Source organism: Nocardia testacea NBRC 100365 (assembly GCF_000308775.1).
Taxonomy (GTDB): Bacteria; Actinomycetota; Actinomycetes; order Mycobacteriales; family Mycobacteriaceae; genus Nocardia; species Nocardia testacea.
In genome coordinates, this window is record NZ_BAGJ01000091.1 from 1 (window position 1) to 56,307 (window position 56,307).

Consider the following 56,307-nt stretch of genomic DNA (forward strand, 5'->3'; position numbering starts at 1 on the left):
ACGCGCGGGCCGGCGCCGGTCCGGGTCACGCCGCACGGTGGCCGCCGACAGCGCGCGGGCCCGCCGGATACCGACCCGAACCACCGAGCGCGCGCCGGCCGCCAGCGGCGCGAAACAGATCACCCCGGACGGCGCCGCGGTGAGACTGAAGGCCGCGATCATGATCGCGATCGCGTACGGGAGCAGACGCCTGCTCGCAATGGCATGTTCGACGAAAACCCAGGTGAGCAATACGGCGACCGCGATCACCGGCTCCGGACGCAGCCCGTTGTTGTAGGGCAGCCAGATGGCGAGGAACCCCAGCGCACCGGTGCCCACCACAATGCGGTCCCGGCGCAGCCCGGCGCCGAGCCGGGGGATCACCTCGCGGCTCAGGACGAGCCAGGTGAGCACCCCGGCCAGCAGAGTGGGCAGGCGCACCCACGGACTGGCGATGCTGATCTCGGTCATCCGCGCGATCACGTCGTAGGGCGGCGTGCCGACGGGATTCTCCGGCACCCCGAAGAACCGGAAGTAGTTGGCCATGTAGCCGGAGACCAGCGAGGTGCGGGCCATACCGAACTGGTAGCCGTCGTCGGAGGTGGTGGAGCCGATGAAATGCCACAGCAACAGGGTGGCGAGGACACCGGCGTCGATGCCGGTGAAGGTGCGCCAGCGCCGCGGTACCAGCCGTCGTATCCGGCGCCCGTCGGACCGGTCGAGCCGCAGCAGTGCCACCAGCGCGATCGCCGTGAAAATCACCGCCAGCACGGTCGCGGCGCGTTTGGCGAGGGTCGGGGTGACCGAGAACCGGCTGTCGACCTGCACATCGACACCGGCGCCGGCCGAACTCGTCAGATCGCTGAACACGCCCACCACCTGGGGCCGGAAGTCCCCGGCCAGGTAGAGCGGTTCGGTGTCGGTGCCGGTCAGCTCGGCAGTGGTCGCGGCACTGTCGGAACGCACCGTGAGCGTGGCCTCATGGAGTCGATCCAGCGGCACGCTGAATATCGACTGACTGCGCAACACCACCTCGAGCCGGGCGGGCCTGCCGTCCTGTGCGGGTTGTACCCGGGCGACGAAGCCGTACTTCTCGAGGTCGGGCGCATCGGCCGGCATGGTCGCCGCGACCACCCCGCCGGCACCGGCCAGCTGGTCCAGCGCCGCGCCGGGAACGGTGACATCGAAGGTGAGCGGTGCGTAGGACACCAGGGGCGCGGTGATACTGCGGGTCGACCCCTGCTGCGGCCAGCTGAGAGTCGTCTTGTCCACCTGGACCGGCAGCAGTGGCACCGCCACCGCGAGCACCGTCGCGAACAGCCCGGCGACCAGGGCGATCCACTTCGCCCAACTACCGTGTGCCGGCCCCGGTGGTGGTGGTTGCTCGCCCGTGGGCGCCTCGTCCGCCCGCACCATGGTGTCCGTCACGGGGCGCGATCGTATCGTGACGCATTCGTAACCGGAGGAATCGGGCGCGGGATTCTCAGCCCCCGCTCAGGCGCGCGGATTCGACCGACCGTGTGAGCAGCGAGGATGGTGATCCTGGTTCGCGCCTATTCGGGCCACGGGCCCGCTTCGACGGCGTCCACGAAATCGGTGCGGGTGAAGCCCGGCTGGAACCGGGCGAGTACATCGGCATTGATGGTGCCGAACGTGGTGTCGGGTCGATCGGCGAATCCGTGGGTGAAGGCGGCCAGGATCTGTCTTTTGAAATCGGGACGCGGATGGGCGGTGACCACCGCGCGGATCTCACCGGGGTCCAGGTCGTGGTAGCCGATGCCGAGCACATCGGTGGCGACGCCGGCGTTCAGCAGCGCGATCTCGGGTTCCATATGCTCGGGGATACCGGGCGTGGTGTGCAGCGCGATGGCCGTCCAGACCCGCTGGGTCGCCGCGGTGTCCAGTCCGTGGGCAGTGAGGAAACGGCGCGCTTCGTCGGCGCCGTCGACCTCGAATCGCTGGTGGGTGCTGCGATAGGCGTCGGTCAACCCCAGATCGTGGAACAGCGCGCCGACGTAGAGCAGTTCGGGATCGGGATCCAGGCCGCGCCGCCGGCCCCACAGCATCCCGAACAGATACACGCGCCGGGAGTGGTGGAACAGCAGCGGCGGTGCGCTGCCGCGCACGAGTTCGGTGGCCTCGGCCACCATTCGGCTGTCGGGTATCGCAACTCCCGCGATGGATTCGGGCATACCGATTCCTTCCGTGCATGAGGTGGTCGCTGTCGCTGTCCGCGAGGTCGAGAAGTTGGCACCGCCGTGCCAGGTCGAGGTATGGAACGAGCATAGATCGCGGACACGGCGGGGAGTGCGATCATGCTGCTGGTCGCTTCGGCGAACCGGGGACGAGGATCGCCGGCCGGATCCCGACCGGGATGCCTGCGCGCTGTCCCTCCACCTCGACCGTCCGCGGCTGGGAGACCCTGCCGATCACCGTGGGCCGACGGTTACGGTCGGCCCGGCGGTGAGTCCGCGCAGTGCCGGCGGCAATGGCTGCCGGTGCAGTACCCCGAGCCGTTGGGTGGCCCGGGTGAGGGCCACGTATAGTTCGGACGCGCCCCGCGGCCCGTCGGCGAGGATCCGTTCGGGCTCCACGATCAGGACGGCGTCGTACTCGAGACCTTTGGTCTCCGACGCGGCGACCGCACCCGGCACATCCGGCGGGCCGATCACGACGCTGGTGCCTTCGCGGCCCGCTTCCGCCGCGACGAATTCGGCCACGGCATCGGTCAACTCGGCGTCGGTCACCTGCCTGGACCATGGCCGGACACCGCAGGCACGCACCGACTCCGGCGGCTCGATCCCGGGCGCGAACTCGGCGAGTACGGCGGCGGCGACGGTCATGATCTCCGCGGGGGTGCGATAGTTCACCGTGAGCGACCGGTACACCCACCGCCCCGGCACGTACGGCCGCAGTACCGAATCCCAGGACCGCGCACCCGCCGCCGATCGGCGTTGCGCGAGATCGCCGACGATTGTGAAGGACCGTCCCGGGCAGCGGCGCATCAGTACCCGCCAGTCCATTTCGGACAGTTCCTGGGCCTCGTCGACCACCACGTGCCGGTATGTCCAGTTCCGGTCGGCGGTCGCGCGTTCGACCAATTCTCGGGTATCGCGCTCGAGGAAGCGATCCGCCAGGTCCTCGGCGTAGAGCAGGTCCTGCGCGAACAGATGGTCCTCGTCGTCCATCATGTCGGTGCGGTCGATCATGATGTCCAGCACGCCCGCGGCATACTCCGCCTCGGCCCGGCGCTCCTGTTCGGCGGCTCGCCCGTCCGCCTCGCCGCCACCGAGCAGGTCGGCCAGTTCGTCGAGTAGCGGCACGTCCGAGATGGTCCAGGCCGCGCCCTCGGCGCGGAACAGGGCCGGGGCGGCTCCGGCCGCACGCAGCCGTTCGGGAGAGGAGTACAGCGACGACAGCAGCTCTTGCGGGGTCAGGACCGGCCAGAGCAGGTCGAGTGCCGCGGTGAAGGCGGAGTTGTCGGTGAGTTCGGCGATCAGATCCTTGCGCAGATCCTCCCAGGCCGCCTTATCGGCGCGGGTCAGCCACCCCCGGCCGATCCGGCCGATCGCCCGTTCGGTGAGTACATAGGTGACGATCTCGCGGAACACCGCCCGGGCCTCGTTGTGCGGCAGTTCGCTCGCCCGTGCCTCCTCCCGGGCCCACTCGGCGGTTCCGGCATCGATGCGCACCGTCACATCCGCCAGTTCGATCGGCACCGGTTGTTCCGGTAGCCGCTGCCGATCCGCGATCGCCGCGCCCAGCACATCCAGGATCCGCAGCGATCCCTTGATCCGCGCCGCCTCCGGCGCGTCCTCGGCGGTCACCCGCAGTCCGGGCACGAGATCACCGGTGGTCGTGAAAACCACATCGGATTCGCCGAGCGCGGGCAGCACCCGGCCGATGTGGTTCAGGAAGGCCGGGTTGGGTCCGACGACCAGCACCCCGTGGCGCGCTATCCGCTCCCGCTGCGTATAGAGGAGATACGCGACACGATGCAACGCGACCACGGTTTTCCCGGTACCCGGACCGCCCTCGATCACCAGCACACCGGGGTGGTCCAGCCGGATGATCTCGTCCTGTTCGGCCTGGATCGTGGCGACGATATCGCGCATTCCCTCGCCCCGCGGCGCGGCGACCGCCGCCAGCAGGGCCGCATCGCCGCGTTCGCTGTCCCCGGGGCGCCCCAGCACTTCGTCGGTGAACTCGACCAGCCGGCGTCCGCGAGAATGGAACTGGCGGCGCCGCCGCATGTTCTCCGGGTGGGCCGCGGTCGCGACGTAGAACGGGCGCGCGGCCGGTGCCCGCCAATCCAGCAGCACCGGCTCGTACTCGTTCGTTTCGTCGTACAGGCCGATCCGGCCGATATAGGAGACCTCGCCGGCCACCGAATCCAGCCGGCCGAAACACAGTGTGTTGTCGGCCACGTCCAATCGCTTCACCTCTCGGGCCAGCGCCCGGACCTCGGCGTCACGTTCCAGCAGCGTCGTTCCGTTCCCGCGCAGTGCCGCGTGGTACCGGCCCTTCGCCCGGGCCTGTTCGGCATCGAGCCGCGCGTAGAGTTCGTCCACGTAGGCCCGTTCGGATTGCAGCTCGTCTGCGTACCCCTGCTCCGCCATCTGCCCTCATTTCGTTCGACGATCCCTGCCCTGCCGGGTACGGGCGGTTGCCCGTCCCGGCGGCCGGACCGGACGATTCTGCGGCATCACCCGGGCCTTGCCGCAAGGCCCCGGGTGCGCTATAGATTAATGGTGGAAGGGACTGGAATCGTCTCTTCTATCTGTCCGATGGATTCTTCGCCGTGATTGTTCCGGCGGCCCACTCGCCCCGAATTCGATCCGCTCGGTCTGTTCACACGACGGTGCCCGGCGCCGGTTGTCTCCACGGCACAGCCCGGCAGACGAACCGCCCGGCGGATTCCGACCCTTCCGGCGGGTGACGGACCGGCGCGCCGCATTCCTCGACACAGCGCGTGGCCGGTCGCGTCGCCCGGCGGCCCGAGAGCGCTCGTCCGCGGGCTACTGCCCGGCAGCTCGCGGCGGTACCAGGCGCAGTGTCTGGCCGGCGGCGGAAGTGCGGGTGACCAGCCAGACCACCACGCTCTGCTCGTGCCCACTCTCCAGCGTCTCGAACGGTACGTCGACCGCACCCAGCTGCGGGTGGTCGAAACGCAGGACCGGCGTCACCGGATGCCCCGGGCCCTGTGAATGCCAGCGCGCCGCGAACTCGGGGACCTTGTGCAGGCTGTCGATGGTTTCCCGCAGGCCGGCATCACCGGGCCAGCGCAGACTCGCGCGGCGCAGGGTCTCGGCGAACGTATCGGCGGCCTCGGCCCAGTTGCGCAGAGTGCTGCGTGCCCGCGGATGCCGGTAGACGTAGTGGGCGAGACTCACCACGTCCCGATCGTCCAGCAGACCCAGCGGTGTGACGAAATCCTCCCAGGCCGCGTTCCAGCTCAGCACATTCAGCCGTCTGCCCAGGACGAATGCCGCGGTGGGCGCCAGAGCGCGCAGCACCGCCTCGATCGTCTCGGGTACCCGGTCCTGCTCATCGGTGGGCTCCGGGCAGCGTGATTCGTTGCTGCTGGTCAACGCGAGCCAGCCGAAGGTGCTGCGCTCCCGCTCGTCGAGCAGCAGAGCGGAGGCGAGCGCCTCCACGACAGCGATCGAGGGATTGGTGTCCCGGCCCTGTTCCAGCCGGGCCAGATAGTCGGCGCTGACGCCCGCGCGGACGGCCACCTCCTCGCGCCGCAGCCCCGGGGTGCGCCGGCGGCCGCCCGCGGGCAGTCCGATATCGCCGGGTCGCAGTTCGGCGCGGCGTCTGACCAGGAACTCCGCGAATGCGCTTCGAGCCATAGGACCATCGTGCCCTGTTCCGGCGCGCGCAGCCGCGCCTTGTCAGGTCCAGGATAACGGGGGTCTGGTAACCGGACCCGGGTCCGGCGATGGTCGATGGCATGACCACATCACCGGAAACCACCAGTACCACCACGCTGCGTCCCGGGTCCTGGGCGCTCGACACCGCGCACTCCTCGATCGCCTTCACTGTGCGGCATCTCGGTATCGCCAAGGTGCGCGGGGGCTTCACCCGCTTCGAGACGGAGTTCGTGGTGGACGAGTCCGGCGCCGCGACCCTCGGCGCGACGGTCCACCTCGACTCCTTCGATACCGGCAACCCCGACCGGGACGCCCATGTGCGTACCGCCGATTTCCTCGATGTCGCCAACCGCCCGACCCTGACCTTCCGGGCGGTCGAACCCGTCCATATCGCCGAATCGTTCACTGTCCCGGGTGAAGCCACGCTGGGCGGGATCACCCGGCCGATCACCCTGGATGTGGAATGGGGTGGGATCGGCGACTTCGGCCCCGGCGGCGAACGGCATGCCGGGTTCTCCGCGACCGGCACCGTCAAACGTACCGAGTTCGGCGTCGGGGGACCGCTGCCCGGGATGCTGAGCGATGCGGTGAAGATCGAACTGGAGATCCAGCTCATCGAGCCGAAGTAGGTCCGACGGCCGCCGTCGCCGCCCGGGTCCGGATGTCTCGGTCCCGCCCGTACCCGCACTCCCTGTGAGACGCTCGACACCGGACCGGGTCGATGATGCCCGCGGGCATCGGTGGCGAGTGGGAGGTATCAGTGCCGAAGGATGGCGAGCAGGAGCGCTGGTTGCGCGAACTCGAAGCAGGCCGCGCCGGCCATCCGGCGTTGGTCTGCTTCCCACCCGGCGGCGGTTCGGCCACGAGCTACCACGGCCTCGCGGCGAGTTTCGGGCCCGGTCCGTGGGTCTACGCGGTTCAGTATCCGGGTCGCCAGGACCGGATCGCCGAGGAGTTCGTCACCTCGATCACCGCCCTCGCCGACCGTATCGCCGCGGCCATCGAGAACCGCGTTCCCGCAGGCCCGGTGCTGTTCGGGCACAGTATGGGCGCCACGGTCGCCTTCGAAACGGCTCGGCGGCTCGAGGCGCGCGGGCGGACTGTCGCGGCACTGTTCGTCTCCGGGCGCCCGGATCCCGCGTTCGCCGACCCGGGCACACTGCACCGCGGGGCCGACGCCGACCTGATCGACGAGCTCGAGCGGCTCGCGAACGATCCGGCCGGCGTCGCGATCCTGCGTGATGAGCCCGCGCTCGCCGAAATGGTCCTGCCCGCGGTGCGCAACGACTACCGAGCGGTCGAAACGTATCGATACCGGGGAGGCGAGCGGCTGCGCTGCGATATCGTCGCGCTGCTCGGACGCTCCGATCCCACCACGACCCCGGAGCAATTGGCGCGCTGGCGCGACCATACGAGCGGTGACTTCGCGGTCCGGCTGTTCCCGGGCGGCCATTTCTATCTCGACGAACAGCAGCGGCAGATAGCGGATCTCATCACCCCGTTCCTGGCGTCCGTCGGCGCCCCGGGAACCTGACCGCCCCTCTTCACCCGAGTACGTACCGCTCCCGGCGCAGTACGGCGCGGGCCAGCTCGGCAGGAGTTCCCGTGGTGGTGTCCACCACCGTGTCGTAGGGGTGACCGTGCTCGTGGACCGAGGTCAGATGGCCCCGTGCCAGCCCGGCCGGGTGGCCGCGAGCCAGCTCCCGCCGCTCGGCGACGGCCGGTGGACACGTGACGCGGACCAGCTGGACCTCCAGGCCGGACAGCGCGTCCAGCCACATCGGCAACAGATCCGGGCTCAGCAACATCTCGTCGACGACGAGGTGATCTCCGCCGTGCGCGAACGCGGCGGCCGCGGTACATGCCGAGCGCAGCATCCGCCGCCCCACGGAGCCGTAGCGGATGACCACCGACGGCCGGCCTTCGGCGTCGTGACCTGTGCGGTCGTACCAGAAACCGTCGCGGCTGCGGGGACCGTCCCGACCGCCACCCCAGTTCGGGGGGACCAACCCGAACAGCGTGTCGATGCCCCAGTAGACGAACGGAATATCGCTCTCGTCCTGGATGGCCCGGGCCAGCGTCGTCTTACCGGAGCTCGAGGTGCCGTTGAGAAAGACGATCCGGCAGGGGAGGTCGGCACTGCGCATCCGGCCACGGTAATCGTGCGTCCTCGTCTTCCGGGCCCGGGGGCGGGCGCGGATCGCTCTCGCGCCGGCCGGCGAACTGCCCCATCTGTCGCCGGATCGGCGCCGCCGGATGATCGAGTTTCTCGACGAGCTCGCGGACCTGATCGACGTGCCCGGGCCGACCCCGGAGACCGGCGCCGTCATCGGAGATCCGCAGTCGGGCGGGTAGCCGCTGCGGCGCCCGCGCGGTGAAGACGGCGGGCGCCGGGCGTGGTCCGGCGGTGTTCGGGGGCGGTAGGAGGATGATGGCACCGTGGCTTCCGAACCGAATACTCCCGATATGAAACCGCGCAGCCGCGATGTCACCGACGGGCTGGAGAAGACCGCGGCCCGCGGTATGCTGCGCGCGGTCGGCATGGGCGACGACGACTGGGACAAGGCCCAGATCGGCGTGGCCTCCTCGTGGAACGAGATCACGCCGTGCAATCTGTCGCTCGACCGGCTCGCCGGCGGCTGCAAGGACGGCGTATTCGCCGCCGGTGGTTTTCCGATGCAGTTCGGCACCATCTCCGTCTCCGACGGTATCTCGATGGGGCACGAGGGAATGCATTTCTCCCTGGTCTCGCGCGAGGTGATCGCCGACAGCGTGGAAACCGTGATGCAGGCCGAACGGCTGGACGGGTCGGTGCTGCTCGCGGGCTGCGACAAATCACTGCCCGGCATGCTCATGGCCGCGGCCCGGCTGAATCTGGCGAGCGTGTTCCTCTACGCCGGATCCATCCTGCCCGGTATCGCGAAACTGTCCGACGGCAGCGAACGCGAGGTGACCATCATCGACGCTTTCGAGGCGGTGGGTGCCTGTGCGCGCGGCCTCATGAGCCCAGCCGATGTGGACGCGATCGAGCGGGCGATCTGCCCCGGTGAAGGCGCCTGCGGCGGAATGTACACCGCCAATACGATGGCGAGCGCGGCCGAGGCGCTGGGGATGTCGCTGCCCGGCAGCGCGGCCCCACCGGCCACCGATCGCCGGCGCGACGGCTATGCCCGGCGCAGCGGTCAGGCCGTGGTCGAACTGATCCGGCGCGGGATCACCACCGCCGACATCCTGACCCGGGAGGCGTTCGAGAACGCCATCGCGGTGGTGATGGCATTCGGCGGCTCCACCAATGCCGTACTCCATCTGCTGGCGATCGCGCACGAGGCCGGGGTGGCGCTGAGCCTCGACGATTTCGCCCGGGTCGGCCGGCGCGTCCCGCATCTGGCCGATGTGAAACCCTTCGGGCGGCACGTGATGACCGATATCGACCGGGTGGGCGGTGTGCCGGTGCTGATGAAAGCGCTTCTGGACGCCGGACTTCTGCACGGCGACTGTCTCACCGTCACCGGCCGGACGGTGGCCGAGAACCTGGCCGAGATCGCGCCGCCCGATCCCGACGGCAAGGTGGTACGCGCGCTTTCGGCGCCCATCCACCCGACCGGCGGTATCACCATCCTGCGCGGTTCGCTCGCGCCCGGGGGCGCCGTGGTCAAATCCGCCGGTTTCGAATCCGATGTCTTCGAGGGCACCGCACGAGTTTTCGACCGAGAGCGGGCCGCGATGGACGCCCTGGAAGACGGCACCATCTCGGCGGGCGACGTGGTGGTCATCCGCTACGAGGGCCCCAAGGGTGGCCCCGGAATGCGGGAGATGCTGGCCATCACTGCGGCGATCAAAGGCGCCGGGCTCGGCAAGGATGTCCTGCTGCTGACCGATGGACGGTTCTCCGGCGGTACCACCGGCCTGTGTGTCGGCCATGTGGCTCCGGAGGCTGTCGACGGCGGCCCGATCGCTTTCGTCCGTGACGGTGACCGTATCCGTCTCGATGTCGGCGCGGGAACCCTGGACCTGCTCGTGGATCCGGCGACGCTCACCGGCCGCGGAGAGGGCTGGGCGCCGCTGCCGCCCCGCTACACCCGCGGCGTGCTCGCCAAGTATTCGCGACTGGTGGGTTCGGCTTCCAACGGTGCCGTATGTGATTGAGTCCGTGCGGGATTCGGCCGCCGCCGGGGTGTAGTGGGTGCGGGCGGGGGTAGGCTCGTCGTGGACGCTCCGAGACACCACGAACCGGGGGTGACCATGACGGCGAAGATCGCGAACACAGTAGCCGGACTGATGTCCGCGCTCACCACACCGGCCGGACAGGCCGACCCCTATCCGCTGTACCGGGAACTGCGCGAACTCGGTCCCGCCGCCCACACGCCGGACGGGACACTCGTGGTCGGCGGTTACCGGCTCGCCGCCGCCCTGGTGCGCGATCATCGGCTGCTGAAGCGACCGGAACAGGGGCTGGCCGCCGCCGGATTCGCCGACTGGCGTGCACATCCGGGCCTGCGCCTGATGTTCACCAGCATGCTGGTGCGCAATCCGCCCGATCACACGCGGCTGCGCAGGCTGGTCTCCGGCGCCTTCACCGCGCGGCGGGTGGCCGGGCTGCGCCGGGCGATCGCCCGCACCGTCGACCGGCTGCTCGGCGATCTGGCCGGCCCGGGCCCGGTCGATTTCATCGACGCCTTCGCGTTTCCCTTGCCGGTCACCGTGATCGGTGAGCTGCTCGGGGTGCCCGAAGCCGATCGGCTACGGTTCCAGCCGCTGGTGCGGGACTGGGCGGGGGTACTCGACCTCCTGGACGGCCCGAGCGTCGCGAAAGCCGACGACGCGGCCACCGAGATCAGCGACTATCTGCGCGATCTGGCGGCGCGCCGGCGCCGGGAACCACGCGACGACCTGCTGTCGGCCCTGGTCGCCCCGGCCGCCGACGGCGCACGCCTGGACGACGACGAACTGATCACCATGGCGGCGTTGCTGTTCGCCGCGGGGTTCGAGACCACCACCGGCCTGCTCGCCAACGGTCTGGTCGCGCTGCTCGCGCACCCGGACCAGGCGGCGTTGCTGCGGGACAACCCCGAACTGGCCGGTTCGGCGACCGAGGAGTTGCTGCGTTACGACTCACCGGTGCAACTACTCACCTCCCGTACCGCGCCGGAAGAACTACACAGCGGTGGGCTGACGCTACCCGCCGGGCAGCGCGTCGTCCTGCTGCTGGGCGCGGCCAATCGCGATCCCGAGGTTTTCACCGAACCGGACGCCTTGCGCGTGGATCGCGAGGGCGAACCGCCGCTGTCGTTCGGCGGGGGCGTGCACTACTGCCTGGGTGCGCCGCTGGCCCGGCTGGAAGCCCAGATCGCCTTTCCCGCGCTGCTGCGCGCGTATCCGGGGCTGACGCAGGCGGGTCCGGCGGTGGCGCGGAGGGGGCTGGCGTTGCACGGCTCGACCGCCCTGCCCGTGGTCGCCGGACCGCGTTCGCGCTGAACACCGCCCCGATAACCGGACCGACAGCTCCGGCGAGTAGCCGGTTACCCGGCACCTCCGGGTCCGGCCGCACGGCCGACGGTGTGCAGATGACCGAGGGCTCGGGCGTAGGAATCGAACAGGCCGGTCTCGCAGTAGGGCACGCCGATATCCGCGCAGTATTTCGCGACGATCGGCTGGGCCCGCCGCAGATTCGGCCGGGGCATGGAGGGGAACAGATGATGTTCGATCTGGTAGTTGAGGCCACCGAAGGCGGTATCGATCACGACCCCGCCCCGGACATTGCGGGAGGTGAGAACCTGGCGGCGCAGGTAGTCGGTCGTATCGCCGGCCGGGAGTACCGCCATCCCTTTGTGGTTGGGTGCGAACGTGGTGCCCATGTAGAGCCCGAACAGGCCCTGCTGTACAGCGATGAAGCCGAGTGCGTGCAGCGGAGGAAGGACCAGGAACACGACGGTGAGGTAACCCACGGCGTGCGCGGCCAGTAGCGCGGCCTCGAAACCGCGCCGTGGGATATCGCGCCGCACGATGGCCCGGACGCTCGAGAAGTGCAGGCTGAGGCCTTCCAGGAGCAACATCGGGAAGAAGAGCCAGCCCTGGTAGCGGAAGATGACCCGGCGCAGGCCGCGCCCGGCGCGCGCCCGGACGCTCGAATGCGCCAGCACACCCATGATGTCGGGATCGGCGTCCTCGGTATTGGGATGCGCGTGGTGCCGGTTGTGATTGCTCGTCCACCAGCCGATGCTCACGCCGATGGCGAGGTTGCCGAACAGCGCGCCCAGCAGATAGTCCGCCCGCCGGCTGCCGGCGATCTGCCGGTGCCCCGCGTCGTGGCCGAGGAAGGCGAACTGAGCGAACAGCGCGGCGAGGAAGGCGGCCGTGGCCAGCTGCCACCACGAGTCGCCGATCAGGACGAACGCGGTCCATCCGGCGGCCAGGGCGAGCAGGGCGGCCCCGCCCTTCCACAGGTAGTACCGGGGCCGCCGGTCCAGCAGGCCCGCATCGCGCACCTGCCGCAGCAGCACCGCGTAATCGCTGTGGCGTGCAGGGCGGGCCGGCGCCTCGGAAGGCGCGCCGACCTCGGTCCGGTCGACAGGAACAACATGTGTGGCGGCGTTTGCCGTCATTTCCTCACCGATCTGTGCACGGGTGTCGCTTCACCGGTAGGCGGGCCGGCGTCGTGTGGGCCCGCCGTCCTTGCCGACTCTCGCGTTCACCCTACCTGCGACCCAGGAGCCCGGCTGCCCGGCCGGCGTAATCGGGCGGGCGTGCGCGCGGTCCGGGTCGAGCCGATCCTGCGGGCCGTCCCCATGGCGGGCGCGGGCCGAGGTGCCGAGCGTTCGTGGCACGCCCGGATCCGTCTCGGGGAGCACGCTGCCGGAGATGTTCACCGGGATCTGTTGCGGGGTAGCCTCTTCTGAGATGGATCGACCATCAGGGGAGGTACCGTGTTGTTCCTATCGGCTGCCGCGGCCGTTCTCGTCGGCCTCGTACTGACCGACCTCTTCGGGTTCGGGGTGGGTGGCTGGTTCTTCGCACTCGGGGTGGTGCTGGCCGTTGTCGCCGCGGTGCGCAGGTTCCGGCAGGACCGGGCGCCGCTGCGCGCCGCCCGCCGGCGTGGCGCGGCGGGTGCGGCCGGCGCGAGCGGCTGGTACATCGGTAGTGGGGGCGGCGGTGGCGACAGCGGCGGGGGCGGCTGCGGGGGCGGCAGCGGTTGCGGAGGCGGAGGTTGTGGCGGGGGTGGGGGTGGCTGCGGCGGCGGGGGCGGCTGATCCGGTCCGACTCGGGCTCCGGAAAAACTAGAACCTGTTCTTGCTAAGCGGGCGCGGTTGGCCGATGCTGGGGCGATGGATATCGGGATCGCACTACCCACCATGTGCCGCGGGTACGACCGGGCGGCCACCGTCGACTGGTGCCGGCTGGCCGAGCAGGGCCCCGTCGCGAGTATCTCGTGCGGCGAGCGGATGACCTTCCACAACCAGGAGATGTGGACGACCCTGGCCGCGGCCGCCGCGGTCACCGAGCGGGTCCGGATCTTCGCGAATCTGTCGGTGCTGCCGGCGCACCCGGTGGCGCTGGTCGCCAAACAGGCCGCGACGATCGACGTACTGTCCGCGGGACGTTTCGCCCTCGGCGTGGGTGTCGGCGGCCGCGGCGACGACTACCGCAGTCTCGGTTCGGGTTTCGAGCGCCGCCACGATCGGCTGGATCGCGCGGTGGCGGAGCTGCGCGCCCTGTGGGCCGGGCAACCGGCGGTCGCCGGAGGTGCGCCGATGGGGCCGCCGTGTGTGCAGCCCGGCGGCCCGCCCGTGCTCGCGGGCGCCCTCGGCCCGAAATCGCTCGCCCGCGCGGCCCGATGGGCCGACGGAGTCGTGGCGTTCAGCGTGGGCGGGGTGCCCGCCGAGATCCGATGGTCCGCCGATGCCGCGCGCCGGGCCTGGGCAGAGGCGGGCCGGGACGTTCCGCGCCTGGTGAGCGGATGCTTCTACGCGCTCGGCGTCTCCGAACCCGAGAACGTCCTGCGCGATTTCACCGCGGAATACCTGGGCTTCCTCGGCGGCGAAGCGGCCGCGGGCGCCGCTTCCTCGATGAAGACCTACGACGCCGCGGCCCTGCACCGCACGCTGGACGCCGCCGAGGAAGCCGGGCTGGATGAGTTCATCCTGGTCCCGAGCGCTGTCCCGCTCAGCGTCCTGGAGGAGACGCTGGAACTGATCGGGTCCCGCTGACGCGCGGTGGTCAGCCCTCGGGATAGAAGACGAACAGCACGCAGCCTGTCACGGTCTGCGGTATGTGCCAGGATCCGGCCGGGGCGTGGATGAACGATCCGGCCGGGTAGTCACGGGCCCCGTCGTTGAAGGTGCCCGACACCACGAACACTTCTTCCGGCCCGGGCCGGTGCACATCGACACCCTCCCAGCGGCTGCCGGGCGCCATTTCCAGGACGTGTGCCGAAGCGCCGTCCGGTCCGGACCACAGCGAGCGTAGGTGGATGCCGGGGAAGAGCTCCCGGACGGGTGCGTCGGCCGAGTTCGACCAGGTGTAACCGGGCATGGACGGGCCGTTTTCGGTGTGCGGAGTGACGGTCATACGGCCAGCATGCTGCTCCGCCCGGCCGGCGACCAGTGTCAGGAAAGTCATCTTCGGGTACTTTCCTGTCATGACCGATCAGTGGTCCGGCCCGCCCGGCCGGCATCGCGTCGCCGCCCTGGTGACACCGCCGCAGGCCCCGTTCGAGCTGGGTTGTGTGGCGGAAGTGTTCGGTACGCCACGTGAGGGGCTCGCCGGCCGCTACGACTTCCTCGTCTGTACCGAGCACCCGGGCGAGATCGCGACCACCGCCGGGTACACGATGCGGGTCGCGGCGGGCCTCGAGGCACTGGAGACGGCGGAGACGATCGTGATCCCCGGCTGGTTGCCGTATACCGCGGAAGTGTCGCCCGCGATGCTGGGTACGTTGCGCGCTGCCGCCACGCGGGGGGCACGCCTGGTCTCCATCTGCACCGGCGCGTTCGCGCTGGCACAGACCGGCCTGCTCGACGGACGGACCGCGACGACCCACTGGGCGCGTACCGACGAACTACAGGCCCGATTCCCCCGGGTACAGGTGGAACCCGGTGTGCTGTACGTGGATCACGGCGACATCGCCACCAGCGCGGGGGCGGGCGCCGGTATCGATCTGTGCCTGCACCTCGTGCGCACCGATCACGGCGCGTCCTATGCGTCCGAACTCGCCCGGCACATGGTCATGCCGCCGCACCGCGAGGGCGGACAGGCCCAGTTCGTACCGGCGCCGGTCACCGCGCACACCACGGGGGAGTCCGTTGCCGCGCTGTTGCACTGGAGCATCGCCCACCTCGATCGGCCCATCACACTGTCCGATCTGGCCGGCCGGGCCGGAGTCTCGCCCCGTACCCTGGCCCGCCGATTCGAGGAACAACTCGGCACCAGCCCGGGGCGCTGGCTGCTGACCCAGCGGGTCACCGCGGCACGCCGGCTGCTCGAGGAGACCGATCTGCCCGTGGAGGCGATCGCCGCGCGCGTCGGGCTCACCTCCGCCACGAATCTGCGCCGCCGGTTCCACACACTGCTCGGCACCACCCCCGCGGCCTACCGGCGCGCTTTCCGCGGCTGACGCGCGGCGCGTAGGCCGACCGGCCGCTCCCACAGGCGGGAAAGCGGCTCGGGGTGGTTGCTGGGCTAGGCTCTCGAGCGCGCGCCCGGCAGGGGCGGCTCATACGAAGCACCGCTGTTCCGGCTCCACCGAGGTCGCCGGGTTCCACGGACGGTCGTCCGCCGCCGAGTGAAAGCGAAACGGTATGTCCAGCCAACGTCCGGTGCGTTCGAGATGCCTCGTCCTGGCCCTGGCGACGGTGTTCCTGGTCGGTATGCCCGCGCTGGCCGGCGCGCGGCCGGCCGCGGCGTCCGCGCCGGATACCGCCTGCGGTACACCGCTGTCGACCGCCGAGCTGGCAGAGATCGTCGAATTGTCCGATACCTCCGTGGGTTATGACGAAGGCTCCGGTTCGTCCCTGGCCCGGCTGGAGCGGGCCGTCGAGCGGCATCGGCGGCTCACCGAGATCCTGGTGGCGCACCGGGATCGCCGCGGCCTGCTCGCGCTGGGCCTCGACGCGGTCGAGCAGGCCGCGGTGATGCCACTGCAACGCGATCCGGCCGCGTTCGACGATCCGGAGTGGGCGCATCGCATCAGCCTCGATCTGCTGCTGCGGTTCCTGCGCAATGTGCACGCGGAGTTCACCGGCGCACCCGCCGAACCCCAGTGGTACCACTATTTCCGGCTCGCCCACCGGTGCGAGTTGTCGCCGGCCCGGGTCGCCATGGCGGGCTACAACGCCCACCTCACCATCGACCTGTCCAATGCCGTTGCCGCGACCCGGGCGACCGCGGCCGACGCGCCCGATCACTTCCGGATCGTCGACGCGATCGCGAGCCACGGATCGCTCATCGTCGACCTCACCCGGGAAATCTACGGCGGTGATCTGGGTCCGTTGTGGCGGTTCTATTTCCTGGGGGAGGGGCTCGACGCCGTGCTGGGAGCGGGGGTGGCCACCGGGCCGCTGTTGCGGCTGGCCGATCTGGGCGCCAATGTGGTGATCTTCGGCAACGGATTGGCGCTGCAGGACCCGGCGGCCGAACCCGCGGTGCGGGCCGAGATGGAGGTGTTGTGGCGCAGCGCCGACGCCGCGTTCGAGGTACTCGCCGCGAACGGCGCTCTGTGAACGGCCGTGCCGCGCACCCGATCGGTGCGCGGCACGCAGCCCGGCGGAGACCGGAACCGGTGGCTCAGGCGCTGACCTCGTCGAGCCGTCCGGTGGCGACATCGAAGACGAAACCGCGCAGCGACGAGGTCTTGGTGATGAAGGGGCTGGTTTCGATGCGCCGTAGAGACTGCCGCACGTCCTCGTTCAGATCGGAGAATGCCTCGGCCGACCAGGTGGGTTTGATACCCGTCTTGTCCTGGATCCCGCGCTTGAAATCGTCATCGGTGAAGGTGAGCATTCCGCAATCGGTGTGGTGGATCAGAATGATCTCGGTGGTGCCCAGCAGCCGCTGGCTGATCGCCAGGGAGCGGATCTCGTCATCGGTCACGACGCCGCCCGCATTGCGGATGACATGCGCTTCACCCTCCTGGAGACCGAGGATCCGGTAGACGTCGAGGCGGGCGTCCATGCAGGCGACCACTGCAACGTGTTTGCTGGGCGGCAGCGGGAGCGGGCCGCTGAACTGTGCGGCGTAGCGCGTGTTGTTGGCCAGGTAGTCATCGGTCACTGTCATGGGTTACCGACCTCCGTTCGTCGACGTCTCGATATGCGAATGTCCGCATTCACATTCCCAAGTTGCCGTTCGCGATCACGACCGATAGAACCGCGCAGAGTTCAACCCTGGCGTGTCGTGAACTGTCCGCGTCGCGCCGAGTGCGGTGAGCTCCACAGTACGTGGCCGCCGGTGCCCGGCCCGGTCACCGCGCCGCGCGCCCGCTGGGACGGGTGCGCGGTGAACAGCGTCGCGAATCGGCATGCCCGGCGGCTGTGCGGCGCCACGCCCGACATCGCGGCACCCGCCCGGAATCGGTACCCGTTGCCTGCATCCGGTTTTCGCGGCGTGCGGGTCAGTGATGTTCCGTGGACCCACCGCCGCTCATGGGTTCGACCCGGAAGACCGGGCAGCGCGGTGCCGCGGCGGCGAAAGCGTCGGGGTCGGCGGATTCGACGGCGCCGGCGGCGATCATGAAACGCACCCCGTGCGGAACCTCGCGCGGGAAAGCGCGCAGGACGGGCTCGCGCTCGGCCACCGGCAGTTCCACCAGCGAGACCCGCTGTTCGCGCCGTCCCTCCGCCAGCACGCCCCAGCCCGCGGCGCGTGCGTTGCGCACCCAGTCGGCGGTGTCGAAGCCACCCACCACATACGTCACCCCGTCGACCGTCAGCGGCGAGACGGGAGTGGTGCGTAGTGTCCCGGTTCGTCGGCCGGGCACCGAGAGGATACGCATGGTGCCCACCGCCAGACCCAGGCGTTGGAAGGCCACGACCACACGATTGAGGGGTTTGAGGCGTCGCCGCAGGCGATCGTTGTTCACAGTTGCTCCTTGTCGTCGTCGCGGCCGGCTCCGCCGTCCGGCCACGGCATACCGCGGTCGATCTCGATCGCGGTGCGCTCCAGCCAATCGATTTCGGCGGCGCGCAGATGGGCGAGGTATTCGGATTCCAGCAGTACCGCCCGGGGCAGGTCCGCGGACTGTTCCCGGCGCCGGTCGGCGGCGGTCGTCTGCTCGCGCAGTCGTGCGGCCCGGCGGCGCAGGAGTCGTGCCGCGACCGGCGGCGCGAGCGCGGGGAGATGAGCCAGCGCGGCGACGAACCGCGGGTATTCGTTCACCGGCTCGGCGAGGAACCGCTCCAGCAGAGTGTCGAGCAGATCGTGGCCGGATTCGGTGATCCGGTAGACGGTGCGTTCCGGCCGGGCTCCGGCGCGCGCGGTACCGGTGCGGCACACCAGTCCGGCCTTCTCGAGGCGGCCGATCGCGTCGTAGAGGGATCCCCCGCGCAGCTTCACCACCTCGGCCACCCGCCTTTCTCCGAGCGTGGTCTTCATGTCGTAGGGATGCCGGGGCTGTTCGGCGAGCAGGGTGAGTACCGCCAGCGTCAGCGGTGTTTCGACGGCACGGAGTTCCCGGGTCACTGTCACCTTTCGATCGAGTTCGATTAGTCGAGTTCGACTATCAGGACGATACGTGTCACCGCCGTGGCAAGCAAGCCCGGTAGTCCAGGGAAGTGCGCGCCGTTCCGGGCGATGGCCGAGGTGCTGGATGTGGCCGAACAGACCAGTACCGCGGGCCGGGTCACCCAGCGGTCGAGGCTCTGGTGGGTTCGGGGCTCGCCTATTTCGACGTCGATATCGCACCGGCGGCCACCGGGCACTACCACTGGACCACGCTGTGGATGACCGTCGAGCCCCGGCACCTGCAGTGGGTCATATCCTGGCCGGGCATCCGGATATACGGTTCGCCGCCGCGGTCACCGGCCCGGCCGATCTCACGACAGTGAATCTGGAGCGGTCTACCGGTTCGTCACCACCACGCCGGCGCAGGCGCCCGGTACCACCGGATACGAACTCCTACCGCTCACCCGCCGCGCCGAGTACGCGGGGGCGCAGATCGTCGGCGACCGGCCGGCGCCCCCCTCCGCCACCGCGCGGCGCCGCCGATGACGGCAGTGCCGCGCCCGGTGGGCAGACCGCACGAGTCAGCGCGCTGGGGCCGGCGCTCCGAGCCGGGCACTGCCGAGCGCGTCGGTGAGAAGAGAGATCTGCGCCGGATCGCCCGAACAGGGGAGCAGGATCAGATCGTCGGCGCCGGCCTCGGCGATCCGGTCCACTTCGTCGCACAGATGCGCCACCTCGGTGAGCAGGTCGGGTCGCACCTGCTCGAACATCTCCGGGCCGTAATAGTTCCGCGCGTAGGAATCCGCCGCGGCGGAGGCGTCGGCTCCGAGGTGGAAATAGCGGACGGCCAGCACCCGGGGCCGGCCGGGCCGCGCGAGCCGTGCCCACTCGGTGCCGACGATATCGACACCGGTCCGCAGCAGATCGACACTGAACGCCGGGGCGACCCAGCCGTCGGCGAGTGTGGCGGCGCGCACGATCCCGGCGGGCACCATCCCGGCGAGCAGGACCTGGGGGCGGCCCGGCGCCAGCGCCGGAACCGGCCCGGCCGCGCCCGTGAGTTCGCCACGCCAGGCCCGGCGCATCTGTGCCAGCGCGCTCTCGAATCGAGCGCCGCGGGTGGTCATGGCCATCTCGCTGACCGCGTAGTCGTCCGGCCAGGCGCCCATCCCCAGACCCACGGTGAACCGGCCGTCGGCGAGCCGGTCCAGGGAGGCGATCTGCCCGGCCACCACGAACGGGTTTCCGCGGTAGCCGATGTTCAGCACGGTGCTGACCAGTTCGGCGGTGGTGGTGTGCGCGGCGGCGACCGCCAGTGTCACGAGTGGGTCGAGGCTGTCGTAAACGAGCCGATCGGTGGCTCCGAGTGCCGCGAACCCGGCGCGTTCACCTTGCGCCGCCCAGGTCGCGATCGCTTCCGGGGTGGCCCCGGGCACCGCCGAGGGCAGGCCGATTCCGATCCGCACCGTTGTCTCCTCCGAAGGTCTTCACGCTCGTAATATCCCGTGCCGCAAGTAATCTCGGGCGTTACCGGGTCGCCCACGCTAACACGTGACCGCCGCTGTGTCCGGGGTACTCGACCGTGCTCCCCGACCCCGGCGGCTTCGACCGCGCCGGTCGGGGCCGGGACCTGGAGAGCGCCGCCGGATACTGCCCGTTCACCCGGGTGGACGGCGATCCGTTACGATCGGCAATGCCTCTCGGTCCAGCAACCGGCCGCTGAGTCTACGAGCGTGCGCTGAGTCGCCGTCGTTTCCTGTGTGATCGGAGGCTGGGTGTTGGTGCGTGCTGGCGAGTTCGGCGGTGACCTTGCGCGGTGATATTGCCGGGGCGGATCTCGGTCCGGCCGACAATGCGGGTTGGTTCGAGCGTGAACCCTTGGTGCTGCTGGTGGAAGACGATCCCGGCGACGCCCTGCTGGTCGAGGAACTGGTAGCCGACGCCGAACGCGGGATGCGCCTGGAATGGGTGCGCACCCTGTCCGAGGCGGCGGCACGGCTCAGTGTCGAGGTGCCCGACTGCGTTCTGCTCGACCTGCGGTTGCCCGACGCGCAGGGGCTGGAAGCGGTGGCCCGGATCCGCGCGCACAACGACCGCGTCGCCGTGGTGGTGATGACCGGACTCGACGAGGAGAGCACCGGTCTGGCGGCCCTGGCCTCCGGCGCGCAGGATTACCTGGTCAAGGGCCGGGTCGAGCCGGAACTGTTCGCGCGCGCGGTGCGTTATGCCATCCAGCGTAAACAGGCCGAACGCACCAGCGCGGCCCTGCAGGCCAGCCAGATGCGGGCCCAGGAGAATGCCCGCCTCGAACGGGGCCTGCTGCCGACTCCGCTGCTGCGTGCCGACCGTGCGGTGGACGTGGTGGCGCGGTATCGCCCGGGCCGGGCCCATTCGCTGCTCGGCGGTGACTTCTACGATGTCGTCCAGGATCCCGACGGCATCGTGCACGTCATCATCGGTGACGTGTCCGGCCACGGGCCGGACGCCGCCGCGACCGGCGTGGCACTGCGCCTGGCCTGGCGCACCCTGGTCCTGTCCGGTGTCACCGGTTCGCGGCAGTTGCGTTTGCTGGAGCAGGTGTTGCTCGCCGAGCGGACCGACCGCCAGACCTTCGCCACCGCCACCGGCCTCATGCTCGACCCGTCGACGCGACGGGTCCTGGTGCGGCGCGCCGGGCATCCGGGCATGCTGCACCACAGCGACGAGGGACTGTGCTGGCTCGAGGTGCCCGGCGGCGCCGCGCTCGGGTTCATGCCGGGCCGGGCCGAATGGCCGACCGCGGAGATCGAGTTGGCCGCGGGGGCCGGGCTCATGCTCTTCACCGACGGCCTGTTCGAGGGCCGGGTGGGCCGGGACGGGGACCGGCTCGGGGAAGCCGGTCTGCTGGACGTCGCCCGGACGGTCCCGGTGGGCCGTCCCGAGGTGTTCGTCGACGAGCTGATCGGGCGGGTCGAGGAACTGGCCGGGGCGGCGGGCGGCCTCGACGACGACGTGGCCATTCTGCATGTGTGTTGGAACGACGGGCGAAAGGGTGAACTCCGGTGACGAACGCCGACTCCCGGGTGGTGGGCCGGCTGACCGCGCAGGCGTGGTTCCAGCTGGTCTTCGCGTTGATGATCCTGGTGGTGCTGATCGGCGCCGTGGCGGGCGCCCAGGTGATCTCCAATACGAATACGGTCACCGACCGGCTGGCCCGGCAGACACTGCCCGCCTCCGCGGAGGCGTACCGGCTGCAGAGCGCGCTGATCAACCAGGAAACCGGTCTGCGCGGGTATGCGATCGCGGCCGAGGCCCAGTTCCTCGAACCCTATACCGAGGGCTCGCGGGAGCAGGACCGCGCGGCCGCGCGGCTGCGCGAACTGCTGTCCGACCGGCCCGAGTTGATCGCCGATCTCGACGTCATCGAACGCGGCGCCCAGCAGTGGCGCACCGAATACGCCGATCCGCTCGCGCGCACCACATCACCGGAGCAGGCCCGGGCACTGACCGCGGCGACGGCGGTGCGTGCCAAGGGCGTCTTCGATCGGTTACGCGCCGCGTTCACGGTGCAGAACGACGGACTGTCCGCCGCGGTCGCCGCGGACAACCGGGCGCTGGAACACGCGCGCACCATTCGCGATGTGGTGCTGACCGGTATGGTGATCGTCTTCCTGCTCACCGGGATCGTGCTGACCGTGCTGTTGCGCAGGCTGGTGGTGCGCCCGCTGGCCGGACTCACCGAAGCGTCGCTGCGGGTGGCCGACGGCGAGTTCGACCATCACATCGACAGTCGTGGCCCGGCCGATATCGTGCAGGTCGCCGCCGCCGTGGAGGATATGCGCACCCGAATCGTGGCCGAGCTGGGGTCCTCGCAGTCCCAGAGCACCCAGCTGCGGCAGCAGAAGGCCGAACTGGATCTGCAGGCCGACGAACTGCGCCGGTCCAACGCCGAACTGGAGCAGTTCGCCTATGTCGCCTCCCACGATCTGCAGGAGCCGCTGCGCAAGGTCGCCTCGTTCTGCCAGCTGCTGGAGAAACGTTACGGCTCCCAGCTCGACGAGCGCGGTAAGCAGTACATCGACTTCGCCGTCGACGGCGCCAAACGGATGCAGGTGCTGATCAACGATCTGCTCACCTTCTCCCGGGTGGGCCGGGTCAGCGAGGGAGCGCAGCCGGTGCGGCTCGGCGAGCCACTGGACAAAGCGCTCACCAACCTGTCGGGCGCGCTCGAGGAGGCCGACGCCGTGGTCGAGCGGCCGGACCAATTCCCCGAGATCATGGGTGAGCCGACCCTGCTGACCATGCTGTGGCAGAACCTCATCAGCAATGCGGTCAAATTCCGGCGGCCCGACCACGCACCGGTCGTCCGCATCGAAGCCGGGCCCTACGCGAGCGATCCGGCCCTGCGGCTGTTCTCGGTCACCGACAACGGTATCGGTGTTCCACGCGAATTCGCGGAGAAGGTGTTCGTCATCTTCCAGCGGTTGCACGCCCGCGACGAATACAGCGGCACCGGAATCGGCCTCGCGGTCTGTAAGAAGATCGTCGAGTACCACGGCGGAACCATCTGGCTCGACACCGAGAACACGGTGGGAACCCGGATCTGCTTCACCCTCCGTACCGTCGAGGCAGAGCCCGGCGCCACAGACCCGGCAGCGTCCGCTGCCGCCACGGAACCCGTACCCGAAGGAGAAACCGTATGACCGTACCCGGCCAGCCCATCGATATCCTCCTCGTCGAGGACGACCCGGGCGACGAGTTGATGACGCGGGAGGCCTTCGAGGACAACAAGATCGGGAACACGCTGCACGTGGCCCATGACGGGCAGGAGGCGCTGGACTTCCTGTACCGGGCCGAACCCTTTGCCGATGCCCCTCGCCCCGACCTCATCCTGCTCGATCTGAACCTGCCGAAATACGACGGCCGTCAGGTGCTGGAGAAGATCAAGGCCGATCCCGACCTGGCGCATATCCCGGTCGTGGTCTTGACCACGTCCGCTGCCGAAGAGGACATCCTGCGCAGCTACAAACTGCACGCCAACGCCTACGTCACCAAACCGGTCGATCTCGACCAGTTCGTGGCGGCGATCAAACAGATCGACGAATTCTTCGTCCAGGTGGTCCGGCTGCCCCGCGCCCGGTAGCCGCGGGGCGCCGGCCGCGGCTCAGGAGGCCGCGGGGTTCGCGCCCGCGGCGAGCGCGTCCGCCAGCGATTCGTGCACCGACAGCAGCTTGTCGAGCCCGGTGAGCTCGACGGGACGGCGGACGGCGTCGGAAACGACCACGCGCAGTCCGGCCCCGGGCTCGGCGGCCTCGGAGATCACGAGCAGCACGCTCAAACCGGCCGATCCCAGGAAACCGACCTCGGACATATCCACGACCAGCGGGTCCCCGCCGCGCTGGGCGTCTTCGAGGGCGGCCTGCAGCTGGGGCGCCGAAGCCATATCGACCTCACCCTGCACCGTGACGATCGCGGTTCCGTCCTCCGCCCGCACCGCTACATCGAGCAGCCGGGGCGCGCTGTCGCCGCTCATCGCTGCTCCTCCGGCTCGCAATTCGTCACTTTTCCACCTCTGCAGTATCGAGGCCCCGCCGCGAGTAACGCGACCGGGGCCGGCACAGATCTTCGTAACGAAATCTACCCGATCGCGAAATAGTAGTCACCGGCGCCGGCCGGGCCTCCCGATGCGTAATCCATCCCACGTTTGAGCCGGGGTGAGGCTCGGCCACCGGGGGTGATCCACAACTCATCCGGCCGCCGGGACGCGGTCGGCGCCCGGGCCGGGTCCGGCTCGAATGCTCCGGGAACGAATGGGTATGGCTAGCTGTGAGCACATGGTCCGACAGGACAGCAAGCCGAACGCCACGGACCCGGTACCGCCTACGCCGTCCGTCCGGCGAGACCTACAGGAGGCGATCAGGTGACGACGACCCGCCCACCCGGGCTGGACAGTCCGCCGACCCGATGGGAGTTGCAGTTTCCGGCGAGAGCCGACCGGCTGGCCGAGGTCAGGCACCGGACACAGGAGTGGCTGGCGCACTGCCCGCTCGGCGAAGATCAGGCCTATGACGTGCTGCTCGCCATCGGGGAGGCGTGCGCGAACGCGATCGAGCACGGCCACCGCGGTGACGGCGGCACCATCAGGTTGCGCCTCGAGCACGAGGCCGGCGGTCTGCACATCACGGTGGCCGATCACGGCCGCTGGAAGAGCCCCGACCCCCGTCCGGGCCAGGTCCGCGGGCGCGGGATGGCCATCATCCGCGCACTGGTCCCGGAGGTGGAGGTCATCGTCTCCGCCGGCGGCACCACCGTCGAGATGCGGATCCCGCTGACCCGGTAAACCGCCCGGCCGGTCGTGCCTGGTTCACCGGCCTCGGTCGAGGCGGTAGAACCGCCAGAAACCGAACGCCTCGATTCGGCAGCACGTCGAGGCGATTCTGGCCGGTGTGCGACCGGTCCGTCGCTGAGCGAGGGGGTCGCGCCCTGCCCTTCCGAGGGGGTCAGCGGCGCAGCACCTTGCGGGCGGTCCAGTTGCCGAGGAACTGGATGCCCTGCACCCCCGCGATGATGAGCAGCGTCGCCACCAGCGTGACCTCCCAGTCGAACCGCTGGTACCCGTACACCAGGGCGAAATCGCCGAGCCCGCCACCACCGACGGTGCCCGCCATGGCGGACATGTCCACGATCGCGATGATCACGAAGGTGTAGCCGAGGATCAGCGGCCCCAGTGCTTCCGGAATGAGCAGGGTCAGGATGATCCGCAGCGGTCCCGCGCCCATCGCGCGGGCCGCCTCGATCACGCCGGGATCCACCGTGACCAGGTTCTGTTCCACGATGCGGGCGATGCCGAAGGAAGCAGCGACGATCATCACGAAGGCCGCCGCCTCGGTGCCGATGGTCGTACCCACCACCTCGAGGGTAATGGGGCCCAGTGCGGCCAGCAGGATGATGAACGGTATCGGGCGCACGATATTGACCAGCACATTGAGCACCCAGTTGATCGGGCTGTTGGACAGCAGTCCGCCCTTGCGGGTGGTGTAGAGCGCGGTGCCCAGGAAGAGCCCGATGACGCCGCCCACCACGAAGGTGAGCAGAACCAGATAGATGGTGGTGCCGACGGCCTCGGTGAGGACCGGCCGGAGTTTGTCCCAATCGGTGTCCATATCGGTCCTCGCTACCGCTGGTCGAGTTGGGCGATCACCTTGTCGACGGCCGCGTCCGGTCCGTCGAGCGCGAGGGTGATACTGCCGAAGGTCTTGTCCTGGAGCGTGCTCACGCCGCCGTACACCACTTCGAAGCCCACACCGGCCTGCGCGGCGGTGGTGAGAGCGGGCCCGATCCCGCGTGCGTCGTCGATATCGACGGTGACCAGCCGGCCCCGGTGCAGTTCGTCGAGACGGCGCAGCTCGTCCGGGGCGGGGCGGTTGTGCAACACCGTGTCGACGAACGACCGGGCGGGTGCCGAGTTCGGGGCGGCGAATACGTCGAAGGTGTCGGCCAGCTCCACGATGCGGCCTTCGGCCAGCACCGCGACCCGGTCGGCGACCGCGCGGATGACATCCATCTCGTGCGTGATCACCACGATGGTCACCCCGAGCTCGGAATTGATCTTGCGCAGCAGGCGCAGCACCTCACCGGTGGTTTCCGGATCCAGCGCCGAGGTGGCCTCGTCCGCCAGCAGCAGCGACGGCGAGGTGGCCAGCGCCCGCGCGATGCCCACCCGCTGCTTCTGCCCGCCCGAGAGCTGGTCCGGGTAGCTGCGTGCCTTGTCGGACAGTCCCACGAAGTCGAGCAGTTCGGCGAGGCGCTCTTTGCGCTTCGCCCGCGGCCAGCCCGCCACCTTCAGCGGGTATTCGATATTGCCGGCCGCCGTCCGGGATCGGAAGAGATTGAACTGCTGGAAGACCATGCCGATATCACGGCGGATCTGCCGCACCCGGGCCTCCGGGACCCCGGTGATCGGGGTCCCGGAGATCTCGATGGTGCCGCTGGTGGGTTTCTCCAGCGCGTTGATGAGCCGCACAAGGGTGCTCTTGCCGGCCCCGGAGTAACCGATCACGCCGAAGATCTCGCCCTTCTCGATCCGGAGGTCGATATCGGACAGTGCCGTATCCTCGCGTTTCCCGGTGCGGAAAACCTTCGTCACCGATCGGAATTCGACTGCCGGTACCGCCGTATCCGGACCGGTCGACTCGCTCACTTGCCGTCGCGGATCGTCTGCTCGACCCGCTGCAGAATGGGCTCGAGCTCGGTACCGCTGCGCCGGACCTCCACCGAGGTGCCCTTGGAGGATTCGGCGAGTGCCTGCTGTACCTCGGGATCGTGCCAGATCTCGACAAGCCGCTGGTAGGTCGGATCCGCTTTGTCCTCGGCGCGGGTGACGAATGTGTTGATGTACGGTTCGGCGCCCGGGCTGGACGGATCGTCCTCGAACAGAGCCGAGAGCGGATCGACCCCCGACCGTTCCAGGTAGGTGTTGTTGATGACCGATCCGTCCACCGAGGCCAGCGACAGCGCGGTCTGTGCCGCGTCGACGGGGGTCACCTTCACCTTGGACGCGCCGCGGTCGATATCGGCGGGGGAGGGGGCGAGGGTGTCCGAGGACAGTTTCACCAGGCCCGCGGACTCCAGGACGAACAGGGCGCGCGCCTGGTTGGACGGATCGTTGGGGATCGCGATCTCGCCGCCGGCGGGGATATCGGCGATCGACTTGTGCTTCTTCGAGTACAGACCCAGCGGGACGATCTGGGTGGCGCCGATCGGGGTCAGGTCCGTGTTGTTGGCGACATTGTATTCGCCGAGAAACTGCAGGTGCTGGAAGAGATTGACATCGATCTGCCCCTGCGCGAGGGCGATATTGGGCTGGGAGTAGTCGGAGTAGTTCGTGATCTGCAGGGTGATGCCCGCCTCCTGCGCCTTCTGCTCGAAGACGTCCCACGCCCGATCGCTCTCGGTGGTACCGATCCTTACCACATCCGAGTCGGCGTCACCGCCGCCGCAGCCGGTGAGGGCGAGTGCCGCGGCGATGGTCATCGCCGGTATCGCCAGTACCCGTGGGAATTTCAACGCCTGCTCCCGAATGCTCGTGGTCGTGTGAACTCGACCATCCAAGCGGTGGGTGTCCGGACCCGGCAACGGTTGGGATTGTGCTGAACGAAATCCTGGCAGGGGTGGTAGGAGACCGTCTAATTTGCGCACAATGCGAGGTCTGCGTCGTTTCGCCGTTGTTCCGGTTCTGCTCGCGCTGGCCGCGCTCCTGCCCGCCTGTGGCGCGGACCGCGACCCCGATGTGGTGCGGATCGGGGTGAACGATCTGGCGCTGCCCCACTGGGAGGTGTATCGGGAGAAGGCCGCCGAGCGCGGGATCGCCGTGGAATTCGTCAATTTCTCCGACTACAACCAGCCAAACCTTGCGCTGTCGCAGGGCCGGATCGATCTCAACAAATTCCAGCACGTGCGCTACCTGGCCAATTACAACGTGGCCGACAACGACGATCTGACCCCCATCGGCGCCACCGAGATCTTCCCGCTCACCCTCTATTCGAAGAAACACGAGTCCGTGGCCGATATACCGCCCGGCGGTGAGATCACACTGAGCAACAATCCGGCCAACCATGTACGGCCGCTGCTCGGGCTGGCCGCCGCGGGGCTGATCGTCCTGAAGGGCGGTCCCAGCTGGGATTCGCGGATCGAGGACGTGGACACCGCGGCCTCGCGGGTCCGGCTGACCCCGATAGATCCGACCCTGACCGCGCAGTCCCTGGCCAGTGTGGATGCCGCCTTCGTGGACGATACATTCGCCGTACCGGCCGGGCTCACCGCCGACGATGTCATCTACACCGACGATCCCCAGCGTCCGGAGCTGACCCAGTACATCAATATCTTCGCCGCCCGCGCCGAGGACAGGGACGACCCGATCCTGCTGGCCCTGGCCGATCTGTACCACGACCCCGCTGTCGAGGCCGCCATCCGGGCCGAATCCGGCTACGACGGGATCTTCGAGTACAACGATCCTGCCGAACTGCGGGCTACGCTCGCCGAACTGGAAGCCACGTTCCGGGACCGCTCCGGACCCCGGTGAGCCCGCGCGGTACGCGGCGGCCGTTGTCCAGCTGCCCGTCTGCCCGGTCGGACGGCTCGCGGCGGTGCCGGGTGTGGCGTCGGTGAATCCGGCGCAGTCGGCGTTCGACGGCGAAACGGGTGTTGTCGCTACCGGTTTCCCGGCCGCGCGGTCCCGATGCTGTGGTACTGCGTGCAGCTCCGTTCCTCAGCTCACTCCCGGCTCGGACGCCCGTTCCGGGAGGCCGGGCGGTGCCGGGTCGGGCAGTGCCGTCGTGATCGCGGCCAGCACGAGGGCCGCCACCGCGATCGCCGACAGCATGACGGTGCTGCCGCCCAGCGTGTGCGCGCGGAAGAACACCGCGGACAGCAGTGCGAGCCCGACTCCGTTGCCGATCTGCTCGATGGTGGGCAGCAACCCGGAGGCCTCGGCCATCTGCCCGTCGTCCAGACCGGACAGCATGATCGGCTGCAGCGGCACCGCGAACACGCCGGCGCCGAAACCGCACAGGAAAACCGGTGCGGCACACAGCAGCATGCTCACCCGGCCGTCGGTGACGTTCACATACGCGACGCCGATCGCCACGCACATCGCGAACAGCACCAGCCCACCGGCCAGCGTGCGAACCCCCCAGCGCTGGATCAGCACCGGAGACAACAGGGCGCCCGCGCCGGCGCCGAGGGCGAACGGAGTCATCGCGATCCCGGTGCGCAGGGCGGAGAATTCCAGGACATTTTGCAGGGTGATGGAGATGGCGAAGACGAACGCGGTGAACAGTCCGAAGAATCCGGTGACCACCAGGGAGCCGACCGCGAAGCCGCGGTCGCCGAACAGGTCCAGGCGCAGCAGTGGTCCGGCGCCGCGGCGGGCTACCCGGCTTTCGTGCAGCAGCGTCACCCCGCCGAGTACCAGCGCGGCCGCGATGATCGCGCACGGCGCCGCCCGCCAGCCGTGCAGATGGATTTCCGACAGGGCATAGAGCAGACCGGACAGGCTCGCGGCGGACAGCACGACACCGGTGAGGTCCAGTGGTGCCCGCTGCCGTGGGGTGTCGAGCCGCAGATACCGCCAGGTCAGGGCGAGTGTGAGGACGCCCAGCGGCAGATTCATCAAGAAGATGCTGTGCCAGCCGAACCCGCCCGGATCGGCGGTCACCAGGGTGCCGCCCAGGATCGGCCCGAGCAGCCCCGCGAAGCCCGAGGTGGCACCGTAGAGCGCGAACACCCGGGTGTGCAGGTGCCGGGGGAACAGGGCAGTGAGAATCGCGATCGTCTGTGCCGCCATCCCGGCGCCCGCCACTCCCTGCGCGACGCGGGCCGCCACGAGTTCGTTCGCGCTGCCCGCGGTGCCGCACCAGACCGACGCCGCGGTGAACGCCACCACCGCGGCCAGGAACATCGGACGGCGCCCGGTCAGCGCCCCGGCGCGGGCGGCGGGCAGCAAGGTGCAGGCGAAGGCCAGTGAGTATCCGGACACGACGAGCAGTTGCTGAGCCGAGGACGCCCGCAGATCCGCGGTGATGGCCGGTAGCGCGGTGTTGACGATGGTCACATCGATCATCTGCATGAACACCGACAGCAGACAGCCCGCGAACGCCGCCCAGGTACCCGGACCGGCGCCGGCCCGGGCGGTCGCGGTGCCGGGGGTCACGGTCGTACCTCGTCGACAACCGGCACGGCTCCGCTCGGCACCTCCGGACGCGCGTAGCCGTTGGTGATCCCCACGACTGCCTCCCGGGTGCCGGGCACGCAATCCCGGAATGACTCCGGGGATCCTATTTCCCCGCCGCGGCCGCAGCCGCTTCCGGCGATATCGAGGTCCGGCATCTTTTTGTCCTCCCGAATTCCGGGTGCGCCGCACTGCCCGCCGGGAAGATCCGGCAGCAGGATCACGCGCCGCGAACGTCGCCGGAATGCCCGGATGCGATTCCGATGCGGTCGATGCCGAGGTATCACCAAATGTCTGGTGCCACTACGGCATCGGAGGCGACAGTACCGATCGGTCACCCGTGGCCGGAACGAGTTCCCGGCATCCTTCCGCGACCGCACAACCGCGCCGATGATCGATTGTGAAGCGGACCAGCCGCTCGGAACGTCGCCACTCGGCGCTCGACGGTACGGATCATTCATCCAGTGCCGCAGCGAAAATGGGCCAGGAATCGTGCAGGTCGCGCTGCCAGTAGCCCCAGGAATGGGTACCTGCGGGCCGTAGCGCGACCGTCGCCGGTATATCGAGTTCGCGCAATCTGTCCCGCAGTCGCACCGTGCAGCCCACCGCCACCGTTTCCAGCAGTCCGCCGACGAGCAACTGGTCGGCGAGCTTTCCGGGATCGTGGTGGATCCCCGGCCCCTCCGGGGTGTCCAGCGGCCCGGGGGCGCCTGTCCCGGCGGACAGATACAGGGTGGTACCGCGCAACGCCTCGGGGTGCAGGAACGGGTCGTTGTCGGCCCAGGCGCGGTCCTGCGGCGGGCCCCACATATTGCGCGGATCTCCACCGCCGGCCCGGACCACCAGCTCGACGATGGCGCGGCCCTGCGGATCGCTGGTCCGCACACAGCCGCTGTAGGAGCCCAGCGCCCGGTAGTGTCCCGGCGCGGCCAGCGCCAGTTGCAGCACGGCGGCCGCGCCCATGGAAATTCCGGCGAGCGCGGCGGTGCCGGTGCCGCGGAAGCGGCCGTCGATCAACGGCGGCAGCTCGCGGGTGAGGAAGGTGGTCCACCGTTGCCGTCCCAGCACCGGATCGTCGGCCCGCCAATCGGTGAAGTAACTGCCCGCGCCGCCGAGCGGATTGACCACGGTGACCTGTTCGTCCCGGAAGAATTCGGTGAGATCGGTGCGCTCGAACCAATTTCCCCCATCAGTGCCCCCGGTGATTCCGTTGAGCAGGTACAGCACCGGCGCCGGCGTCGCCGGATCGGCCGGCGGCAGCACCCGCACCGGAACGATCCGGTCCATGGCCGCGGAGTACACGGCGAGTTCCACCGCCCGCCCGCCCTGCGGCACGATCCCGACGATCCCGGCCGGCGCCGAGGCCACGGCGCCGGCCGGGCCGGTATCCGGTGGCACCGCCGTCCCGGGACCGAGTGACGCGGGCATGAGGGCGGCGACGGTGGCGGTGACGAGCAGGGCCCGCCCCGCACGGTGTGGCCGGCGAGGGAGTGGCATCGCCGGAAGCTAATACCCGTGGTCCGCGCGGCGCCGTCGAACCGGTGGATTCTGTGAATCGGGCCGGCGCGGCCCGTGGTTTCCTGCGTCCGATCCCAAACCGGTCGGCCCGTGGCCGGTATGGACAGATGACTGGACAGGTGTAACCATCGGTGTACAGCCGAGAGGGTGTGGCTGTATCGACCGACGAGAGGATCCTGCGCATGAACGACCGGAAACAGGGGGGCGGATACGGCGGTGGCCGGCGATGAGCACCCTGCATCCGTGTGAGCGCGTCGGTCTGGAATTCATCGACAACGCTCCCTTGCGCTCGAGTAACAGCGTGGACCTCGCGATCACGCCGGCCCAGCTGTTCGAGGTGCTGGCCGACGCCGAAGCCTGGCCGCGCTGGGCAAGTGTGATCACCAAGGTCACCTGGACCACTCCCGAACCTCGCGGTGTGGGCACCACCCGGGTGGTCGATATGCGCGGCGGAATCGTGGGCGACGAGGAATTTCTGGTCTGGGAACCGAACACCCGGATGGCGTTCCGTTTCAACAGCAGCTCCACCAGGGCACTGGCGGCTTTCGCCGAGGACTACCGGATCGTGGAGACCCCGCAGGGTTGCCGACTCACCTGGACGCTGGCCCAGCGACTGGCCGGCCCCGCACGGTTCACCGCGTTCGCCGCGACCCCGCTGATGAATCTGGCGTTCCGGCGGTTCCTGGCGAATCTGCGCCGCTACACCGATCAACGCTTCGCTACCGCGTCGTCGTGAGCGGCCGGGCCGCGGGCACCGCTGTCCGGTACCCGCGGCCCGACGTGCGCTCAGCCCATCAGCAGGGAACCCGCCAGCCAGGCGGCGAGAACCAGAACCAGCCCGAGCAGCGCGCCGGGATACAGCGCCCGCCCGCTGCGTGCGGCATTGACGGTGGTGGCGGCGCCGACGAGGAAGCCGAAGCAGCCGCCGAGGACGATGATCCAGTTGCCCGTGCTCGGGTCGGCGCTGCAGTCCGCGCGCCCCTCGCACACCCCGGTGGCGAGCAGGAACCAGGGGGAGATCGCCACCGAGACGATCGCCAGCGCCGCGAGCAGGAACCACAGCAGCGCGGTGATCACCAGATCGGTTTCCCGGGGCGCGGGAATGGGCGCGCCCCGGCCGTAGACGTCGTCCGGGATGGGGGAGACCGGGTAATGGGTGGAGGTCTGGTCAGGGAACATATGCCTCGCGATCGCTCGAGCCGATTGGGGGCCGCCGGATGATACTCAGAACTTTCCCCTGTGCCGCAACTGATCCGGCACCGCGCGCGACACTACACTGCGCACAGTTCCGTGGCATTCGCTGCGGCGGTATCGGCAATCGTTCGTGACACGAGCAGAGGAGACGGCGATGCGTGTGCTGTACACGGCCGAGGCGCCGGCCACCGGGGACGGCCGCAACGGTCATACCCGGACCACCGACGGCCGCATCGATTTGGAGCCGGCGGTACCGAAGGAAATGGGCGGCAGCGGTGGCGGCGCCAATCCCGAACAGCTCTTCGCCGCCGGATACGCGGCCTGCTTCCATTCCACCTTGCGCCTGGTCGGCTCCCGGGCCGAGGCGAATGTGAACGCTTCGGCGGCGGCGGATTCGGGCTGACGGTGGTCCTCGAGGTCACCCTTCCCCATCTGTCCGCGGAGGAAGCGCAGGCGCTGGCCGACAAGGCGCATCAGGTGTGCCCGTACAGCAATGCCACCCGCGGCAATATCGATGTCGAGGTCCGGGTCGCGCGGGACTGACCGCTTCCCGGGCCCGTGTCAACTCTTGGCGGGTCCGGGATCCGCGGCGCTCGGATCGGGACCGCTGTCCGCGGCCGGGGCGGGACTCGATGGCGGAGCGGACGCGGTTCCGGTGGCTTCCGTCGCCGGAGCGGGCCGGGCGCCCTCCGCGGGTTCGGCGGTGTAGTTCGACGTCGTCTCCCGGGATACGGTGACGCGCCAGGGCATCCGCGCCCCGGTGGCGGTACGCGGCATGGTCGCCACCGCGATCACGGCCGAACCCACCGCGATGATCACCGCCGCGATGGCCGCGGTGGTGATCGTACCGCTGGCGACGTATTCCACCTGGTTCAGACCGGCGACCGGTTTCGACCCGTCGTTGACGGCCCAGTTGATCCAGGAACCCACCTGACCGCCGAAGTCCCAGCGGCGGATCGTCATGTTCTTGAGCTGTTTCTGCCGGGCGGTCAGATAGAGCATGTTCGCGATCACCAGCAGGGCGGTGATCACCGCGCCGCCGGTGGCGATCCGAGCGAAACGTTCGGAGTTGGTGGCGATATGGATGGCGATCGCGGCGATGGTCAGCGCGATCATGCTGCTCGAGGCCACCGCCCACGAACCGGTGAGGTCCGCGGCGGGCGGGGTGCCCTGCGCGGACCAGACCGTCAGGTACCTGGTGGTGGAGTCGACTTGACCGAACGGCGTTGCCGCGGCCATACCGTCGGGCCCGTGCGCGACCATCCAGTGCTTGAACATGAGGGTGAACACGATGACACCGCCCAGGGCGGTGATGACGTATCCCCATTTGCCGCTCATCGCGGGCGCGGTGCGGATGTCCTCGGCGTGCTGGGCCACCCGCCGCAGTCCGGCCCGGGCCACGGTCCGGCGCCGCTCCCAGGTTTCCGATCGGGAACCGGCGGATTCGGACGCGGCCGGCTGCGGTGCCGCGGTGCGAACCGTGCTCGACAAGGCGTCGCCGTCACCTCCGCTCGCTCCCCACGGGCTCGGTTTGACCATCACCCCAGTCTAATTCTGCGCCCACCGGTGGGAACACGACGCGAGATCGGCGCGGGGCCGGCGCGATTCGTCGTCAGGCGGCATCCGACTGCCGGCCGTTGGCCACCAGATCCACCACCACATCGCGGAGCACGGTCTGGATGAGCTGCGCGTGCTCGTGGAGCACGTCCGGGACCGGCCCGCCGTCGGCCGCCGTCGTTTCGGTGGTCTCGACGAGATCGTTGACGATATGACAGAGCGCGATCAGGCGCCGCACCATGTCCCGCCGCTCGGCCGGCGGTAGTACTTCGGGGTTCACATCCCTGTCATCGTCGGTGGTCCCGGAGTTGTTTCGTGGCGCCGCGCCCTTCCTTCCGGAATCGGCGGTACGCCGAATTCCGCGCTGTCACAGCGGCCGCGCGGCGGAGGCGGCGCGGCGTTCGGGCGGCCTCGCGGCCGGTCGCCGGGTGATCGGCTACGGTGAGGCCCGATCGAATCGGGACCACAGCGGGAGAACGAGGTGACGATGCGCCGGGCGCTGCTGTCGATGGCCGGTGCGCTGTGCCTGCTCGCGGCAGCGTGCGGCGCGGATGACGACGCGGACCGGCCCGAGCGCGGCAGGGTCGTCTCGGTGGCGCCGGTTTTCGAGATGACCGGCCCGGCGACCGGTGATTATCTCGCCGAATGGCAATACCCGGTGCCCGGGGCGAACGGTGTCCGCGCCCACCGGGTCGTCTACGAAACCGTCGCGACCGACGGGACACCCACCATGGCCAGCGGTCTGGTGGTGGTCCCGGACACCGGCGTGCGGCGGTTGCGGCTGGTGTCCTACGCGCACGGGACCACGGTGCGCCGTGACGAAGCCCCGTCGGTGGACGGAGAGACCGAACGCGCCCGCACCGTCCAGTTCGCCGCCGCCGGGTACACCGCCGTCGCCCCGGACTATCTGGGCCTCGGGGAGGGCCCGGGTTTCCACCCCTACGCCCATGTCCCCAGTGAGGCCTCCGCCTCGGTGGACCTGCTCCGCGCGGCCCGCGCGCTGCTCGCCGACCAGGGCCGTGACCTGGATCCGAACGTTCTGGTGACCGGGTTCTCCCAGGGCGCCCAGGCGGCTCTGGCGCTCGGCCGGGAGCTGAACAGCGGGGCGGTCGAGGGTTTCGCCCCGGCCGCGGTCGCCGCGGTGAGCGGCGCCTACGCCGTACAGGAGGTCCAGGCCCCGGCCGCGCTGGATGGCCGGGTGGAGGGCCGGCGGGCGGTGCTCTACCTGGGTTACTGGATCACCGCGATGAACCGGATCTACCACCTCTACGACGATCCGGCCGAGGCATTCCAGCAGCCCTACGCCCAGCGGATCGAGGGACTTTTCGATGGGCGCCACGATCTGCTGGCCGTGTCTTCGGGGCTCCCCGACACTCCGCAGAAGCTGCTGACCCCGCGGTTCCTGGAACTGGCACGTAACCCGAGCGGCGCTGCCCTGGAGGCCATGGCCGACAGCGACACCGTCTGCGACTGGACCACGAAAGTTCCGGTCCAGCTGTTCGCGGCTCCCGGGGACCGCAGCGTCCCCTTCGAGAACTCGTTGCGCTGTACAAAGGCCGAACTGGGCGCTGCCACCGAATTGATCGACCTCGGCGATATCGACCACGGTGCCACCGTGCGGGAGGCGCTGCCGCGGATTCTCGACTGGTTCCGGAAAACGCAACCGCCCGCCTGAACCGGAGCGGTTCGGGCGGGCGGCGCGGGCCGGAGTACCGGGAGATCAGTGCATGAGCACCGGGGCCGGCGTATCGGAATCGGATTTCGCCACCGCGCTCGCCTTCCGCGGAAGCAGCAGAGAGAAGCCGAGGGTGACCAGGCACAGCGCGAACGCCACCCAGAAACTGCCGGCGTAGGCGTCCGACATCTCCCCGAGCATGACGGTTTCGAACTTGTCGCCCAGGCTCGCGATGTACTGCAGCACCGACGGATCGGGCTGTTCGCCGGTCCGCTGGGCCTCCATCATCGCCTGCCCGGCCGATACGGCCTCGGAGTTCTGCATCCGGTTGGTCAGCACCACCGAGATCACCGCGACGCCGACCGAGCTGGCGATCTGCTGAATGATGTTCAGCAGCGTCGAGCCCCGGGCGACCTGTGCCTCGTTCAAGGTGCGCAGCGCGGCCGTCATCAGCGGCATCATGGTGAGACCCATTCCGAGACCCATCACGAACAGCACGCCGAGCACATAGAAGTAGGAGCTGTCGGCCTCGATCTGGGTGAGCCCGAACATGGTCGCGGTCAGAACCGCCAGGCCCACCGGCACCACCCGGCCGACGGGCATCTTGTCGACCAGCATGCCGGCGATCGGCATGGTGAGCAGCGAACCGATACCCTGCGGCGCCACCAGCAGTCCGGCCAGCAACGCGCTCTCGCCCCGCACCTGCTGGAAGTAGGTGGGAATCAGCAGCAGCCCGCCGAAGAACGACGCGGCGAACAGGAACATTGTCACGGTGGCGACGGTCAGGTCGCGATTCTGGAACAGCCGCAGATCCAGCAGCGGATTCTTGGGCTTGAACGAGTAGAACACGAAGGCGACCACCAGCGCCCCGCCGACCAGCATGGTCGCCCAGACCTTCGGTGTGGCGACAGTGCCCTCTTCCGGGATGGAGGAGATGCCGTACAGGAACAGCGCGAGACCCGGTGACAGCATCAGCATGCCGACGAAATCGAAGGATTCACCGGCGCGCGGCTCGTCCTTGGGCAGGATGAACCAGGCGTAGACCAGTGCGATCACACCGAGCGGCAGGTTGATCAGGAAGATCCAGTGCCAGGACGCGTCCTCGATGAGCCAGCCGCCCAGGATCGGGCCGAGGATCGGGCCGAGCAGCATGGGTACACCCAGGATCGCCATCAACCGGCCCATCCGCTCCGGCCCCGCGGCCTTGGTCATGATGGTCATCCCGAGCGGCATGAGCATGCCGCCGCCCAGACCCTGGATCACCCGGAACCCGATGAGCGCACCGATGTTCCAGGACAGCGCGCACAACACCGAACCGAGGGTGAACAGCACCAGGGCGGTCATGTACAGCCGCTTGGTGCCGAAACGGTCGGCGGCCCAGCCGGTCAGCGGGATGACGGTGGCGAGCGCGAGCGTGTAGGCGGTGACCGTCCAGGCCACCGTGGAGTAGTTGGCGACATCGAATTCGGTCTGGAAGGTCGGCATGGCGACATTCACCACCGTGATGTCCAGAATGGACATGATGGCGCCGAGAACCACGACACCGGCCAGTTTCAGGACCGATGCGTCGATTCTGTCCGAAGCCCCCGCGTCGGTCGCTGGGGCTGGGCTTGCGTTCACGAATTGTCTCCTGACGATGCGAAGGGGAACGCCACGACATTGTGGATGGCCCCGGACTCGAGCACGGCGGTGAGGACCCGCTGGAGGTCCGCCCGTAATGCCTCGGGTAGGCGGTGGACGACTTTGTCGATCGTCGCGCGGTGAACGGCGATCTGATCCCAGGTGAGCCGGTGCCCGTGTTCGGTGGGACCGACGAGTTTCACCCGGCGGTCGGTGGGGCTCTCCTGCCTGGTGAGTAGTCCGAGGCGGACCAGCCGGTCGACATTGCGGCCGGCTGCGGTCATCGACAGGCCCAGTTCGCCCGCGATGGTATGGATCGGTTGTGGCTCGTCGTGCCGGACGACAGTGAACAGCACCCGGGCCTGCGAGAGGGTCAGATCGAGTTCGGCGAGCCGGTCGACGCCCTGCCATCGTCCGGGGTCGCAGACGGCGAGCACGAAGTGCTCGATGAGAGTGCTCGTCTCCGACTCATTTGCCACCGCGCGATCATATGGGCGTTCGTAATAGTTGCGGAAGCGGGAATATCTCGTATGTGACCGGAAACATACCGGAGCACGCGCCCGAATCGTGCCGGAGCGGGGCCGCGGCCGACCGGGCGCGGAAAACCTCGCTCCGCGGCGGGAACGGCTCGTCAGTCCGCGCGCGGCGCGTCGCCCCCGAAGAAACCGAGCAGCAACTCGGCCACTCGTGCGGGCTGTTCCAGATGCAGGAAATGTCCGGCGCCGGGCAAGGTCTGCGTGCGTCCCCCCGCCGGAGCCAGTACCTCGGCGACGCCGGCGGTGAACGCCGGGTGCAGGGTGGTGTCGGCGCCGCCGTGCAGATACATCATGGGCACGCCCGGCGCGCCGTCCCAGTGCCGGTGGAGGTCGGCGTAGCGAGCCGCGGGCTTGCCCGCGACCCGGACGAACGCGCGGTAGTAGGACAGCACGGCGGTCCGGTGCGCCGCGGTCGGCAGCGCGGCCAGCGTCCGGGCGATATCCGTCTCGGACTCGTACCGCGGCGACCAGTCGTGCCACAGCCGCGGGATCAGCCGATCCAGCGAGCGCTCGGCGACCCCCGGAAGCTGATTGAACAGGATGTACCAGCTGAACCGGAGCTGCCGCAGATACGCACTCACTCCGGCGCCCCGGCGTGGACGCATGGCAGGGACCGGCGGGACCGCCAGTGAGGCGACCCGGGGAAACGGGCAGTCCGGATGTGCCGCAATGGTATTCGTGGTGAGTGCGCCCCAGTCGTGTCCGATGAGCACGGCATCGTGCGGGGTGCCGAGTTCCTGGTGCAGCGCGATCACGTCATAGGCGAGCGCCCCCAGATGGTAGTCGCCGTCGGCCGGTACCGCGGTCGGCGCGTAACCCCGGGTGAACGGCGCGACCACCCGGAATCCGTGGTCGGCGAGCGTGGGGCCGAGATGACGCCAGGTCCAGGCGCTGTCGGGAAAGCCGTGCAGGCACAGGGCGAGCCGGCCTCCCGGGTCGCCCCAAGCGAGTGCCGTCATCGACAGGTGCGGTAACCGGTACTCGACGGTCTCGGGAAGTTCGGTCTCGTGCACGCCCATGATCGGTCCTCTCGTTCGACCCGGTCACGGTATCCCGGGGGTCGATCGCGCCCCGGCGATATCGGCCACAACCGGAGCGGTATGCTCACATCCCCCGGACGAGGTCGCTGTGCCGGCGCTGCGGGCAGGCCCGGTCATTCGCACAGCCGCGGGGTAGCTGATGTCATATCTGGCAAGGTAATCGGTGATCGGAGGAGCAAGCCCATGGCGCGCAAGGTCGTCATCAGTTTGATCGATGACCTCGACGGCGAATCACCCGCGGCCGAGACCGTGGTGTTCGCGTTCGAGGGCGTGACGTACGAGATCGACCTGACCGAAGCCAACGCGGGGGAATTGCGCGCAGTCTTCGGGAAGTGGACTCCTTTCGCTCGCAAGGCCGGACGGGCCGCGCGAACGAAACGAGAGCGGCCGGTGCGGTCGGCCTCGGCGAAGGTGATCCGGGAATGGGCGCTGCGCAACGGACACGAGGTGTCGGCACGCGGCCGGATACCGTCCGGAATCCTGGCCGCCTTCCGCCACGTCAACGGGTAGCGGATTACCCGCGCCGATTCCGGTGGTCGGTGCTGTCGCCGGCCGGCTTGTAGGCGACACCACCGACCATCACCTGCTCCTCGGGATACCGAGGCCGCAGCGACGGGCCGGCGGGCCACCAGTCGTCGAGTTGGACGAGGCCCGGTTCGATGAATTCGAGACCGCAGAAGTATTCGAGGATCTGCTCGGTGGTGCGGTACCAGCCCGAGCCCAGACCCTTTTCGGTGAAACGGCGTTCGAGCTCCTTGGCGAGCGCGTGCTGCTGTGGGTCGGACGGACCCGGATCGTGGAAATGGCTGATCGCGAGATAGGACCCCGGCGGCAGCAGGTCCACGTATCTCTGCATGATCCCGACCGGGTCGAGTTCGTCGTCGACATGATGCAGCAGCCCGCACAGGATGAGCCCGATCGGCCGCTCCATGTCCAGGTAGCGCGTCACATCGGTATTGCGCAGCAGGGTTTCGTCCTCGAGGAGATCGGCGGGTACGAAATGGGTGTTCTCGTTCTGTTCCAGCAGGACTCGGCCGTGCGCGTTGCAGACCGGGTCGTTGTCGACATAGACGACCGTGGCCGCCGGGTTCTGCTGCTGGGCGATCTCGTGCGTATTGGCGACAGTGGGTAGCCCCGCGCCGATATCGAGGAACTGGTCGATACCGGCGGTGCCCGCCAGGTGCCGGGTGACCCGGTGCAACCAGCGCCGGTTCATGATCGACACATCGCCCTGCCGGGGCGCGACCTCGAGGATCGCGGCGTAGGCGGCGCGGTCGACGTCGTAGTTGTCCTTGCCACCGAGGCTGTAGTCGTAGACACGGGCGATACTGGCCCGGGTGGTGTCCACGCCGACCGGTTTGCGAACGCCGGTCCGGTGCGCCGGTTCGGCCATCTCGACCTTCTCTCTGGACGAAAGAAATACTGGTTGGAAAAGTGAGTCGGGTCACCAAAGCGTAGAACGCGGTGCCGGAGCGAGCAATCGGCGCCGAACGAACTGCGCGAGAAAATGGTTCGCGTCGTCGGAGTGGGCCGAGCCTAACCCGGATATGCGCGCCCGGCACGGTAACCGGCCGAGCTGTCCCGTTTGTGAAAAATACTGTGCCGTAGCCTCGTTCGGAGTTGTCCGATCGTGGCGGTCGCCGGATCGGTTACCCGCCGCCGTGCACCACCGGACAACACGGCGATCGGTCAGCCGTTTCCGTTCACGCTGTGCAGTCGAACCCTTTCCGCGGGGCGTTTGTAGCCGACCCCGCCGATGATCACCTTTTCCTCGGGGATCCGGGGCCGGGTCGCCGGGCCGGCCGGCCACCAGTCCTCGAGTTCCACCAGCCCCGGCGCGATGATCTCCAGACCGTCGAAGTACTCGAGCTGCTGGGCGCGGGTGCGGTACCACCCCGAACCCAACCCCATCTCCGTGAATGCCCGCTCCAGACGCTTGGCCAGGTCGTGCAGTTCGGGGTTCTCGTCGGCGGGATCCCAGAAGTTGGTGATCGCGACATACGAGCCGGCGGGCAGCCGGGAAATGTATTCGCGCATGACCCGCGCGGGTTCGAGTTCGTCGTCGAGATGGTGCAGCAGCCCGCACAGGATCACCGCGATCGGCCGGTCCATATCCAGGTACTGCAGCACGTTCTTGTTCTCGAGCAGCGTGTTTTCCTCGAGGACATCGCCGGAGACGAAATGGGTGTTCTCGTTCTGTTCCAGCAGGACTCGGCCGTGCGCGTTGCAGACCGGATCGTTGTCGACATAGACGACCACGGCCTCGGGATTCTCCTGCTGTGCGATCTGATGGGTATTGCCCACCGTCGGCAGACCGGCGCCGATATCGAGGAATTGGTCGATGGCGGCCGGTCCGGCCAGATAGCGCACCACACGGTGGAGCCAGCGCCGGTTCATCCGGGAGACGTCACCCTGCCGCGGCGCGATCCGCTGGATCTGCTCGAAGGCGGCGCGGTCGACGTCGTAGTTGTCCTTGCCGCCGAGGCTGTAGTCGTAGACGCGGGCGATGCTGGGCCGGGTGGTGTCCACCCCGACCGGGACACGAACCCCTGTCCGAGGAGCCGGTTCGGCCATGAATACCTCTCTCTACATTATGAATCGAACAGGGCGATGGTAAGCCGTCCACCCGGCGGCGTTATCTCAGGTGCCCGCACCGCGCTCGAGAACTTTGCCCGGCAGCCAGCCGCCGCCGAGATGCGTGACCCGCCACCAGTCGATATCGATCACGACCGCGGTGACCGGTGTGGCGAAGAACGGTTCGATCTGCGGTTCTTTGCGCAGCAGGGCCCGGAAGGTCTCGTCCTGGTCGGCCTGCTCGCGCAGCGTGACCGTGCCCAGCCCCTGGGCGAAGGGATCCGCGATCCCGCCCGGCACCACCTTCACGCCCACATTGGGATTGGCCTTGAGCTGATCGAGGGTCCGGCCGCTGTTCTCCAGGATGAGAGTGAGGCGGAAGAGGTCGTCGTCGAGGTTGGCGAAGAAGGCGCTCGTCGCCCAGTTGACGCCGTCCTTGGACGTGGCCAGATCGATACTGGAATGACCGAGGACCTCGGTGAGTTTCGTGCGGATTTCGCTGGTGCTTACTGTGTCGGACATACGGGGCCTCCAACTGTTACGGGTGCCTGTTCGCGGGCACGCCGGCTGGTGCGGTGACTGGAAAGGGGGCCGGACGCGGACCGCGCGGACGGGGCCGCGGGCGTCCCGTGGTGCGGTATTGCGTGCGGTGGTCGATGGAAGAAGCTCGCGGCCGGGTCCTGTTCGTCGGAACGTGCGGTGGAAGCGGGCTGCCCCGGCGGGAACGGCCGGTTCCGGTTGACTGGGGCCCACCCTATCCGGCGGTGCCCGATCCGTCCGGATGAGAATCGCCGACGGTGAACATGTGAAGCATTGGCGGCCAAGCAAATACGCGCGAATCCGGTTCGGTCGCGCCCGTTCGCGTGGGAGTTGCCGCCGCCGGGCGGCCCGTCCGGTTCGTCTTCGCGGGCCGGTCGGACACGCGCTATGCTGGAAACAACTCCAGTGGTACTCGCTCCTGCTGCCGATGCCCTCATCGGTGTCGTCTCCCAGGTCTTCGCGGTGCAGGTGAAGCCGGACGTCGTGTCGTGGGGGAGTTTACGCAAGGAAACCTGATACCGCGTGCAAACAGGAAGATGCTACGGGTATGCGGCACTGTAGGATTCGATCCGCACGTTCGCGGCGGCCGATAGCCGCGCAGGTGCCGGTCCCGCTCGGAGCGGGCGCGTTACCGGAATATGCGCTTACCGGATAGTAGGCTTGCCTGCCGACCGGTGCGGTTCGGCGGTGGCGGGCGCCGTACGACGCAGCACAGCACGAACTGGCCAGAGGCGACCATGACACATGAGCGAGACGATTCCGATATCCCGGATACGGCGGAAGCCGATCGGGGGCCGACCGTGCTACGCATCTCGCTCGGCAGCAGATTGCGCCGTTTGCGCGAGGCGTGCGGGATCAGCCGCGAGGACGCCGGTGACCACATCCGCGGTTCCCATGCCAAGATCAGCCGGCTCGAGCTGGGCCGGACCCGGTTCCGGGAACGTGACCTGCTCGACCTGCTGAAGCTCTACGGGGTAGACGATCCGGAGAAGCTGGCCGTTTACGTGGATTTGATGAAGAAGGCCAACGATCCGGGGTGGTGGCAGCCGTTCAACGATGTGCTGCCGAACTGGTTCGAGAACTATATCGGCCTGGAGCAGGCCGCGACGACCATCCGCACCTACGAGGCCCAGTTCGTGCCCGGCCTGTTGCAGACGGAGTCCTACGCCCGGTCGGTGATCACGCTCGGTAACGACGACGAGACCGAACGCCGCGTCGGTATGCGAATGCGCCGGCAGGACATCTTGAGCCGTGCCGCGGCGCCGACACTGTGGGCGGTCGTGGACGAGAACGCGCTGCGCCGGCCGATCGCCGGCTATCCCGAGTTGCGGGATCAGATCGAACATCTGATCGCCGCCTCCGAACGGCCGAATGTCAAGATCCAGGTGCTGCCCTATTCGGTCGGCGGCCATCCGGCGGCCGGGGGTTCGTTCAGTATTCTCCGGTTCCCGGAGCCCGAACTGCCGGACATGGTCTACATGGAGCAGCTCACCACCTCGCACTACCTGGAGAAGAAGCAGGATGTCGAGGTGTACATGACGGTGATGAACAAATTGAGCGTTATCGCGCTCACCCCGGGGGAGAGCCGGGACTATCTGCGTAAAGTTCTCTCCGAACTGCCCACCGAGTAGGTCCGCCGGCGGGGAGCGGCGATCGGTCACCCCACCCGGTGCCGCGGGGGAGTGGCGAATCGACCCGCGCGTTCGCGTCGAACAATGCCGAGGCCCCGCCGTGGGTGCGGCCGATCGAACCAACAATAGAAGCCGCTGAATCGAATGTCCATACGTAGATATGCGCATTTAACAATGAATTACCTCCGGTCGGTCGCACCGGCAAGAAACAGGGACGCACTGGATGGTAGGAAGGGGAGCGTGGCCGCTACAGGTGATAAATCGGGTTCTGCTCGTTCTCGTGCCGTGGCAGAGGTGGTGGAGCTGGTCAGCACGCTGATCCGGTTCGACACCTCCAATACCGGCGATCTCGCGACCACCAAGGGCGAACGAGAGTGTGCCGAGTGGGTGGCGCGGCAGCTGGAAGACGCCGGATACACCACCGAGTATGTGGAATCCGGTGCACCCGGCCGCGGCAATGTCTTCGCTCGGCTGCCGGGTGCGGACCCGAGTCGCGGCGCTCTGCTGATGCACGGGCATCTCGACGTGGTGCCGGCACAGGCCGCGGACTGGAGTGTGCATCCGTTCTCGGGCGCCGTGCAGGACGGTTATGTCTGGGGTCGCGGCGCGATCGATATGAAGGACATGGTGGGGATGATGCTGGCGGTGGCGCGCCAGTTCAAGATCGAGGGGACGGTGCCGCCCCGGGACCTGGTCTTCGCCTTCCTGGCCGACGAGGAGGCCGGTGGGAAGTGGGGATCGCATTGGCTGGTGGAGCACCGGCCCGATCTGTTCGAGGGCGTCACCGAGGCCGTGGGTGAGGTCGGCGGGTTCTCCCTCACCGTCCCGCGCCCGGACGGCGGTGAGCGGCGTCTCTATCTGGTGGAGACGGCGGAGAAGGGACTGGGCTGGATGCGGTTGCGCGCGAAGGCGCGCGCCGGCCATGGATCGTTTCTGCACGAGGACAATGCCGTCACCATCCTGGCGGCCGCGGTGGCGCGCCTGGGCACCCATACATTCCCGCTCGTGCTCTCCGATTCCGTCGCCGAGTTCCTGGCCGCCGTATCCGGGGAGTCCGGGCTCGAGTTCGATCCGGGCAGCCCCGATATCGAGGGCACACTGGCCAAACTGGGGTCTATTTCCCGGATCATCGGCGCGACCCTGCGCGATACCGCCAACCCGACCATGTTGAACGCCGGATACAAGGCGAACGTCATTCCGCAGACCGCGGAGGCGGTGGTGGACTGCCGGGTGGTCCCGGGCCGGCAGGCCGAGTTCGAACGTGAAGTCGACGAGCTCATCGGTCCGGATGTGGAGCGGGAGTGGATCACCAAACTCGACTCCTACGAAACGACTTTCGACGGCCATCTGGTGGACGCGATGAACGACGCGATCCTGGCCCACGATCCGCAGGGGCGAACGGTTCCGTACATGCTCTCCGGCGGTACGGACGCGAAAGCGTTCGCGCAGCTGGGTATCCGGTGTTTCGGATTCGCGCCGCTGCGGCTGCCGCCGGAGCTGGATTTCGCGGCCCTGTTCCATGGTGTCGACGAGCGGGTGCCGGTCGATGCGCTCGAATTCGGCACCCAGGTGCTGGAACACTTCCTGTTGCACAGCTGATCCGATCCGAAAGAGGAGAATATGGCCGACAACCCCTACGACGCCCTGCCTTCGGTCCCGTCGTTCACCCTCACCTCCACCGATGTATCCGACGGCGCGACATTGGGCAAGGCTCAGGTCAGCGGTGTCTTCGGCGCCGGCGGTGCGGATGTGTCACCGCAGCTGAGCTGGTCTGGGTTTCCGGCGGAGACCAAGAGTTTCGCGGTCACCGTCTACGACCCCGACGCACCGACCGCCTCCGGTTTCTGGCACTGGGCGGTAGCGGATATCCCCGCATCGGTGACCGAGCTGCCCGCGGGGGCCGGTAGCGAGGGCGGCGAACTGCCCTCCGGCGCGGTGACTCTCCGTAACGACGGCGGGTTCGCGGGCTACGTCGGTGCCGCCCCGCCGGCCGGACACGGCCCGCACCGCTACTTCATCGTGGTGCACGCGGTGGATGTGGAGTCGCTGGGCGTGCCACCGGAGGCCTCGCCGGCGTTCCTCGGGTTCAACCTGTTCTCACACACTCTGGCCCGGGCGATCCTGGTCGGTACCTACGAGCAGAAGTAATCCCGCGCCCTCTGATGGCCCCGGCGGTATCCGCCGGGGCCATCACCGGTCACCGGGCCCGAACCTCGATGACGGTTGCGGGTGGCGACTCGGCGCAGAGCGCGGCGATCTGTGCCGCGTACTTCGCGGCGATCGGCGCGCGTTTGAGCGACATCTTGGGAGTGAGCTCGTCACCGCCCGGTTCCCAGACCGTATCGACGATGGTGAACCGTTTGATCTGTTCCACCCGGGACAGTTTGGCGTTTCCCGCCGCGATCGCCGCCCGCACGTCCTCGATGATCTCGGGGTGTCGCGCGAGCTGTGCGATATCGGCTGCCGCGGCATCGATCTCCTTGGCCCGCACCGCGGCCATATCCGCGTCGAGCACGATGAGCGCGGTGATGTAGGGCTGGGCTTCGCCGAGCGCGACCACCTGGCCCACCAGTGACGAGGCTGCTTTCACGGCGTTCTCGATATTGCTCGGGGCGATGTTCTTGCCGCTGGCGTTGATGATCATCTCTTTCTTGCGATCGATGATCCGGAGGTAGCCGTCGGGGTCGAGGACACCGATATCGCCGGTGTGCAGCCACCCCTGCGCATCGAGCGCCTCGGCGGTTTTCTCGGGCATGCCGCGATAGCCGTGGGTGACGATCTCGCCGCGCACGAGGACTTCACCGTCGTCGGCGAGACGCAGTTCGACGCCGTCGACCGGGCGGCCCACCGAGCCGGGCCGGGGTTTGTCCAGTTCGGTGAAGGTGGCGACACCGCTGGTCTCGGACATACCCCAGACCTCGGAGACGCAGAATCCGAGGCCCAGGAAGAATTCGAGGGTTTCCGGTGGAATGGGCGCGGCCCCGGAGGACGCGACGCGCAGCTCCGCGAGGCCCAGAGCCGCGCGCACCTTACCGAGGAGCAGTTTCTCGGCGACGCGGTGTTGTGCGGTGAGCAGCGGGCCGCGGCCGGTGCCGGCGAGATCGGCTCGGGCGGCGGCGATTCCGGTGGCCACGGCCCATTTCGCGAGGGCTTTGCGGGCGCCGGTTTCGGCGGCCAGCTTGGCTTCGACGCCGCCTTTGATCTTCTGCCAGACCCGGGGCACCCCGAAGAAGACCGTGGGCCGGGCGTCGGGCAGCGCGGCGGCGATCTCCCGGGGGTCGGCGACGGTGGTGATCTGGATACCTGTGACGAGATTGATGGCGTGACCGGAGATCCGGTCGGCCACATGCGCGGCGGGCAGGTAGGACAGGGCACGGTCGTCGAGTCCGACATCCATGGGACCACTGTTGAGCGCGATGATCTGGGCGAGCACATTGCGGTGGGTGAGCTCGACCCCCTTGGACGGGCCGGTGGTGCCGGAGGTGTAGATGACGGTGACCAGATCGCCCGGTTCGACGGCTCGCCACGCGGCCTCGAAGTCGAAATCCGGGTCGGGCGCGGCTTCCAGGTCCGCCAGCGTGGTGGTGCCTTCCGCGGGTCCGTCGACGAGGACGATGTGGTCCAGTGGCACTCCGGCGGCGCGGACGGTGTCGAGGAACTGCCGTTCGGTGACGACGATCTTGTTGCCGGCGTTGGTGAAGGCATGTGCGACCTGTTCCGGAGAGCAGGTGTTGTAGACGGAGAACGGGGTGGCGCCGACGTGCAGGGCAGCGGTGTCGACGAGGTTGAATTCCGGCCGGTTGGTGAGCATGACCCCGAGGGTGTCGCCGCGGCCGAGACCGAGTGCGGACAGTCCGGCGGCGATCACCCGGACCCGATCGCCGTATTCGCGCCAGGTGATCTGCTGGGTGCCTCCGACGGTGCGTAGCGCGACCGCGTGGGGCCGCAGGGTGATGGTCTGCTGGAAGGCCGCGGGCACGGTGTCGACGAGGGCGCCCGTGCGGTGCCGGTAGACGATATCTGTGGTCATGGTCCGATCCCGGTGCTGGGTGCCGCGGACCGGATACCACCGGCACCGCCGAAACGGTCACCGCGGCAGTGATGTGGATCACTATGTTACCGAGCGTTCGGTGTCCGGGGTGGGGATTGGCCTGCGTACGCGGTTGTTGCCGTCCCATTTGAGATGTGCGGCGGCGTTCGGGCCACGAAGGCCGGTAGCGGACCTCTTGTGGCCCACACGCTCACCGGCGTGCGCCTATCAGTGACTCTCGGCAGTCAGGCGAATGATGCGGTCCACCTCCTCGACAGTCGGCATCGTGCCGGGTATGTCTCCGGCGAATGCCTGTGTCGCGACCATGGCAGCTGTGGCCCAGGCAAAGTCGTGCTCATCCGCGAAACGGCGGTCTGTGTCCGACCTTCCTCGGTCGCCGACCGACGCCAACAGGCGATAGATGAGGGCGCCGACGAACGCGGACCGGGAGCCGGGGATATCCGTGAGTGCCGCCGCCTGCATGCGGGGGATGGCGACTGTGAGATGGTCGGAGCGTACGGTGCATCCGAAATCTTCGACTACGCATACTGCCCTGGCGCCTAGCATTTGCAGCTGCTCCGCGATATGGGGACCCGACCGAGCAGGAACTTCGGGAACGAGGTAATCGAGTTCCCGCAGCGATCCGATCAGATAGTCCACGTAAGGCAGATAGCGGTAGAGAACCTGTGGAGAGTCGACCTTGGCGGAGGTGACGAGTACCGGTGGGCGATCGGCCAAGGCTTGGATTGTAACCAGAGCCTGTTCGATTACCGGAAGCGGAGGCTCGAGGGTGATGAGAACGGCATCGGAATCGGCTAGGGCGGACCGGACGAGCGGTGCGGTGAGTTCGGTGTCGGTCAACCGGATCCGGTCGTCGGTGCATGCGATTGTGCCGGTGACGCCGGTACGGCTGACGATCAGGGCGGTGATCGGCGTGGCCGCCTTCGGGACGACCTTCACCAGTGAAGTGTCGATGTTCTCCGACCGTAAATAATCGAGGATGCGTCGGCCGCCCTCGTCGTCGCCGACAGAAGCAATGAATCGGACATCAATGCCCAGCCGCGCCGCAGCGACGACACAATTGAGCCCCTTGCCGCCCGGATTCGCTGTGAAACGCCCACGGGCGAATCCACGAGCGTCGGGGATGGCATCTACCTGGTAGACGTGGTCGATCACTGCATCACCGATGACCGTGAGGGTCCCGGTACTCGCTCGTGCGGGGATACGACCGTAAAGGTCGTCGCTGTGAACCGCGCCGGTGACAAGTAACGCCGCGAGCGCGGTGAAAGCACGGCGTTCGGGGGTCGCGCGGAGAGAGCGCACAGTGGGAGCCGGCGGTATGGGATCGGCGGATGCGAGTTCGTGTAGCCGCCGCCAGTGTGCCGAGAGGTATTCACGGCGTGCACCGAGATCCTGGGAGTAGAGCGCTGCGCGATCGACGTCGGGCTCGTCTTCCTCGAGTAGGCCAAGCGACAATTCGGCGTCCGTGATCACTCGGTGGGTGGGCGGCAGCCGGCGCGCGTGTTCGCGTACGACCGGAAGGACAGCTTGGGGCCGAGTGGTGCCGTGATCTTCCGCGTATCGCCTGACCACAGGGAGATCCAGCAGGGGGCTTATATCGATTTCGGTTGTTCGTAGACGCTCCAAGCTGAGGCCGGAGCGTTTGCAGAGCCGGGTCAGGATATTGCGGATCGCGACGATTGCTGTGTCGTCGTGAGGAACCATGTGGCACGCCTTTCAGCTGGTCCGCCGCTGCTTGGGGTTTCATCACCCTCGCTAGTGGCAATAACCATAGTGCAAAGGGCGTTTGACATCTGCATTGACCCGTGGACTGGCAAATGACAAACTTGAAGTGAGTTTTTCCTCGATCCAGAGGACGGGAGGGCCAGTGATCCCAGCGAGGACATCTCCGGTCAGAAGACGTCGTCACGAAGCACGGCGAGGCATGGATCTATTGAGCGCGGACTCCGAGCCATCCTCTGTGTAAGACACCCTGCGCCTGACCTGCGATCCGCCATCCCCCCGACGGCAGCGATGCCGTGCCGGCCGATTCTCCGGCCCGGTCTCGGTGCCGAGCCCCTGAGGAGGCAGCTGTGACCATCCATATCACCGACTGGTTGATGACCAGCGGTATCTCCCCCGAATTCGCCGAACGCGTGCAGACCCGGCACGGTTCGTGGTGGCGGCTGAGCTGGTTGCCCGGCCGGGATCTGTCGTTCGAGCAGGCCTATGCCGGTATGGCCGTGGACGAGACGCTGTCCGATCCCGCGCTGGTGTACGACGAGGCGGCACTGGCCCGGGCCGCCGAGTCCGTGGAACGGCTGGGCCTGGTGTGGGAGCAGGTGGTCGTACTGCTGGCCAACCGGTTGGAGGCCCGGCTGCTGGAGTCGCAGTTCCTGCACGACCGGCTGCCGCCGGGTGCGGTCTCCCGCCGGGACGGGCCCGGTGCCATCCGCAGCGGTTCCGCGGCGTGAGTGGCCGGTCCGGTCAGCGGTGTGCGGCGTGGCCGGCGCCCACGGCGTCGGCCAGGCTGCGATAACCACCGGCCCGCAGCCGCGCCGCGATACCGCGGTGGATGCTGCGGGTCCACTGCGGACCGCCGTAGATGAAGCCGGTGTATCCCTGGAGGAGCGAGGCCCCGGCGAGGATACGTTCCCACGCCTGGTCCGGGGTTTCGATCCCGCCGACGGAGACCAGCACCAAGCGGTCGCCGACCCGGGCGTACAACCGTTGCAGCACCTCCAGCGAGCGGTCGGCGACTGGGGGGCCGGACAGCCCCCCGGCCCCGATCGCGGCGACCGTGCCGGGGTCGCTGGCGAGCCCGGTGCGGCCGATGGTGGTGTTGGTGGCGACGATGCCGGCCACACCGAGTTCGACCGCCAGATCGGCGGCCGCGTCGATGTCCTCGTCGGACAGGTCGGGGGCGATCTTTACCAGGACCGGGACCCGCACGCTGTCGAGCACGGCGGTCAGCACCGGGCGCAGTGACTCCACGGCCTGCAGATCGCGCAGCCCGGGGGTATTGGGCGAACTGACATTGACGACCACGAAATCGGCGAGCGGGCCCAGCAGCCGGGCGCTGGTGGCGTAGTCCTCGGCGGCGTGGGCGGCATCGACCACCTTCGTCTTGCCGATGTTCGCGCCGATCGGCACGGTCGTCTTCCGGCCGTGCAGCCGGGCGGCCGCGGCCGCGGCGCCGAGGTTGTTGAAGCCCATCCGGTTGATGAGGGCCCGATCGTCGGGGAGCCGGAACAGGCGGGGTTGCGGATTGCCGGGCTGGGCGGCGGCGGTGACGGTCCCGATCTCGGCGAATCCGAAGCCGAGTGCGCCCCAGGCGTCGACTCCGGTCGCGTCCTTGTCGAATCCGGCGGCCAGACCCAGCGGGGCGGCGAACTCCACCCCGAACACGGTGGTCCGCAGGATGGGATCGTCCACGCCGAATATCCGGTGCAGCAGCGCCCTGATGGGCGCGAGCGCGGTGACCGCGCGGATCACGCCGAACACGAGGTGATGGATGCGTTCCGGCGGGATCAGGAACATCACCCGCAGCAGTAATCGATACAGCACGCTCATAGCTCCACGGAGTGCCCCGCAGGGCTGGTGAGGGCGGACTTACGGCGGCGCAGCAGGACGCGGCGGCTGCCGTCGGTGTAGGCGCGGACCCGGGAGAGCTCCCAGCCGCCGTATTCGGCCTGGATAGCCAGCCGCATCGACGCGGTGACCCGGGTGACGTCGGGCGGCAGGCGCAGCGGTATGTACTCGTAGTCGTCGCTGCTGGTGTCCCAGCCGGCCGGGAGCGTGGTGCGCGAGGTCGCTGCACGTCGAGTGGATGCCATCACTGCCCTCTCTTGCGCTGGTCCGCGGGGATGCGCTGCAGACCCGGTTCGGTCGCGGAGCCGACGTAGAGATCGCCGGTGGTGTCGTCGGCGGTCACCGCGTTCGGCTGCCGGATCGTCGGATACCGGCCCACCTCGCGCGGTGTACCCGTCGACAGGTCGTAGCCGACGATCTCGTTGCTCTGCGTGCACGTCACCCATACGGTGTCAGAACGCCGGTCGTAGGCGAGTGCGTAAGGCGACGATCCTACCGGGTAGCGCTGACGCAGCACGAGTGGATCGGTGGTGAAGACCAGGAGCTGGCCGCTGTCGGGATCGGTGACCACGACCCGGTCGTAGGAGGCTTCGACGAGGTTCGCGGCCCCGGTGCCGGCCCGGAGCGCGAGTCCGAGCCGCTCGCCACCGGCCGCTATCTCGGTGAGCAGGGTCTGGCGGCGGTCCAGTACGGCGAGGGTGTCGCCGGTGAGGGCGATCGCGTCGGCGGACACCAGACCGGACACGGTCTGCCGGACGCGGCCGTCCCGGCCGAGCAGCAGCACCCGGCCGTCGGCGGTACCGGCGATCAGAGTGCCGTCCGGGCGGGAGCGCACACTGCGCAGTTCGCCGTCGACGGGGATGCGGGTGACGGCGCGGGTCGCGGTGTCGATGCGCAGGATCGCGCCGTCGGCGGCGGCGAGGATCTCTCCGGCGGTGCCGGCGGCGATCGCGGTGGCCGGGTCCGGGAGCCGCACCTGATGGGTGGTGGGCGGTTCGGTGGCCGGAGTGAACACGGTGAGTGTGGTCCCGGCGGGATCGAGGCCGGCGAGGTTTCCGCTGCCCGGCTCGCCGACGAGCGCGGTGAGCGCGGTCGGGGCCGGATGGACCTGCCCGGCGGGAGCGGTGGCGGCCGGTGGTGAGACCGCCGGTGTCGCGGGTTCGCGGGTGGGTACGTCGCCGGGGCCGGGCTCACCGTCGCCCGAACAGCCGGTCAGCGCGACAGCGGCGGTGAGCAATATCGCGGCGACGGTACCGCGTGGTCTCCGGCGCCGGACCCGGTGCGCTGTGTCCGGAAACGACCGATGCTGCATTCGATTATCTGATCACGACGGGGTTGGCGGCGGTGGCAGCGGGGTATGTGGGGTGTCGGCAGCCCGGCTGCGGTGCGGACCGGGTTAACGTACGGATCAGATGGTGCGGAGGTCAGGAGTTGACGATGCACGAGGTACCGGGTTTTTCCGCCGACGAGGTGACCACGGGCCCGTTCGCGCACGGATTCGGTCGGACCGGGGACGGACGGTCGTTCGCGTTCCGCACGGTGCGGGCGACGCTGCGCCTGGAGGTCTACCGGCCCGACCTCCCTCCGGAAGAGGTGCCCGGGCCCGAAGATGTGGTGGCTGTCGCGGAAACCCATGTCACCGATATCGATCTCGACGACACCCGCAGTGTGGTGGCACTGGTACGGGATCTGCTCCCTGCCGCCGAGCCGCCGCCGCGAGGCCGTAATGTTCCGACTGTGCGGGCGCTGCTGGCCCGGATCGGGTCGGTAATCGAAGGTATGCAGTGAATGATGGTATTCATGACGTGATGCGGTACACATCTGTTTTCCGGCTGGTGCGCGGTGCGCGCGCCGGATTTATGTCACTCGCCATTCTGCTCATAGCGGCGGTTTCGATGACCACCGCCTGTGGGTCCGGGGTCGACGAGGAGGCGGTGGCGGCGGCGCGCTCCTCGGCGAAGGCCGCGTTGTCCTCGTCCGCCTCGGCGACCTCGCGGGAACTGGCGTCCCGTGCGCTCCCGACGGCCGCCGAACTGGACGGGCAGATCAAACGGGCGCTGGACCCGGCGCTGCCGGATTCGGAGCGGACCGCACTGATCGAGGACGGGGAGGCGTTCACACAGGCGATCCCCGATATGTACAAGGCACTCCAGGACAATCCGCAGGCCGTGTACGGGGTCACCGACCCGGTGTTCGACAACCACGACGGCACGGTGACCGCGACATTGCGGCTGGACAAGGACGGCTCCGGTACCGCCGTACGGACCACCGTGGTGCATTTCATCTATCTCGACGGCGCCTGGAAGTTGTCGCGGACCGATCTGTGCGGGATCCTGCGCTCGGCCGATTACCGAACTCCGGCGTGCGGTTAGACGCCGGGCGTCCGCGGATGGGCACGGCGGAAACCCACCGGTGGGGTCGTATCGTGTACCGGCACCGGGTCGCGATGCTCGTGCTCTTCCTGGCCGTGGTGGCGATATCGGGCCTGTACGGCCGTGATCTCGCGGATCGGCTGACCCAGGAGGGTTGGTTCGACGAGTCGAGCGAGTCGGTGGCGGCCTCGAAGCTGGCCGACGCGACCTTCGGCCGTGATACCGACAGCGATGTGATCGCCCTGTACACCGCGCCACCGGGGCGCACGGTGGACGATCCGCAGGTCCGGGCGGCGGTGACCGCTCAGCTGGCCGGTCTGCTGCGCGACCATCCCGACCGGGTGCTGCGGATCGACAGCTACTGGGACAGTGCGCTGTCGGGGCAGTTCGCCGACGATTCCCGGACCCACGCGTTCGCCAGTATCGGTCTGCGCGGTGAAGGTTCGGCGACCGTCGACAACTACCAGGCGATCGCCGGCGATTTGGCGGCCGGCGGTCCGGGTACCGGACCCGCCGGTACGACGGTGCAGGCAGCGGGCCTGCAGCCGGTGGTGGAGGGCATCAACACCGGGATGCAGGACGATATCCGGCGCGCCGAGATGATCGCGCTGCCGCTGGTGGCGATCCTGCTGTACTTCGTGTTCGGCGGCGTGGTGGCCGCTGTGCTGCCGGTCCTGATCGGGGGCATGACGATCCTGGGCACCCAGGGCATCATGCGGCTGCTGACCGGATACATCGAGGTGAATGTTTTCGCCAGTGCCGTGGTGACGCTGGTGAGTCTGGGCCTGGCGATCGACTACGGCCTGTTCACGGTGACCCGGTTCCGGGAGGAACTGGCCGCGGGCCGCGATGTGGAGGAGGCGGTGGCGCGGACGGTCGCCACGGCGGGTCGTACGGTGTTGTTCTCGGCCGCGATCATCGCGGTCAGCCTGGGTGCGCTGCTGATCTTCCCGAACGGGGTGCTGCGATCGGTGCCCTACGGCGGGATCAGCTCGGTGCTGCTGGCGGCGGTGCTGTCGGTGACCGCGTTACCGGCGATGCTGGCGATCGCGGGCCGGCGGATCGATCTGTGGCAGTGGCGGCGGTTCGCGCGGGCCGGTACCGAGGCCGAGATCGATCGTGGGATCTTCTCCCGGCTGGCGCGCCGGGCGATGGCGCGGCCGTGGGCGGTGATCGTTCCGGTGGTGCTGGGCCTGCTGGTGCTGATGGTGCCGTTCCGGCATATCGAGTTCGGTGGTCTGAGCGAGAAGTACCTGGCACAGGACAATCCGGCGCGGATGGCGCAGGAGGAGTTCGACGCCCTGTTCCCGGGCTTCCGGACCGAACCGCTGCGCCTGGTCGTGACGGGCGCGGACGCGTCGCAACTGAGCGATATCCGCCTACAGGCCAATACCACTCCGGGATTGACAGGCCCGTTCGAACCCGCCGCACCCACCCGCGACGGGATCAATGTGCTGGAGGCGGGGCTGGTCGACGATCGGGCCGCCGATACCGCCATCGCGGTGCTGCGCGGTATCGAGGAACCCGACGGTGTCCAGGTGATGGTGGCGGGCGTGCCGGCGCTGGAACGCGACAGTATTCACGGCCTGCTCGACGGGCTGCCGGTGCTGGCGGCCATTCTGGTGGCGGCGGCGCTGGCGTTGATGTACGCGGCATTCCGTTCGCTGATCCTGGCGGTGAAGGCGGTGGTGATGTCGGCGCTGAGCCTGGGCGCCACGCTCGGCATCCTGACCTGGATATTCGTGGAGGGGCACGGGGCGCGGTTGTTCGATTTCACCCCGGGACCGCTGATGTTCGCCGTGCTGGTGCTGATCGTGACCGTGGTGTTCGGGCTCTCGACCGACTACGAGGTATTCCTGCTGTCGCGGGTGGTGGAGGCCCGGGCCGCGGGAGCCGACCCACCGGAGGCCATCCGGTACGGGATCGCGCACACAGGCGGGGTGATCACCTCGGCGGCGGCGATCCTCATCGTGGTGACGGGTGCGTTCGGTTTCTCGGAACTGGTGATGATGAAGTACATCGCCTACGGCATGATCGCGGCCCTGGTGCTGGACGCCACGGTCATCCGGATGTTGCTGACCCCCGCCGTGCTGAAACTCGTCTGGCGACCCGGGCCGCGGGCCGCACGGCCCGGGTGACGCTCAGCCGCGTGCCGGACGGGCCGGCAGTACCAGTTGCGCGCCGGTGCCCGGATGGTCGAGGACCTCGACCGG

Annotated in this window: 56 protein-coding genes and 1 pseudogene (1 of these 57 only partly in view); 25 read left to right on the forward strand and 32 right to left on the reverse strand. The window is 68.7% G+C overall.

The features are described from left to right. The 4 genes from ON38_RS13035 to ON38_RS13050 form a co-directional block, all read right to left on the reverse strand. On the reverse strand, positions 1-1,407 hold a 1,407-nt coding region (locus tag ON38_RS13035), incomplete at its 3' end, for an arabinosyltransferase domain-containing protein (protein ID WP_174372408.1). Positions 1,408-1,532: 125 nt separating this feature from the next. Beyond that, complete coding sequence (locus tag ON38_RS13040; protein WP_039825041.1) at positions 1,533-2,171, reverse strand: HD domain-containing protein; 639 nt, start codon at positions 2,169-2,171, stop codon at positions 1,533-1,535. A 237-nt stretch (positions 2,172-2,408) separates the two neighbouring features. Further along, complete coding sequence (helR, locus tag ON38_RS13045; RefSeq protein ID WP_039825042.1) at positions 2,409-4,598, reverse strand: RNA polymerase recycling motor ATPase HelR; 2,190 nt, start codon at positions 4,596-4,598, stop codon at positions 2,409-2,411. A gap of 399 nt (positions 4,599-4,997) precedes the next feature. After that, positions 4,998-5,834, reverse strand: a complete 837-nt coding sequence (locus ON38_RS13050; protein WP_039825043.1) for a helix-turn-helix transcriptional regulator — start codon at positions 5,832-5,834, stop codon at positions 4,998-5,000. 101 nt (positions 5,835-5,935) lie between these two features. On the opposite strand from ON38_RS13050, the gene ON38_RS13055 reads away from it, so the two are divergent. After that, positions 5,936-6,484: a YceI family protein gene (locus tag ON38_RS13055; protein WP_039825090.1), complete on the forward strand. Its 549-nt coding sequence runs from the start codon at positions 5,936-5,938 to the stop codon at positions 6,482-6,484. A gap of 131 nt (positions 6,485-6,615) precedes the next feature. After that, positions 6,616-7,389, forward strand: a complete 774-nt coding sequence (locus ON38_RS13060) for a thioesterase II family protein (protein ID WP_051164699.1) — start codon at positions 6,616-6,618, stop codon at positions 7,387-7,389. Between the two features lie 10 nt (positions 7,390-7,399). On the opposite strand, the gene ON38_RS13065 is transcribed toward ON38_RS13060, so the two are convergent. Further along, the gene (locus ON38_RS13065; RefSeq protein WP_039825044.1) at positions 7,400-8,002 is read right to left on the reverse strand and encodes a phosphotransferase-like protein; all 603 of its coding nucleotides are present in this window, start codon (positions 8,000-8,002) and stop codon (positions 7,400-7,402) included. Between the two features lie 319 nt (positions 8,003-8,321). On the opposite strand from ON38_RS13065, the gene ilvD reads away from it, so the two are divergent. Next, on the forward strand, positions 8,322-10,001 hold the full coding sequence (gene ilvD / locus ON38_RS13070; protein ID WP_051164682.1) for a dihydroxy-acid dehydratase: 1,680 nt from the start codon (positions 8,322-8,324) through the stop codon (positions 9,999-10,001). Positions 10,002-10,097: 96 nt separating this feature from the next. After that, a complete protein-coding gene (locus ON38_RS13075) occupies positions 10,098-11,330 on the forward strand; it encodes a cytochrome P450 (protein ID WP_039825092.1) in 1,233 nt (410 codons plus the stop codon). A 44-nt stretch (positions 11,331-11,374) separates the two neighbouring features. Here the strand turns inward: ON38_RS13075 and ON38_RS13080 are convergent, their stop codons facing one another. Continuing rightward, the gene (locus tag ON38_RS13080) at positions 11,375-12,457 is read right to left on the reverse strand and encodes a fatty acid desaturase family protein (RefSeq protein ID WP_051164683.1); all 1,083 of its coding nucleotides are present in this window, start codon (positions 12,455-12,457) and stop codon (positions 11,375-11,377) included. Between the two features lie 321 nt (positions 12,458-12,778). Between ON38_RS13080 and ON38_RS36915 the strand changes: the two genes are divergently transcribed. After that, complete coding sequence (locus tag ON38_RS36915; protein ID WP_176564626.1) at positions 12,779-13,102, forward strand: hypothetical protein; 324 nt, start codon at positions 12,779-12,781, stop codon at positions 13,100-13,102. A 75-nt stretch (positions 13,103-13,177) separates the two neighbouring features. Next, entirely contained in the window at positions 13,178-14,059 is an 882-nt protein-coding gene (locus ON38_RS13090; RefSeq protein ID WP_039825046.1) for an LLM class flavin-dependent oxidoreductase, read from the forward strand. A gap of 10 nt (positions 14,060-14,069) precedes the next feature. Here ON38_RS13090 and ON38_RS13095 read toward each other — a convergent pair whose 3' ends face one another. Beyond that, complete coding sequence (locus tag ON38_RS13095; RefSeq protein ID WP_245564028.1) at positions 14,070-14,420, reverse strand: cupin domain-containing protein; 351 nt, start codon at positions 14,418-14,420, stop codon at positions 14,070-14,072. 70 nt (positions 14,421-14,490) lie between these two features. Between ON38_RS13095 and ON38_RS13100 the strand changes: the two genes are divergently transcribed. Both ON38_RS13100 and ON38_RS13105 read left to right on the forward strand, forming a co-directional pair. After that, complete coding sequence (locus ON38_RS13100) at positions 14,491-15,465, forward strand: GlxA family transcriptional regulator (RefSeq protein WP_039825047.1); 975 nt, start codon at positions 14,491-14,493, stop codon at positions 15,463-15,465. Positions 15,466-15,649: 184 nt separating this feature from the next. Then, positions 15,650-16,570, forward strand: coding sequence for a DUF5995 family protein (locus ON38_RS13105; RefSeq protein ID WP_245564025.1), 921 nt, complete (start codon positions 15,650-15,652; stop codon positions 16,568-16,570). 64 nt (positions 16,571-16,634) lie between these two features. On the opposite strand, the gene ON38_RS13110 is transcribed toward ON38_RS13105, so the two are convergent. The 3 genes from ON38_RS13110 to ON38_RS13120 form a co-directional block, all read right to left on the reverse strand. Beyond that, complete coding sequence (locus ON38_RS13110; RefSeq protein ID WP_039825049.1) at positions 16,635-17,126, reverse strand: beta-class carbonic anhydrase; 492 nt, start codon at positions 17,124-17,126, stop codon at positions 16,635-16,637. A 334-nt stretch (positions 17,127-17,460) separates the two neighbouring features. Further along, positions 17,461-17,928, reverse strand: coding sequence for a PNPOx family protein (locus ON38_RS13115; RefSeq protein WP_051164684.1), 468 nt, complete (start codon positions 17,926-17,928; stop codon positions 17,461-17,463). After that, a complete protein-coding gene (locus ON38_RS13120) occupies positions 17,925-18,527 on the reverse strand; it encodes a PadR family transcriptional regulator (RefSeq protein ID WP_039825050.1) in 603 nt (200 codons plus the stop codon). Before ON38_RS13120 ends, ON38_RS13115 begins: the two co-directional genes overlap by 4 nt. A gap of 182 nt (positions 18,528-18,709) precedes the next feature. On the opposite strand from ON38_RS13120, the gene ON38_RS13125 reads away from it, so the two are divergent. Then, positions 18,710-18,892 carry a hypothetical protein gene (locus ON38_RS13125; protein WP_039825051.1) on the forward strand — a complete coding sequence of 61 codons (183 nt, stop codon included), beginning with the start codon at positions 18,710-18,712 and terminating at the stop codon, positions 18,890-18,892. 198 nt (positions 18,893-19,090) lie between these two features. On the opposite strand, the gene ON38_RS13130 is transcribed toward ON38_RS13125, so the two are convergent. Next, positions 19,091-19,975, reverse strand: a complete 885-nt coding sequence (locus ON38_RS13130; protein ID WP_051164685.1) for an LLM class flavin-dependent oxidoreductase — start codon at positions 19,973-19,975, stop codon at positions 19,091-19,093. Positions 19,976-20,330: 355 nt separating this feature from the next. Here ON38_RS13130 and ON38_RS13135 point away from each other — a divergent pair, with 355 nt between their 5' ends. The 3 genes from ON38_RS13135 (at position 20,331) to ON38_RS13145 (ending at position 23,631) form a co-directional block, all read left to right on the forward strand. Beyond that, positions 20,331-21,554: a PP2C family protein-serine/threonine phosphatase gene (locus ON38_RS13135; RefSeq protein ID WP_245564029.1), complete on the forward strand. Its 1,224-nt coding sequence runs from the start codon at positions 20,331-20,333 to the stop codon at positions 21,552-21,554. Between the two features lie 68 nt (positions 21,555-21,622). Continuing rightward, positions 21,623-23,191 (forward strand): sensor histidine kinase, encoded by a 1,569-nt coding sequence (locus tag ON38_RS13140; RefSeq protein WP_083872651.1) that lies wholly within the window; start codon positions 21,623-21,625, stop codon positions 23,189-23,191. After that, positions 23,188-23,631, forward strand: a complete 444-nt coding sequence (locus tag ON38_RS13145; RefSeq protein WP_039825052.1) for a response regulator — start codon at positions 23,188-23,190, stop codon at positions 23,629-23,631. The genes ON38_RS13140 and ON38_RS13145 overlap by 4 nt, the downstream gene beginning before the upstream one ends. A gap of 21 nt (positions 23,632-23,652) precedes the next feature. Here the strand turns inward: ON38_RS13145 and ON38_RS13150 are convergent, their stop codons facing one another. Further along, positions 23,653-24,021, reverse strand: coding sequence for an STAS domain-containing protein (locus ON38_RS13150; protein ID WP_051164687.1), 369 nt, complete (start codon positions 24,019-24,021; stop codon positions 23,653-23,655). 387 nt (positions 24,022-24,408) lie between these two features. Here ON38_RS13150 and ON38_RS13155 point away from each other — a divergent pair, with 387 nt between their 5' ends. After that, positions 24,409-24,828, forward strand: a complete 420-nt coding sequence (locus ON38_RS13155; RefSeq protein ID WP_039825053.1) for an ATP-binding protein — start codon at positions 24,409-24,411, stop codon at positions 24,826-24,828. Between the two features lie 160 nt (positions 24,829-24,988). On the opposite strand, the gene ON38_RS13160 is transcribed toward ON38_RS13155, so the two are convergent. Genes ON38_RS13160 through ON38_RS13170 form a run of 3 tightly spaced genes read right to left on the reverse strand, consistent with a single transcriptional unit; the run spans position 24,989 to position 27,521 of the window. Next, positions 24,989-25,651 carry a methionine ABC transporter permease gene (locus tag ON38_RS13160; RefSeq protein WP_039825054.1) on the reverse strand — a complete coding sequence of 221 codons (663 nt, stop codon included), beginning with the start codon at positions 25,649-25,651 and terminating at the stop codon, positions 24,989-24,991. Positions 25,652-25,662: 11 nt separating this feature from the next. After that, complete coding sequence (locus ON38_RS13165) at positions 25,663-26,688, reverse strand: methionine ABC transporter ATP-binding protein (protein WP_039825055.1); 1,026 nt, start codon at positions 26,686-26,688, stop codon at positions 25,663-25,665. Further along, positions 26,685-27,521, reverse strand: coding sequence for a MetQ/NlpA family ABC transporter substrate-binding protein (locus ON38_RS13170; protein ID WP_085995402.1), 837 nt, complete (start codon positions 27,519-27,521; stop codon positions 26,685-26,687). The genes ON38_RS13165 and ON38_RS13170 overlap by 4 nt, the downstream gene beginning before the upstream one ends. A gap of 166 nt (positions 27,522-27,687) precedes the next feature. Here ON38_RS13170 and ON38_RS13175 point away from each other — a divergent pair, with 166 nt between their 5' ends. Continuing rightward, complete coding sequence (locus ON38_RS13175; RefSeq protein WP_039825057.1) at positions 27,688-28,569, forward strand: MetQ/NlpA family ABC transporter substrate-binding protein; 882 nt, start codon at positions 27,688-27,690, stop codon at positions 28,567-28,569. 186 nt (positions 28,570-28,755) lie between these two features. Here ON38_RS13175 and ON38_RS13180 read toward each other — a convergent pair whose 3' ends face one another. Next, positions 28,756-30,198: an MFS transporter gene (locus ON38_RS13180; protein WP_051164688.1), complete on the reverse strand. Its 1,443-nt coding sequence runs from the start codon at positions 30,196-30,198 to the stop codon at positions 28,756-28,758. Positions 30,199-30,669: 471 nt separating this feature from the next. Next, positions 30,670-31,713 (reverse strand): alpha/beta hydrolase, encoded by a 1,044-nt coding sequence (locus ON38_RS13190; RefSeq protein ID WP_051164689.1) that lies wholly within the window; start codon positions 31,711-31,713, stop codon positions 30,670-30,672. A gap of 256 nt (positions 31,714-31,969) precedes the next feature. Between ON38_RS13190 and ON38_RS13195 the strand changes: the two genes are divergently transcribed. Continuing rightward, positions 31,970-32,470: an SRPBCC family protein gene (locus ON38_RS13195; RefSeq protein WP_039825103.1), complete on the forward strand. Its 501-nt coding sequence runs from the start codon at positions 31,970-31,972 to the stop codon at positions 32,468-32,470. A gap of 50 nt (positions 32,471-32,520) precedes the next feature. Here the strand turns inward: ON38_RS13195 and ON38_RS13200 are convergent, their stop codons facing one another. Then, positions 32,521-32,913, reverse strand: coding sequence for a hypothetical protein (locus ON38_RS13200; protein ID WP_039825059.1), 393 nt, complete (start codon positions 32,911-32,913; stop codon positions 32,521-32,523). Positions 32,914-33,082: 169 nt separating this feature from the next. Between ON38_RS13200 and ON38_RS13205 the strand changes: the two are divergent. Next, a pseudogene (locus tag ON38_RS13205) lies at positions 33,083-33,471 on the forward strand (organic hydroperoxide resistance protein). A gap of 18 nt (positions 33,472-33,489) precedes the next feature. Here ON38_RS13205 and ON38_RS13210 read toward each other — a convergent pair. After that, on the reverse strand, positions 33,490-34,467 hold the full coding sequence (locus ON38_RS13210; protein ID WP_039825060.1) for a hypothetical protein: 978 nt from the start codon (positions 34,465-34,467) through the stop codon (positions 33,490-33,492). 73 nt (positions 34,468-34,540) lie between these two features. Then, positions 34,541-34,765: a hypothetical protein gene (locus tag ON38_RS13215; RefSeq protein WP_039825061.1), complete on the reverse strand. Its 225-nt coding sequence runs from the start codon at positions 34,763-34,765 to the stop codon at positions 34,541-34,543. A 201-nt stretch (positions 34,766-34,966) separates the two neighbouring features. Between ON38_RS13215 and ON38_RS13220 the strand changes: the two genes are divergently transcribed. Then, positions 34,967-36,160 carry an alpha/beta hydrolase family protein gene (locus ON38_RS13220; protein WP_051164690.1) on the forward strand — a complete coding sequence of 398 codons (1,194 nt, stop codon included), beginning with the start codon at positions 34,967-34,969 and terminating at the stop codon, positions 36,158-36,160. A gap of 45 nt (positions 36,161-36,205) precedes the next feature. On the opposite strand, the gene ON38_RS13225 is transcribed toward ON38_RS13220, so the two are convergent. The 3 genes from ON38_RS13225 to ON38_RS13235 all read right to left on the reverse strand — a co-directional run bounded on the left by ON38_RS13225 (position 36,206) and on the right by ON38_RS13235 (position 39,335). Next, entirely contained in the window at positions 36,206-37,780 is a 1,575-nt protein-coding gene (locus tag ON38_RS13225; protein WP_051164691.1) for a DHA2 family efflux MFS transporter permease subunit, read from the reverse strand. Next, on the reverse strand, positions 37,777-38,259 hold the full coding sequence (locus tag ON38_RS34145) for a MarR family winged helix-turn-helix transcriptional regulator (protein ID WP_051164692.1): 483 nt from the start codon (positions 38,257-38,259) through the stop codon (positions 37,777-37,779). The genes ON38_RS13225 and ON38_RS34145 overlap by 4 nt, the downstream gene beginning before the upstream one ends. 152 nt (positions 38,260-38,411) lie before the next feature. Continuing rightward, a complete protein-coding gene (locus ON38_RS13235) occupies positions 38,412-39,335 on the reverse strand; it encodes an alpha/beta fold hydrolase (protein ID WP_039825062.1) in 924 nt (307 codons plus the stop codon). Positions 39,336-39,539: 204 nt separating this feature from the next. On the opposite strand from ON38_RS13235, the gene ON38_RS13240 reads away from it, so the two are divergent. Next, on the forward strand, positions 39,540-39,866 hold the full coding sequence (locus tag ON38_RS13240; protein WP_039825063.1) for a histone-like nucleoid-structuring protein Lsr2: 327 nt from the start codon (positions 39,540-39,542) through the stop codon (positions 39,864-39,866). Positions 39,867-39,870: 4 nt separating this feature from the next. Here ON38_RS13240 and ON38_RS13245 read toward each other — a convergent pair whose 3' ends face one another. From ON38_RS13245 to ON38_RS13255, 3 genes are all read right to left on the reverse strand, one after another. Further along, the gene (locus tag ON38_RS13245) at positions 39,871-40,749 is read right to left on the reverse strand and encodes an SAM-dependent methyltransferase (RefSeq protein ID WP_051164693.1); all 879 of its coding nucleotides are present in this window, start codon (positions 40,747-40,749) and stop codon (positions 39,871-39,873) included. A 296-nt stretch (positions 40,750-41,045) separates the two neighbouring features. After that, positions 41,046-41,930: an SAM-dependent methyltransferase gene (locus tag ON38_RS13250; protein WP_051164694.1), complete on the reverse strand. Its 885-nt coding sequence runs from the start codon at positions 41,928-41,930 to the stop codon at positions 41,046-41,048. 66 nt (positions 41,931-41,996) lie between these two features. Next, on the reverse strand, positions 41,997-42,452 hold the full coding sequence (locus ON38_RS13255; protein ID WP_051164695.1) for a hypothetical protein: 456 nt from the start codon (positions 42,450-42,452) through the stop codon (positions 41,997-41,999). Between the two features lie 755 nt (positions 42,453-43,207). On the opposite strand from ON38_RS13255, the gene ON38_RS13260 reads away from it, so the two are divergent. From ON38_RS13260 to ON38_RS13270, 3 genes are all read left to right on the forward strand, one after another. Next, positions 43,208-44,101: a Sco1979 family transcriptional regulator gene (locus ON38_RS13260; protein WP_039825064.1), complete on the forward strand. Its 894-nt coding sequence runs from the start codon at positions 43,208-43,210 to the stop codon at positions 44,099-44,101. Between the two features lie 240 nt (positions 44,102-44,341). After that, the gene (locus ON38_RS13265) at positions 44,342-45,700 is read left to right on the forward strand and encodes a M20/M25/M40 family metallo-hydrolase (protein WP_083872637.1); all 1,359 of its coding nucleotides are present in this window, start codon (positions 44,342-44,344) and stop codon (positions 45,698-45,700) included. A 21-nt stretch (positions 45,701-45,721) separates the two neighbouring features. Then, entirely contained in the window at positions 45,722-46,249 is a 528-nt protein-coding gene (locus tag ON38_RS13270) for a YbhB/YbcL family Raf kinase inhibitor-like protein (RefSeq protein WP_039825066.1), read from the forward strand. Between the two features lie 49 nt (positions 46,250-46,298). Here the strand turns inward: ON38_RS13270 and ON38_RS13275 are convergent, their stop codons facing one another. Both ON38_RS13275 and ON38_RS13280 read right to left on the reverse strand, forming a co-directional pair. Further along, positions 46,299-48,131 (reverse strand): AMP-dependent synthetase/ligase, encoded by a 1,833-nt coding sequence (locus ON38_RS13275; protein WP_039825067.1) that lies wholly within the window; start codon positions 48,129-48,131, stop codon positions 46,299-46,301. 228 nt (positions 48,132-48,359) lie between these two features. Next, complete coding sequence (locus ON38_RS13280) at positions 48,360-49,856, reverse strand: carbohydrate kinase family protein (protein ID WP_039825068.1); 1,497 nt, start codon at positions 49,854-49,856, stop codon at positions 48,360-48,362. A gap of 368 nt (positions 49,857-50,224) precedes the next feature. Between ON38_RS13280 and ON38_RS35555 the strand changes: the two genes are divergently transcribed. Beyond that, on the forward strand, positions 50,225-50,605 hold the full coding sequence (locus ON38_RS35555) for a hypothetical protein (RefSeq protein ID WP_174372409.1): 381 nt from the start codon (positions 50,225-50,227) through the stop codon (positions 50,603-50,605). Between the two features lie 13 nt (positions 50,606-50,618). Here ON38_RS35555 and ON38_RS13290 read toward each other — a convergent pair whose 3' ends face one another. The 3 genes from ON38_RS13290 to ON38_RS13300 are packed head-to-tail and all read right to left on the reverse strand — an operon-like array spanning position 50,619 to position 53,034. Then, complete coding sequence (locus ON38_RS13290; RefSeq protein ID WP_039825111.1) at positions 50,619-51,695, reverse strand: quinone-dependent dihydroorotate dehydrogenase; 1,077 nt, start codon at positions 51,693-51,695, stop codon at positions 50,619-50,621. A 5-nt stretch (positions 51,696-51,700) separates the two neighbouring features. Further along, positions 51,701-51,967 (reverse strand): DUF5703 family protein, encoded by a 267-nt coding sequence (locus ON38_RS13295; protein WP_039825069.1) that lies wholly within the window; start codon positions 51,965-51,967, stop codon positions 51,701-51,703. After that, entirely contained in the window at positions 51,967-53,034 is a 1,068-nt protein-coding gene (locus tag ON38_RS13300) for a YncE family protein (RefSeq protein ID WP_218000774.1), read from the reverse strand. The genes ON38_RS13295 and ON38_RS13300 overlap by 1 nt, the downstream gene beginning before the upstream one ends. Positions 53,035-53,159: 125 nt before the next feature. Here ON38_RS13300 and ON38_RS13305 point away from each other — a divergent pair, with 125 nt between their 5' ends. Genes ON38_RS13305 through ON38_RS13315 form a run of 3 tightly spaced genes read left to right on the forward strand, consistent with a single transcriptional unit; the run spans position 53,160 to position 56,232 of the window. After that, entirely contained in the window at positions 53,160-53,510 is a 351-nt protein-coding gene (locus ON38_RS13305; protein ID WP_039825070.1) for a hypothetical protein, read from the forward strand. 20 nt (positions 53,511-53,530) lie between these two features. Next, complete coding sequence (locus ON38_RS13310; protein ID WP_039825071.1) at positions 53,531-54,094, forward strand: WKL family lipoprotein; 564 nt, start codon at positions 53,531-53,533, stop codon at positions 54,092-54,094. Between the two features lie 17 nt (positions 54,095-54,111). Next, entirely contained in the window at positions 54,112-56,232 is a 2,121-nt protein-coding gene (locus ON38_RS13315) for an MMPL family transporter (protein ID WP_039825072.1), read from the forward strand. Positions 56,233-56,235: 3 nt separating this feature from the next. Here ON38_RS13315 and ON38_RS13320 read toward each other — a convergent pair whose 3' ends face one another. Then, positions 56,236-56,307, reverse strand: the 3' end of a protein-coding gene (locus tag ON38_RS13320) for a heme ABC transporter ATP-binding protein (RefSeq protein ID WP_051164697.1). It continues 810 nt past the right edge of the window; only the last 72 of its 882 coding nucleotides appear in the window; the start codon falls outside the window, past its right edge; it ends in the stop codon at positions 56,236-56,238.

Excerpts from the sequence above, each read along its gene's own strand:
- ON38_RS13040 (WP_039825041.1), bottom strand. The coding sequence starts at position 2,171 with ATGCCCGAATCCATCGCGGGAGTTGCGATACCCGACAGCCGAATGGTG.
- helR (WP_039825042.1), bottom strand. The coding sequence starts at position 4,598 with ATGGCGGAGCAGGGGTACGCAGACGAGCTGCAATCCGAACGGGCCTAC.
- ON38_RS13050 (WP_039825043.1), bottom strand. The coding sequence starts at position 5,834 with ATGGCTCGAAGCGCATTCGCGGAGTTCCTGGTCAGACGCCGCGCCGAA.
- ON38_RS13055 (WP_039825090.1), top strand. The coding sequence starts at position 5,936 with ATGACCACATCACCGGAAACCACCAGTACCACCACGCTGCGTCCCGGG.
- ON38_RS13065 (WP_039825044.1), bottom strand. The coding sequence starts at position 8,002 with ATGCGCAGTGCCGACCTCCCCTGCCGGATCGTCTTTCTCAACGGCACC.
- ilvD (WP_051164682.1), top strand. The coding sequence starts at position 8,322 with ATGAAACCGCGCAGCCGCGATGTCACCGACGGGCTGGAGAAGACCGCG.
- ON38_RS13075 (WP_039825092.1), top strand. The coding sequence starts at position 10,098 with ATGACGGCGAAGATCGCGAACACAGTAGCCGGACTGATGTCCGCGCTC.
- ON38_RS13080 (WP_051164683.1), bottom strand. The coding sequence starts at position 12,457 with ATGACGGCAAACGCCGCCACACATGTTGTTCCTGTCGACCGGACCGAG.
- ON38_RS13090 (WP_039825046.1), top strand. The coding sequence starts at position 13,178 with ATGGATATCGGGATCGCACTACCCACCATGTGCCGCGGGTACGACCGG.
- ON38_RS13095 (WP_245564028.1), bottom strand. The coding sequence starts at position 14,420 with ATGACCGTCACTCCGCACACCGAAAACGGCCCGTCCATGCCCGGTTAC.
- ON38_RS13100 (WP_039825047.1), top strand. The coding sequence starts at position 14,491 with ATGACCGATCAGTGGTCCGGCCCGCCCGGCCGGCATCGCGTCGCCGCC.
- ON38_RS13105 (WP_245564025.1), top strand. The coding sequence starts at position 15,650 with ATGTCCAGCCAACGTCCGGTGCGTTCGAGATGCCTCGTCCTGGCCCTG.
- ON38_RS13110 (WP_039825049.1), bottom strand. The coding sequence starts at position 17,126 with ATGACAGTGACCGATGACTACCTGGCCAACAACACGCGCTACGCCGCA.
- ON38_RS13140 (WP_083872651.1), top strand. The coding sequence starts at position 21,623 with ATGATCCTGGTGGTGCTGATCGGCGCCGTGGCGGGCGCCCAGGTGATC.
- ON38_RS13145 (WP_039825052.1), top strand. The coding sequence starts at position 23,188 with ATGACCGTACCCGGCCAGCCCATCGATATCCTCCTCGTCGAGGACGAC.
- ON38_RS13150 (WP_051164687.1), bottom strand. The coding sequence starts at position 24,021 with ATGAGCGGCGACAGCGCGCCCCGGCTGCTCGATGTAGCGGTGCGGGCG.
- ON38_RS13160 (WP_039825054.1), bottom strand. The coding sequence starts at position 25,651 with ATGGACACCGATTGGGACAAACTCCGGCCGGTCCTCACCGAGGCCGTC.
- ON38_RS13170 (WP_085995402.1), bottom strand. The coding sequence starts at position 27,521 with ATGACCATCGCCGCGGCACTCGCCCTCACCGGCTGCGGCGGCGGTGAC.
- ON38_RS13175 (WP_039825057.1), top strand. The coding sequence starts at position 27,688 with ATGCGAGGTCTGCGTCGTTTCGCCGTTGTTCCGGTTCTGCTCGCGCTG.
- ON38_RS13190 (WP_051164689.1), bottom strand. The coding sequence starts at position 31,713 with ATGCCACTCCCTCGCCGGCCACACCGTGCGGGGCGGGCCCTGCTCGTC.
- ON38_RS13200 (WP_039825059.1), bottom strand. The coding sequence starts at position 32,913 with ATGTTCCCTGACCAGACCTCCACCCATTACCCGGTCTCCCCCATCCCG.
- ON38_RS13210 (WP_039825060.1), bottom strand. The coding sequence starts at position 34,467 with ATGGTCAAACCGAGCCCGTGGGGAGCGAGCGGAGGTGACGGCGACGCC.
- ON38_RS13235 (WP_039825062.1), bottom strand. The coding sequence starts at position 39,335 with ATGGGCGTGCACGAGACCGAACTTCCCGAGACCGTCGAGTACCGGTTA.
- ON38_RS13240 (WP_039825063.1), top strand. The coding sequence starts at position 39,540 with ATGGCGCGCAAGGTCGTCATCAGTTTGATCGATGACCTCGACGGCGAA.
- ON38_RS13245 (WP_051164693.1), bottom strand. The coding sequence starts at position 40,749 with ATGGCCGAACCGGCGCACCGGACCGGCGTTCGCAAACCGGTCGGCGTG.
- ON38_RS13250 (WP_051164694.1), bottom strand. The coding sequence starts at position 41,930 with ATGGCCGAACCGGCTCCTCGGACAGGGGTTCGTGTCCCGGTCGGGGTG.
- ON38_RS13255 (WP_051164695.1), bottom strand. The coding sequence starts at position 42,452 with ATGTCCGACACAGTAAGCACCAGCGAAATCCGCACGAAACTCACCGAG.
- ON38_RS13260 (WP_039825064.1), top strand. The coding sequence starts at position 43,208 with ATGACACATGAGCGAGACGATTCCGATATCCCGGATACGGCGGAAGCC.
- ON38_RS13270 (WP_039825066.1), top strand. The coding sequence starts at position 45,722 with ATGGCCGACAACCCCTACGACGCCCTGCCTTCGGTCCCGTCGTTCACC.
- ON38_RS13275 (WP_039825067.1), bottom strand. The coding sequence starts at position 48,131 with ATGACCACAGATATCGTCTACCGGCACCGCACGGGCGCCCTCGTCGAC.
- ON38_RS13280 (WP_039825068.1), bottom strand. The coding sequence starts at position 49,856 with ATGGTTCCTCACGACGACACAGCAATCGTCGCGATCCGCAATATCCTG.
- ON38_RS13295 (WP_039825069.1), bottom strand. The coding sequence starts at position 51,967 with ATGGCATCCACTCGACGTGCAGCGACCTCGCGCACCACGCTCCCGGCC.
- ON38_RS13300 (WP_218000774.1), bottom strand. The coding sequence starts at position 53,034 with ATGCAGCATCGGTCGTTTCCGGACACAGCGCACCGGGTCCGGCGCCGG.
- ON38_RS13305 (WP_039825070.1), top strand. The coding sequence starts at position 53,160 with ATGCACGAGGTACCGGGTTTTTCCGCCGACGAGGTGACCACGGGCCCG.
- ON38_RS13310 (WP_039825071.1), top strand. The coding sequence starts at position 53,531 with ATGCGGTACACATCTGTTTTCCGGCTGGTGCGCGGTGCGCGCGCCGGA.
- ON38_RS13315 (WP_039825072.1), top strand. The coding sequence starts at position 54,112 with ATGGGCACGGCGGAAACCCACCGGTGGGGTCGTATCGTGTACCGGCAC.